At 64.7% G+C, this 53,760-nt stretch carries 67 protein-coding genes and 1 tRNA gene (1 of these 68 only partly in view); 23 read left to right on the top strand and 45 right to left on the bottom strand.

Annotated elements, in window-relative coordinates:
• Positions 1 to 64: part of an SOS response-associated peptidase coding region (locus tag BW970_RS18135; RefSeq protein WP_076534075.1), annotated on the top strand (this coding region is incomplete at its 5' end). Its footprint begins 399 nt before the window's first position; the window shows 64 of its 463 annotated nt.
• 165 nt (positions 65 to 229) lie between these two features.
• Here BW970_RS18135 and BW970_RS18130 read toward each other — a convergent pair.
• The 4 genes from BW970_RS18130 to BW970_RS18115 form a co-directional block, all read right to left on the bottom strand.
• The gene (locus BW970_RS18130) at positions 230 to 661 is read right to left on the bottom strand and encodes a glyoxalase superfamily protein (protein WP_076534073.1); all 432 of its coding nucleotides are present in this window, start codon (positions 659 to 661) and stop codon (positions 230 to 232) included.
• Positions 658 to 2,052: an MATE family efflux transporter gene (locus BW970_RS18125; protein ID WP_076534071.1), complete on the bottom strand. Its 1,395-nt coding sequence runs from the start codon at positions 2,050 to 2,052 to the stop codon at positions 658 to 660. Before BW970_RS18125 ends, BW970_RS18130 begins: the two co-directional genes overlap by 4 nt.
• Positions 2,053 to 2,451: 399 nt before the next feature.
• Entirely contained in the window at positions 2,452 to 2,646 is a 195-nt protein-coding gene (locus BW970_RS18120; RefSeq protein WP_076534069.1) for a hypothetical protein, read from the bottom strand.
• A gap of 12 nt (positions 2,647 to 2,658) precedes the next feature.
• Positions 2,659 to 3,378: a peptidoglycan recognition protein family protein gene (locus tag BW970_RS18115; protein ID WP_159441472.1), complete on the bottom strand. Its 720-nt coding sequence runs from the start codon at positions 3,376 to 3,378 to the stop codon at positions 2,659 to 2,661.
• Positions 3,379 to 3,494: 116 nt separating this feature from the next.
• On the opposite strand from BW970_RS18115, the gene BW970_RS20825 reads away from it, so the two are divergent.
• Complete coding sequence (locus tag BW970_RS20825; protein WP_159441471.1) at positions 3,495 to 3,662, top strand: hypothetical protein; 168 nt, start codon at positions 3,495 to 3,497, stop codon at positions 3,660 to 3,662.
• Between the two features lie 82 nt (positions 3,663 to 3,744).
• On the opposite strand, the gene BW970_RS20950 is transcribed toward BW970_RS20825, so the two are convergent.
• Genes BW970_RS20950 through BW970_RS18080 form a run of 7 tightly spaced genes read right to left on the bottom strand, consistent with a single transcriptional unit; the run spans position 3,745 to position 14,638 of the window.
• A complete protein-coding gene (locus tag BW970_RS20950) occupies positions 3,745 to 7,416 on the bottom strand; it encodes a hypothetical protein (RefSeq protein ID WP_188475577.1) in 3,672 nt (1,223 codons plus the stop codon).
• Positions 7,416 to 7,685 carry a spike base protein, RCAP_Rcc01079 family gene (locus BW970_RS18105; protein ID WP_076534064.1) on the bottom strand — a complete coding sequence of 90 codons (270 nt, stop codon included), beginning with the start codon at positions 7,683 to 7,685 and terminating at the stop codon, positions 7,416 to 7,418. The genes BW970_RS20950 and BW970_RS18105 overlap by 1 nt, the downstream gene beginning before the upstream one ends.
• A 42-nt stretch (positions 7,686 to 7,727) precedes the next feature.
• Positions 7,728 to 8,051 carry a phage holin family protein gene (locus tag BW970_RS18100; RefSeq protein WP_076534062.1) on the bottom strand — a complete coding sequence of 108 codons (324 nt, stop codon included), beginning with the start codon at positions 8,049 to 8,051 and terminating at the stop codon, positions 7,728 to 7,730.
• Between the two features lie 49 nt (positions 8,052 to 8,100).
• Positions 8,101 to 11,463 (bottom strand): pyocin knob domain-containing protein, encoded by a 3,363-nt coding sequence (locus BW970_RS18095; protein ID WP_076534060.1) that lies wholly within the window; start codon positions 11,461 to 11,463, stop codon positions 8,101 to 8,103.
• A 10-nt stretch (positions 11,464 to 11,473) separates the two neighbouring features.
• Positions 11,474 to 13,660 carry a phage tail protein gene (locus BW970_RS18090; protein WP_200799314.1) on the bottom strand — a complete coding sequence of 729 codons (2,187 nt, stop codon included), beginning with the start codon at positions 13,658 to 13,660 and terminating at the stop codon, positions 11,474 to 11,476.
• A complete protein-coding gene (locus BW970_RS18085) occupies positions 13,653 to 14,069 on the bottom strand; it encodes a DUF6950 family protein (protein ID WP_188475578.1) in 417 nt (138 codons plus the stop codon). Before BW970_RS18085 ends, BW970_RS18090 begins: the two co-directional genes overlap by 8 nt.
• Complete coding sequence (locus BW970_RS18080; RefSeq protein ID WP_076534056.1) at positions 14,066 to 14,638, bottom strand: hypothetical protein; 573 nt, start codon at positions 14,636 to 14,638, stop codon at positions 14,066 to 14,068. The genes BW970_RS18085 and BW970_RS18080 overlap by 4 nt, the downstream gene beginning before the upstream one ends.
• Positions 14,639 to 14,722: 84 nt before the next feature.
• On the opposite strand from BW970_RS18080, the gene BW970_RS18075 reads away from it, so the two are divergent.
• Positions 14,723 to 14,935, top strand: a complete 213-nt coding sequence (locus BW970_RS18075; protein WP_076534054.1) for a hypothetical protein — start codon at positions 14,723 to 14,725, stop codon at positions 14,933 to 14,935.
• A gap of 162 nt (positions 14,936 to 15,097) precedes the next feature.
• On the opposite strand, the gene BW970_RS18070 is transcribed toward BW970_RS18075, so the two are convergent.
• The 21 genes from BW970_RS18070 to BW970_RS17975 all read right to left on the bottom strand — a co-directional run bounded on the left by BW970_RS18070 (position 15,098) and on the right by BW970_RS17975 (position 31,693).
• A complete protein-coding gene (locus BW970_RS18070; protein WP_229740553.1) occupies positions 15,098 to 15,754 on the bottom strand; it encodes a hypothetical protein in 657 nt (218 codons plus the stop codon).
• Positions 15,751 to 17,955 carry a hypothetical protein gene (locus tag BW970_RS18065; protein WP_076534052.1) on the bottom strand — a complete coding sequence of 735 codons (2,205 nt, stop codon included), beginning with the start codon at positions 17,953 to 17,955 and terminating at the stop codon, positions 15,751 to 15,753. The genes BW970_RS18070 and BW970_RS18065 overlap by 4 nt, the downstream gene beginning before the upstream one ends.
• A 235-nt stretch (positions 17,956 to 18,190) precedes the next feature.
• Complete coding sequence (locus tag BW970_RS18060) at positions 18,191 to 18,595, bottom strand: hypothetical protein (RefSeq protein ID WP_076534050.1); 405 nt, start codon at positions 18,593 to 18,595, stop codon at positions 18,191 to 18,193.
• A gap of 5 nt (positions 18,596 to 18,600) precedes the next feature.
• Complete coding sequence (locus tag BW970_RS18055) at positions 18,601 to 19,077, bottom strand: phage tail tube protein (RefSeq protein ID WP_076534048.1); 477 nt, start codon at positions 19,075 to 19,077, stop codon at positions 18,601 to 18,603.
• 12 nt (positions 19,078 to 19,089) lie between these two features.
• A complete protein-coding gene (locus BW970_RS18050; RefSeq protein ID WP_076534045.1) occupies positions 19,090 to 19,506 on the bottom strand; it encodes a hypothetical protein in 417 nt (138 codons plus the stop codon).
• Complete coding sequence (locus BW970_RS18045) at positions 19,503 to 19,829, bottom strand: head-tail joining protein (protein ID WP_076534043.1); 327 nt, start codon at positions 19,827 to 19,829, stop codon at positions 19,503 to 19,505. The genes BW970_RS18050 and BW970_RS18045 overlap by 4 nt, the downstream gene beginning before the upstream one ends.
• Positions 19,829 to 20,179 carry a DUF2190 family protein gene (locus BW970_RS18040; RefSeq protein WP_076534041.1) on the bottom strand — a complete coding sequence of 117 codons (351 nt, stop codon included), beginning with the start codon at positions 20,177 to 20,179 and terminating at the stop codon, positions 19,829 to 19,831. Before BW970_RS18040 ends, BW970_RS18045 begins: the two co-directional genes overlap by 1 nt.
• A gap of 77 nt (positions 20,180 to 20,256) precedes the next feature.
• Positions 20,257 to 22,353, bottom strand: a complete 2,097-nt coding sequence (locus tag BW970_RS18035; RefSeq protein ID WP_076534039.1) for a head maturation protease, ClpP-related — start codon at positions 22,351 to 22,353, stop codon at positions 20,257 to 20,259.
• Positions 22,343 to 22,780, bottom strand: a complete 438-nt coding sequence (locus BW970_RS18030; protein WP_144039019.1) for a hypothetical protein — start codon at positions 22,778 to 22,780, stop codon at positions 22,343 to 22,345. Before BW970_RS18030 ends, BW970_RS18035 begins: the two co-directional genes overlap by 11 nt.
• Complete coding sequence (locus tag BW970_RS18025; RefSeq protein WP_076534033.1) at positions 22,773 to 24,227, bottom strand: phage portal protein; 1,455 nt, start codon at positions 24,225 to 24,227, stop codon at positions 22,773 to 22,775. Before BW970_RS18025 ends, BW970_RS18030 begins: the two co-directional genes overlap by 8 nt.
• The gene (locus tag BW970_RS18020) at positions 24,227 to 24,427 is read right to left on the bottom strand and encodes a phage head-tail joining protein (RefSeq protein ID WP_076534031.1); all 201 of its coding nucleotides are present in this window, start codon (positions 24,425 to 24,427) and stop codon (positions 24,227 to 24,229) included. The genes BW970_RS18025 and BW970_RS18020 overlap by 1 nt, the downstream gene beginning before the upstream one ends.
• Complete coding sequence (locus BW970_RS18015; protein ID WP_076534028.1) at positions 24,424 to 26,457, bottom strand: phage terminase large subunit family protein; 2,034 nt, start codon at positions 26,455 to 26,457, stop codon at positions 24,424 to 24,426. Before BW970_RS18015 ends, BW970_RS18020 begins: the two co-directional genes overlap by 4 nt.
• A gap of 1 nt (position 26,458) precedes the next feature.
• Positions 26,459 to 27,085, bottom strand: a complete 627-nt coding sequence (locus BW970_RS18010; protein ID WP_083701367.1) for a hypothetical protein — start codon at positions 27,083 to 27,085, stop codon at positions 26,459 to 26,461.
• A gap of 137 nt (positions 27,086 to 27,222) precedes the next feature.
• Positions 27,223 to 27,951, bottom strand: coding sequence for a hypothetical protein (locus BW970_RS18005; protein WP_076534026.1), 729 nt, complete (start codon positions 27,949 to 27,951; stop codon positions 27,223 to 27,225).
• Positions 27,952 to 28,090: 139 nt separating this feature from the next.
• A complete protein-coding gene (locus BW970_RS18000; RefSeq protein ID WP_076534024.1) occupies positions 28,091 to 28,756 on the bottom strand; it encodes a transcription termination/antitermination NusG family protein in 666 nt (221 codons plus the stop codon).
• Positions 28,753 to 29,457 carry a hypothetical protein gene (locus BW970_RS17995; RefSeq protein ID WP_083701366.1) on the bottom strand — a complete coding sequence of 235 codons (705 nt, stop codon included), beginning with the start codon at positions 29,455 to 29,457 and terminating at the stop codon, positions 28,753 to 28,755. Before BW970_RS17995 ends, BW970_RS18000 begins: the two co-directional genes overlap by 4 nt.
• 116 nt (positions 29,458 to 29,573) lie before the next feature.
• Positions 29,574 to 30,200, bottom strand: a complete 627-nt coding sequence (locus BW970_RS17990) for a hypothetical protein (RefSeq protein ID WP_076534022.1) — start codon at positions 30,198 to 30,200, stop codon at positions 29,574 to 29,576.
• A complete protein-coding gene (locus BW970_RS20820; protein WP_159441470.1) occupies positions 30,197 to 30,370 on the bottom strand; it encodes a hypothetical protein in 174 nt (57 codons plus the stop codon). Before BW970_RS20820 ends, BW970_RS17990 begins: the two co-directional genes overlap by 4 nt.
• The gene (locus BW970_RS17985) at positions 30,367 to 31,032 is read right to left on the bottom strand and encodes a hypothetical protein (RefSeq protein WP_076534020.1); all 666 of its coding nucleotides are present in this window, start codon (positions 31,030 to 31,032) and stop codon (positions 30,367 to 30,369) included. Before BW970_RS17985 ends, BW970_RS20820 begins: the two co-directional genes overlap by 4 nt.
• Positions 31,029 to 31,283 (bottom strand): hypothetical protein, encoded by a 255-nt coding sequence (locus tag BW970_RS17980; protein ID WP_076534019.1) that lies wholly within the window; start codon positions 31,281 to 31,283, stop codon positions 31,029 to 31,031. The genes BW970_RS17985 and BW970_RS17980 overlap by 4 nt, the downstream gene beginning before the upstream one ends.
• Positions 31,280 to 31,693: a helix-turn-helix domain-containing protein gene (locus BW970_RS17975; RefSeq protein ID WP_076534017.1), complete on the bottom strand. Its 414-nt coding sequence runs from the start codon at positions 31,691 to 31,693 to the stop codon at positions 31,280 to 31,282. Before BW970_RS17975 ends, BW970_RS17980 begins: the two co-directional genes overlap by 4 nt.
• 709 nt (positions 31,694 to 32,402) lie before the next feature.
• On the opposite strand from BW970_RS17975, the gene BW970_RS17970 reads away from it, so the two are divergent.
• Positions 32,403 to 32,624: a hypothetical protein gene (locus tag BW970_RS17970; RefSeq protein ID WP_076534015.1), complete on the top strand. Its 222-nt coding sequence runs from the start codon at positions 32,403 to 32,405 to the stop codon at positions 32,622 to 32,624.
• A gap of 380 nt (positions 32,625 to 33,004) precedes the next feature.
• Here the strand turns inward: BW970_RS17970 and BW970_RS21270 are convergent, their stop codons facing one another.
• Positions 33,005 to 33,136, bottom strand: coding sequence for a hypothetical protein (locus BW970_RS21270; protein ID WP_268235108.1), 132 nt, complete (start codon positions 33,134 to 33,136; stop codon positions 33,005 to 33,007).
• Positions 33,136 to 33,414, bottom strand: a complete 279-nt coding sequence (locus BW970_RS17965) for a hypothetical protein (protein ID WP_076534013.1) — start codon at positions 33,412 to 33,414, stop codon at positions 33,136 to 33,138. The genes BW970_RS21270 and BW970_RS17965 overlap by 1 nt, the downstream gene beginning before the upstream one ends.
• Positions 33,415 to 33,801: 387 nt before the next feature.
• Between BW970_RS17965 and BW970_RS17960 the strand changes: the two genes are divergently transcribed.
• Positions 33,802 to 34,071 carry a helix-turn-helix transcriptional regulator gene (locus tag BW970_RS17960; protein ID WP_076534012.1) on the top strand — a complete coding sequence of 90 codons (270 nt, stop codon included), beginning with the start codon at positions 33,802 to 33,804 and terminating at the stop codon, positions 34,069 to 34,071.
• A 242-nt stretch (positions 34,072 to 34,313) separates the two neighbouring features.
• Positions 34,314 to 34,940: a type VI secretion system-associated protein TagO gene (locus BW970_RS17955; protein ID WP_076534010.1), complete on the top strand. Its 627-nt coding sequence runs from the start codon at positions 34,314 to 34,316 to the stop codon at positions 34,938 to 34,940.
• Between the two features lie 424 nt (positions 34,941 to 35,364).
• On the opposite strand, the gene BW970_RS17950 is transcribed toward BW970_RS17955, so the two are convergent.
• A complete protein-coding gene (locus tag BW970_RS17950) occupies positions 35,365 to 35,871 on the bottom strand; it encodes a hypothetical protein (RefSeq protein ID WP_076534008.1) in 507 nt (168 codons plus the stop codon).
• A 111-nt stretch (positions 35,872 to 35,982) separates the two neighbouring features.
• Between BW970_RS17950 and BW970_RS17945 the strand changes: the two genes are divergently transcribed.
• From BW970_RS17945 to BW970_RS17920, 8 genes are all read left to right on the top strand, one after another.
• A complete protein-coding gene (locus BW970_RS17945) occupies positions 35,983 to 36,174 on the top strand; it encodes a hypothetical protein (protein ID WP_076534007.1) in 192 nt (63 codons plus the stop codon).
• The gene (locus BW970_RS20815; protein WP_159441469.1) at positions 36,171 to 36,335 is read left to right on the top strand and encodes a hypothetical protein; all 165 of its coding nucleotides are present in this window, start codon (positions 36,171 to 36,173) and stop codon (positions 36,333 to 36,335) included. Before BW970_RS17945 ends, BW970_RS20815 begins: the two co-directional genes overlap by 4 nt.
• Positions 36,336 to 36,442: 107 nt before the next feature.
• On the top strand, positions 36,443 to 36,718 hold the full coding sequence (locus BW970_RS17940) for a DUF2312 domain-containing protein (RefSeq protein ID WP_076534083.1): 276 nt from the start codon (positions 36,443 to 36,445) through the stop codon (positions 36,716 to 36,718).
• 1 nt (position 36,719) lies between these two features.
• Positions 36,720 to 36,869: a hypothetical protein gene (locus BW970_RS20810; protein ID WP_159441468.1), complete on the top strand. Its 150-nt coding sequence runs from the start codon at positions 36,720 to 36,722 to the stop codon at positions 36,867 to 36,869.
• Positions 36,870 to 37,237: 368 nt separating this feature from the next.
• Positions 37,238 to 37,561 (top strand): DUF4326 domain-containing protein, encoded by a 324-nt coding sequence (locus BW970_RS17935; protein ID WP_076534005.1) that lies wholly within the window; start codon positions 37,238 to 37,240, stop codon positions 37,559 to 37,561.
• Positions 37,554 to 38,222, top strand: coding sequence for a hypothetical protein (locus tag BW970_RS17930; protein WP_076534003.1), 669 nt, complete (start codon positions 37,554 to 37,556; stop codon positions 38,220 to 38,222). Before BW970_RS17935 ends, BW970_RS17930 begins: the two co-directional genes overlap by 8 nt.
• A gap of 27 nt (positions 38,223 to 38,249) precedes the next feature.
• Positions 38,250 to 38,435, top strand: coding sequence for a hypothetical protein (locus tag BW970_RS17925; RefSeq protein WP_076534002.1), 186 nt, complete (start codon positions 38,250 to 38,252; stop codon positions 38,433 to 38,435).
• Entirely contained in the window at positions 38,428 to 39,525 is a 1,098-nt protein-coding gene (locus tag BW970_RS17920) for a tyrosine-type recombinase/integrase (RefSeq protein WP_083701364.1), read from the top strand. Before BW970_RS17925 ends, BW970_RS17920 begins: the two co-directional genes overlap by 8 nt.
• A gap of 19 nt (positions 39,526 to 39,544) precedes the next feature.
• On the opposite strand, the gene BW970_RS17915 is transcribed toward BW970_RS17920, so the two are convergent.
• From BW970_RS17915 to pdxH, 4 genes are all read right to left on the bottom strand, one after another.
• Positions 39,545 to 39,621: transfer RNA gene (locus BW970_RS17915), tRNA-Pro, on the bottom strand.
• 40 nt (positions 39,622 to 39,661) lie between these two features.
• Entirely contained in the window at positions 39,662 to 40,156 is a 495-nt protein-coding gene (locus tag BW970_RS17910) for a DUF192 domain-containing protein (RefSeq protein ID WP_076534000.1), read from the bottom strand.
• Positions 40,126 to 40,665, bottom strand: coding sequence for a cold-shock protein (locus BW970_RS17905; RefSeq protein WP_076533998.1), 540 nt, complete (start codon positions 40,663 to 40,665; stop codon positions 40,126 to 40,128). Before BW970_RS17905 ends, BW970_RS17910 begins: the two co-directional genes overlap by 31 nt.
• Positions 40,666 to 40,819: 154 nt before the next feature.
• Positions 40,820 to 41,422 (bottom strand): pyridoxamine 5'-phosphate oxidase, encoded by a 603-nt coding sequence (gene pdxH / locus BW970_RS17900; RefSeq protein WP_076533997.1) that lies wholly within the window; start codon positions 41,420 to 41,422, stop codon positions 40,820 to 40,822.
• Positions 41,423 to 41,518: 96 nt separating this feature from the next.
• Between pdxH and fabI the strand changes: the two genes are divergently transcribed.
• From fabI to gpt, 3 genes are read left to right on the top strand one after another with little or no spacing between them, the layout of a single operon-like run.
• Positions 41,519 to 42,340, top strand: coding sequence for an enoyl-ACP reductase FabI (fabI, locus tag BW970_RS17895; RefSeq protein WP_076533995.1), 822 nt, complete (start codon positions 41,519 to 41,521; stop codon positions 42,338 to 42,340).
• Positions 42,337 to 42,951, top strand: coding sequence for a LysE family translocator (locus BW970_RS17890; RefSeq protein WP_076533994.1), 615 nt, complete (start codon positions 42,337 to 42,339; stop codon positions 42,949 to 42,951). Before fabI ends, BW970_RS17890 begins: the two co-directional genes overlap by 4 nt.
• Positions 42,952 to 42,960: 9 nt before the next feature.
• A complete protein-coding gene (gpt, locus tag BW970_RS17885; protein WP_076533992.1) occupies positions 42,961 to 43,470 on the top strand; it encodes a xanthine phosphoribosyltransferase in 510 nt (169 codons plus the stop codon).
• Between the two features lie 105 nt (positions 43,471 to 43,575).
• Here the strand turns inward: gpt and BW970_RS17880 are convergent, their stop codons facing one another.
• On the bottom strand, positions 43,576 to 44,445 hold the full coding sequence (locus BW970_RS17880; RefSeq protein ID WP_076534079.1) for a hypothetical protein: 870 nt from the start codon (positions 44,443 to 44,445) through the stop codon (positions 43,576 to 43,578).
• Positions 44,446 to 44,566: 121 nt separating this feature from the next.
• Between BW970_RS17880 and miaB the strand changes: the two genes are divergently transcribed.
• The 6 genes from miaB to BW970_RS17850 all read left to right on the top strand — a co-directional run bounded on the left by miaB (position 44,567) and on the right by BW970_RS17850 (position 49,689).
• Positions 44,567 to 45,889, top strand: a complete 1,323-nt coding sequence (gene miaB, locus BW970_RS17875; RefSeq protein ID WP_076533990.1) for a tRNA (N6-isopentenyl adenosine(37)-C2)-methylthiotransferase MiaB — start codon at positions 44,567 to 44,569, stop codon at positions 45,887 to 45,889.
• A gap of 122 nt (positions 45,890 to 46,011) precedes the next feature.
• A complete protein-coding gene (locus tag BW970_RS17870; protein WP_076533988.1) occupies positions 46,012 to 46,626 on the top strand; it encodes an OmpA family protein in 615 nt (204 codons plus the stop codon).
• Between the two features lie 2 nt (positions 46,627 to 46,628).
• A complete protein-coding gene (locus tag BW970_RS17865; protein ID WP_144039018.1) occupies positions 46,629 to 46,997 on the top strand; it encodes a hypothetical protein in 369 nt (122 codons plus the stop codon).
• A 165-nt stretch (positions 46,998 to 47,162) separates the two neighbouring features.
• Positions 47,163 to 48,233: a PhoH family protein gene (locus tag BW970_RS17860; protein ID WP_144039017.1), complete on the top strand. Its 1,071-nt coding sequence runs from the start codon at positions 47,163 to 47,165 to the stop codon at positions 48,231 to 48,233.
• Entirely contained in the window at positions 48,217 to 48,720 is a 504-nt protein-coding gene (ybeY, locus tag BW970_RS17855) for an rRNA maturation RNase YbeY (RefSeq protein WP_076533984.1), read from the top strand. The genes BW970_RS17860 and ybeY overlap by 17 nt, the downstream gene beginning before the upstream one ends.
• A 39-nt stretch (positions 48,721 to 48,759) precedes the next feature.
• Positions 48,760 to 49,689, top strand: a complete 930-nt coding sequence (locus BW970_RS17850) for a hemolysin family protein (protein WP_076533982.1) — start codon at positions 48,760 to 48,762, stop codon at positions 49,687 to 49,689.
• A gap of 85 nt (positions 49,690 to 49,774) precedes the next feature.
• Here BW970_RS17850 and BW970_RS17845 read toward each other — a convergent pair whose 3' ends face one another.
• The 5 genes from BW970_RS17845 to BW970_RS17825 all read right to left on the bottom strand — a co-directional run bounded on the left by BW970_RS17845 (position 49,775) and on the right by BW970_RS17825 (position 53,663).
• Complete coding sequence (locus tag BW970_RS17845; protein ID WP_076533980.1) at positions 49,775 to 50,791, bottom strand: threonine aldolase family protein; 1,017 nt, start codon at positions 50,789 to 50,791, stop codon at positions 49,775 to 49,777.
• Entirely contained in the window at positions 50,791 to 51,243 is a 453-nt protein-coding gene (locus BW970_RS17840) for a YcgN family cysteine cluster protein (RefSeq protein ID WP_076533978.1), read from the bottom strand. The genes BW970_RS17845 and BW970_RS17840 overlap by 1 nt, the downstream gene beginning before the upstream one ends.
• A gap of 281 nt (positions 51,244 to 51,524) precedes the next feature.
• Positions 51,525 to 52,142: a queuosine precursor transporter gene (locus BW970_RS17835; RefSeq protein ID WP_076533976.1), complete on the bottom strand. Its 618-nt coding sequence runs from the start codon at positions 52,140 to 52,142 to the stop codon at positions 51,525 to 51,527.
• A 99-nt stretch (positions 52,143 to 52,241) separates the two neighbouring features.
• Positions 52,242 to 53,342, bottom strand: coding sequence for a chorismate synthase (aroC, locus tag BW970_RS17830; protein WP_076533974.1), 1,101 nt, complete (start codon positions 53,340 to 53,342; stop codon positions 52,242 to 52,244).
• 126 nt (positions 53,343 to 53,468) lie between these two features.
• Positions 53,469 to 53,663, bottom strand: a complete 195-nt coding sequence (locus tag BW970_RS17825; protein WP_076533973.1) for a hypothetical protein — start codon at positions 53,661 to 53,663, stop codon at positions 53,469 to 53,471.
• Positions 53,664 to 53,760 lie beyond the last annotated feature (97 nt).

Raw genomic sequence — 53,760 nt, 5'->3', positions numbered from 1 at the left:
TCCGGTACGGCGGTTCGGGATCGCGGATGAGGGGGAAGAGTTGGTAGAGCCGTTCCACGGGTAGATCGGCCCATAGCTGCCGATCGTGCTCGGGTCGGGATTTCGCTTAAATTCTCGAGACCGGCCGTTCATGCTGACCGCAGCATTTTGGGGCTCCAGCGTCTGCTATGCGGGACATTGCTGTCGCCTGCGGCGTTGCCACTGTTTGCACCTCCGCCTTCTGCTCAAATCAAGGCGGAGCCTTTTCCACGATCAGATGCGGTGCGCCATCCGATGTTTTGCGATGGCTGCGTCCGTCCACGTCGAGTGTTCCACGGATGCGGTGGCGCCAATTCGAGAAGCTCTCAAACCGAACTGTATCAACCGGCTGGTTGAGTTTGATCTCCACATGACGATGCCCTGCCGGTCCTGACAAGCCGACGATCTCGCCGGTATATGCCTGACCCAGGTAATACCCTGTCACCCGATCTCCGACGGCAAGCTCGGGGGGCGCGTTTTGCCGGGTGACGCGGGCATGCAACGTATTCCAGTCCCGTGCCCCGTGTTGCCGGGCTATAAGTTCAAGGGCCTGCGCATGACTGACGACAGTGCCCCCGGCTTGCAGCGCCTGCCGGAGGGCTTTGGCCTGTGCCTTGACGGTATCGAGCGATGGCTGTGTCATGATCCCTCCTTGGCATGCAGTGTCGTGAAGGTTGCGTCGAAGATGCGGCCCCGGAAAATGATCGTCAGAGCCACAAGAAGCAGGGTGGCATCTGCGACAAGAAACGCAAACCAAAGGCCTGAAAGCCCCGAGTGCGCGTTCAGGACAATAATGAGCACAGGCGTCAGCAGCCAGGGTTTCACCAGGGTCAGAACTGCGGTTCGCAGCGGATGCCCCATCGCCTGAAAATGCATCGCGAGGATAAGGATCGGCCCGGTGACGGCGTAGAGCGCTGTCATGGGGCGCATGATTACGCCAACTGCGGTGATGACCTCCGGATCTTTGGAAAACAAAGCGCCGAGCGTTTCACCTGCCAGCATTCCAGTCAGTGCCACGCCAAGGCACCACAGAAACACGCACCCTATGGCGAGCCGCAGGGCCGCGTGCGCCCGGTCCATCCGGCCTGCGCCGACATTGTTCCCGGTGATGCTCTGGGTGGTCAACGCGATGGCCATCTGCGGCAGGAAGGCCAGACCAAGGACGCGCGTCACAACCCCGTAGGCTGCGACATAAGAATCGGGATCCGCTGCGGTGTTATCGATGCCAAGGAGGACGGTGCTGGCCACAAGCGCCATTCCAATGAAGCTCAGGCACAATGGGAGACCCAACGAGAGGATCTGCCGCCAGCCTGTCAGCCAGCTTGCTTGCCGGATAGTGCTGAGGGGCAAGAGAGCTGGATTACATTTGCGCACCAACAGAAGCAGCGCCAAGCCTAGTGCCTGCGCCGCCACAGTTCCGATCGCTGATCCTGCGATTCCGAGATCGAGGATCACGATCGCAATGTAGTTTGCTGCGACGTTCAGCAGATTCACGAGCACCGACAGCAGCGCGATAAGGCCTGCTCGCCCCTCGTTGCGCAGGGCATCAGCGTGCAAGCCCAGACCGAACAGCACGGGGGCACCCAGGATCAGGATCAGCAGATAATCCTTGGCAGGCCCCGCGACGGCTTCATTCCCAGTGGCAAGGAAGGAGACGATGCCCCGGCCAAACGTCAGCGCGCCAAGGATCACGACAGCGCTCATGGCGAAGACCAGCCCGTGCGCACCCGCAAAAACAGCACCTGCCTCACTTCGCGATCCCTTGCCCAGATGCCGGGCCAGAAGGCTCGACATGCCGCCACCCACCAAGGTGGTCAGAGCCGTCAACAGCATGACCACCGGAAAGGCCAGGCTGACTGCGGCAAGGGCTTGGGCACCGATAAAACGTCCCACAAATATAGAGTCGACCACGTTCAGCAGGCCGCCAGTTGACATGACCACCGCCATGGGAAGGGCGTTGGCCAAGAATAATCGTCTGACCGGCAGGGTCAGGAAGGGGTTCTCAATTGTATTGGCAGCGCGTCTGACAGACATCGCTCACTCCTCCAGAGAGGCATTTCGGATCGGGAGGGGGGCCTGCATTACCCACCTGCGAAATGCTTCGAGGGTGAGATGTCGTCTCGCTCCGGGCTTCACCGTGACTCGCGTCCGCAGGCGGCAGGTGCCCGGCACCTTGCCACTCGGATACAAGGAACTCGCCTTCTGGGCAATACGGTGCACTGATGGCGCTTCAGCTTCTGTTTCCGAAATGCCGCACATACGAGGCGCGTGGTCCTCCGTGCGGCCGCTTTGGGCTCTTCGCATCGAGAGAGCTACGCGTCCTGGCGCTGCCCGTGACCGTCCACTGTGAGAAGTGCCATCGACCCGTTCCACGACCACATGGGTCCGCTTCCCGCCCCATGCTGCCGCACGGCCGAACCATTATCGCAAGTGCTACCTCACCCCCCACTTGGCGAACACGGCCCCTGACAGCCCGAATGCGGCCACGACCGCTCCGATCAGCACCTCGATGTTGATCGTGAGCGTGGTGCCGTCGAAGGCCACGCCCCAGCCGGGGACAAGCGCGACCGCCGTCGCCAGCAGCGGCGACAGGACGTAGAGGACCATACGGACAAGTACGTTGGACATCGGAGGCTCCTTTCAGCCTTGGGGGGCCAGTGCGGCCCAGGTCATCGGCCCGACGATGCCGTCGGGAAGAAGTTCATTGCGGCTCTGAAATTCGACGACCGCGCGCCGGGTCAGCGGGCCAAAGGCGCCGTCTATGCCGGGGCCCCGCAGCAGGCGTTGCAGGTCGCGGACATGCTGGCCCGTTGCGCCCTGGCGCAGGACAGGGCGGATGGGGTCAGGTGCCACCGGCCGCGAGGACAGAAGCCGCGCAACCTCGGCCCGCAGTTCGTCGCCAATGGCGATGGGATCGCGGGCGCCGGGCCCGCCACGGGGCGGGTAGTCAAAGTCCCATTTTCCCGCCTGAACAACGCCCAGCGTTGGCTCGACCTCGGCATGACTCAGCGTGATGCGTGGCCCAGGCACGATTCCGTAACGGTCGCAGAGCCGCGCTGTCTCGGCCACCAAGGCATCGACCTGGACAGGCTTGACCGGATGCGTCCAGGGCACCGCACCGCCCCAGCCTGCCCCGGCCATGGCACAGATGGCCACGCCGATCGCGCCGGTGTTCAGGCCCCGCGTGTGGGCCGCATAGGTGCCGGGTGTCAGCGCACGGCCGGGTGCGTTGGCGGCGATGGCATGGTGCCCATCATGGACCTGCCCGTCCCCGTCGATCAGCCGATGATAGGCGCGACGATCCTCCGGGCCGGGGCTGTAGCCGCCACCGGTATGGTGCCAGACGATGCGGTTCATCATCGTGTTCTCCATATGAAAAAGCCCCGCAGGTGCGGGGCGTGTGCGTGACCGGGAAGGCCACATTTTTGTCTTAATCCGTGCGCAATCTGGGGAGGGTCAGAAGACCGGAGGCATTGATGGACAACGACCGTCGCATCGCGCTCCTGGAACAAGCGCTTGTCGATTACATCGAGCGATACGGGCTGACCGAACTGGCGCGCGAGGCGATGCGCCTCCAGTCCAAACCGGAACCCGACCCCCCAGTGGTCGGAAACAGAGGGGACGGGCCGGATACCACGACCTGATCGGGAATCGCGACATCGCCGCCAGAGTAGAGGCGCGGCTGGAGTTTCGCCAGCCGCGCCTCTCGACTGATCCTGCGCCGCGCTACAGCGCCTCTACCGTCAGCGCGTCGATCCGGTGCTGCGTCGTGGTGGGCGTGCCGCCGGTGTGCTGGAGGTAGAGTTGCAGGTTGGTCTCGTCCACCAGATCGGGCCGTTCGGCCAGCCGGAAGGTTTCGGTGATCGTGCTCGACCCGGACCCACCCGGAAGGTTGGTGTCGTAATAGAGCTGCGACGAGGCCGCGATCTCTCCGAACAGCGGCGAGGTATAGGCCCCGCGCCCCAGGCGCCGGACCAGCGCCGAGGCGCCCGACGATCCGGTCACGCGGGTGACAGTCAGCGTGACCCGGTATTGCCGCAGCGGATCCAGCCCCGGAATGACCAGCGTCGCGCGCGAAGTCTGGCCGCCGACCTGCGGGCCGATCACCAGCCGCCCCTCGCCATCAAAGGCGCAATCCGTCAGGGTCCAGCCAGCCGGATTGAGGCTATAGACCACCTCTGGCGCGGGCAGCGGCGGCGGATAGACGGCGGTCAGGTCATCGTCGTAATCCTCGACCTCGATCAGGCTGATGTCAAAGATCTCGATATTCAGCCCGCCGGTGCCTGCCGCCGGGGTTGGAATGCGCGCCCGCAACCACAGGTCCAGACTGGTCTCGCCCGGCGCCACGTCGATGCCAAAGGCCAGATTTTCCACCCGGCGGGTTGGGTTGGGGTCGATCACATAGGGCGCCACCACATCGGAGGCGCCGACCGTCTTGCCCACGAGCACCTCGATCCGCACCAGCTCGGAATCCACGTTATCCTTGGACATGGACGATCCGATGCCCAGCCGCAGCAGGTATTTGCGGCCAGCGGTCAGCTTCTTGCTGTCCCCGGTCAGGCGGATATCGAGGCGCGGGTTGGACCCGCTCTTGATCCCCACCAGCGCCCCGGCGCTGGTCGTGGCGGGGGTGAAATCGCCGGGATCCACATCGTCAGCCAGCCGGTCCCAATCCGGCGACAGGTTGCCCTGCACCTGGGCGGTGGCATTGTTGACGACGATGGTCCCGTATTGCTCTGGCCAGAACAGCGCCAGATCATTGCCCATGCGGCTGTCGAATATGACCTCATCCGGGACCGTCGGTGCGCTGAACACCGTCACCGTCTGGCTGACCGCCACGGCAGGCGTGCCGACCCCATTGTCGGCGATCACACGGTAGCTCAGGCCCTCCGCCAGATCAGGGATCGTGACGTTATAGCTGGCACCCACCGCCCCCGGAATATCCTCGCCATCGAGCATCCACTGGAATGTGTAGCTCGGGGCCGGGTGCACCGTGGCGGCCTGATAGCCCACCCCGGCATAGAGCGTGATATTGGCCACCGACAACACCTCGGGCGCCTCGACATAGTCGGGGAAGGCGGCGGCGGGCATCCGCTTGACCATCATGCGCGGCGCCACAGCGAATTCCGGCTGGGCATTGGTCACGGCGCCGGTGACATTGGCATAGCCACGCGGCGCCGCCTCGGTCTGGGTCGTGAAACGCTGATGGCTGGACCAAGGGCCGGGGCCATGCTCATTGTGCTGGCGCAGCTGCACATAATGCGGCGCGGCGATCAGGCCGCTGACCGATCCGCTGGCCGCGACATCATCGACCTGCACATACTGCACCTGATCCAAGGAGAACCGCAGATCGCGGCGGGTGATCGGCCAGGCGGATTTGTCCTTGCCCTGGAAATCATAGCTGAAGGACCGCGTTCCGCCCGTGACAGATGGCACGACGATTTCCGCCGGCACATGGGGATAGACCGCCGCGGGCATGGCATTGCGATGCGCGGCCCAGAATTGCGACCCATAGCCGGACAGCGCGCCGGTCGATGCCTCCCAGTCATTGGCCAGGCTGATGGCCGCGAAATGGTCGAAATAGGCGATCTTGGCGGCCCGGTCATTGGTCGGGTCCAGCGGCCCACCGCGCAATATCGCATCCACGCCGGTCTGACCGCCGGGGCCGTTTTGCAGCAGGCCCACGAACAGCGTCTCCAGCGCGCCGGGATGGCTGGTCATCGGCAGATAGCCCTGCTGTTCATTGTCGGAATAGGCCGAATTGCGCCCCTGCCCCAGCTGCTGGCACAGCCAGGCGGTGCCGACGGTTTCCGGCCGCACCGGGATATACTGTTTCTGCCGCAGAGAAGTGGGGCTTTCCCAGGCCACGGGGTAGCCCACCGCCGCCTCGGTCCGCCAGAACGGCTGTTGCAGCGCGCCAGTGCGCAGCTGGCTGTCGATCAGGTCCAGCCAATCCTGCCGCCCCAGCGCGAATGCCGCCAGCATCATATCCGGCCAATAGCCGTGATTCTGGCCCGCGCCCGCGCCCAGCCGATAGCCCATCTCCAGCTCGGCCAGCATCCACAGCCCCTGCCGGATCTTGCGCAGGGCAGTCAGCCGCTTGTCCACCGCCGATTGATCGGTGTGCAGCCACAGCCCCGCCCGCGCGAATTCGATGCCGTAGTACGAGGCATAGCGGGTGCCGGTGGATTCGTAGACGGTCTGGATCCTCGACAGCGCATCGCCACCCCAGCCATTGTGCAGCCGCCAAGGCTGGGTGCGGGTTTCCGCGTCGGCCTTGCTGAAGGTGCCCACGGGCGCCAGATTGCGCAGCACTCCCAGATTGACCGCCGCCTCGTGCCCCTTGATCTCGCCCAGCCCGCGTGTCGGGCACGGTGCGAAAAAGCCCTCGGGCGGGGCGGTCGGCACAAAGGACAGCACCGCAGGCGGCTCCAGGAACAACTGCCAGCCCGATCCACTGGACGGGTGGTCAATATCGCTGCGCCGCACCGACTTGATCAGCGAGGCGGTATCGTCTTGGTCGATCTTGACCCGCACGCCGGTTGCCCCGACCGAGACATTCAGCCCGTGGACATACCGCGACCGGCCACTGGTCTGGGCACTGGCGGCCCCGGACAGCAACTGGTCCAACGCCTGCACCCGGTCACCGAAAGGGTTGACGATCTGGCTGCCGCGCAGATCAGCGTCGCGCATCATCCCATGCGCCCATGTCAGGGCCGGGAATGCCGCATCCACCGTGCTGCCGCTGGAATAGCTGGGGTTGGCGTGGGCGATCAGCTCGGACGGCGTGCCATCCTGCACATAGATATCGCTGTCATGCGTGCCGATCACCGGCAGATCGCCCAAGGCGTCCCAATAGACCGGCACCTCGATCTGATTGCCCCCCGTCGCGGCATCCCAGAAGGTAAAGCTGATCCCGGCCACCGTGATCTCATCGGCATAGACCGGCGCTGCGGCAGGCACCGGCTCGGTTGGTTCGGTCGGCTCTGTCGGTTCCGTTGGTTCCGTGGGTTCGGTTGGCTCGGTCGGCTCTGTGGGTTCCGTTGGCTCCGTGGGTTCGGTTGGTTCCGTCGGCTCTGTCACCACAGCCTCGACCACGCGCGGCAGGGTGGCATAGATCACCTCGACCTCGCCCAGGCTGACCAGCTCGCGCACCTGCCAGCTCTCGCCGTCCTGCACCAGAGTATCACCGTCAAAGGCCACCCATTCCCCAGCGTCCAGCCGCATCTGCCGCACGGTGGAGGAATCGACGGGGTGATAGCTGCCCCAGGTCACGGCATCACCAAGCCTGTCACCTGCGTACAGCGCCGCCAGCACCGGGCCGGTGCCGGTGATCACCGGGGGCGTACCACCCGCGTGCAGCGCGACGGCTGCCAATCCGAACCCAAGGCCAAACATCACCAGACCCCAACAATTCCGGTGGCGGTGGTGCCCGTTGCCCAGACCCGCGTCACGCGCACCGGCAAGGGCGTGCCCACCAGCATCGGCAGGATGACCGGATCGCCACCGGCGCGCATCGTGACCTGCACCGTGCCAGCGCCGGTGCAATACAGCGCACGGGGCACCATCAGCAGATCACTGCCGTCGGACGGGGTGATCGCCAGCGCGGCGCTGGCCGGGTCCGCAAGCGCCGTGGCGCTATAGGTAAACATGTCAATGGGGGGCATCTCAGGCTCCTGAAGCTGAATTGTTAGACGGATGTCAGACGGTCAGCCCTTGCGGCTGGCCCAGCGTTCCAGCGCCGCCCCGGCCCCACGCGGGCCGAGGTAGGCAAGAAATGCGATCAGCCCGACTGTCACCTCGCGCGGGAAAGCGAAGTAGACACCGACGCTGTCGCCAATCATCGCCATGCCGAGGACCAGAGGCGCCTCCCATAGCAGATCCCACGACAGGATCGGACGGCGCTTGGCGCGCACTTCGCCCGCGTGATACATCGCCCGGCCCGCAAAGCCCGCGATCAGCGCGGTGGCCGCGCCACCGATGGCCCGGTTGATTGTCTCGATCAGGCCCGGATCGGGCGGTAGGTCGGCCATGGTCACTCCTGCGCAGATGTCGTGTCGGGATTTGGTCAGCCACCGGGGCCTAGTCCGGCTCGGTCTCCGGCTCTGGCTCGGGCTGGTGCAGACGCACATCGACCCAGCGGCCGCCGGGCGCGTCCATCGGATCGCCCGCGATCCACAGCCCATCATCCCAGACAGGGGCGGTCAGGGTGACGATCAGCACGCCATCCGCCCAGGTCGTGGCCACATGCACCAGACGATTGCCATTGTGATCGCGCGGCACCTCGATCTGCCAGCCGCTCTGCGCGAGGCCGTGGCTGCCGCCCAGCATATAGACCCCCAGCCCCACCCGCGTGATCGTCACGCCCGCCGCCATCGCATTGACCGCACCATCGCCCGCCGCGGCAAAGCCCTGATCGGGGTCCACCCCGCCGCCCACGCGGGCGATTGGGGACGCGGCCTTGACGAACCCGTTGCTGTCCACCGTCGTATTGGCGGTGTTGCGCACCTGGTGCCACGTGCCCCAGGTGCCGTTCATGTAGCGCCGGGTCCAGGTTTCTGGCGGATTGGCCGCACCCGCCCGCATGGCACGCAGGGTGAAGAACGTCGGGCTGAATCGCTCGACCACGACGGTGCCGAAGTTGCCCGACGAATAGCCGGGCGGCATATCGGTCTGATCCGTCGTGGTCGCGCCAAAGACATAGACCCCGCTGGGCGCATCGGTGCGCAACCAGCTGCCGATATTGGCCGGTGCGGTGGCCAGCGCGCCCCATCCATAATCGCCCGCCTTGCTCAGCCGCCCAGCGGTGGCGTCGGTCGAGGTCTGGGTAATGCCCGGCCCGGTGAACCGCCCCGTGACCGGGTCGACCACCAGCACGTCGCGCGGCACCGCCGCGCCATCCTCGGACAGTTGGAACGCCAGCTCTGACAATCGGCTGGCGTCCAGGGCGTTGACCTTGCGCATCGCTATGCGGCCTACCGGCACCGGGGCCGGATCGTCCAGCAATGTGACAGTCCATTCTACGCTCACACCCTCGCCCGCGCCCAGGTTCTGGCCGCCCTCGCGCCAGTCGAGCTTGAGGCCAGCCTGCGGTGCAACCGGCGCATCGTCGATGCTGATCGCGGGAACAGAGATTTCCAGCGGCCCCTCGACGCCCCCCGGCGCGCGGATCCGGCCCGTGTCGCCGTCGATCTCGAACACGCGGCGCCAGACCCCGGCCACGTCCACCGCCGACCACCAGGCGCGGGCGCGCGGCGTGCCGTCCGATCCGGTCGCGTGCTCATATCCGGCCTGCATCACCTCGCGCGTCGCATCGCGCTGCCAGGCAACGCGACCGCCCAGCGAGGATGTGGCCCCACGCGCCAGCGACACGCTGGTATGCATCCCGTCGCCAGCGACGATGCCATTCAGCGCCTTATCTTCCAGGACCAGCCGGGCGATTTCCAGGCTGCTGCCGCCCTCGCGGTCAAAGGTCGGCCAGCCCGCCTCATCCGGGGCGCCCGGCGTGCGGCGGCCCGGCGCCTCGTCGATATCGCGGCGGATCAGGATGTGCCGCGCGTCCATATCGGTCAGCTGCTGGCGCCGCCCGTCGAACGTCACCCGCCCGTCACCCAGGTCCAGCTGACCGGGATAGGTGATCTGGAAATCGCACATCAGGCCGGGGTGGGTGTCCGACAGCCAGGCCCCGACCCATTCGCCGCCCACCTCATCTGCGGTGGCATTCCAGCGCCGAAAGGTCAGGGTGCTGCTGTCCGTATCCCAATCCGCGACCGACCAGATCAGCGGATTGTCGGTGCCGTCGATCCCCGCGCGGGCGCAGCGCGGAATTGCCATGTTGTTGCAGACCCACCAAAGATCAAGATCGGCGTCATACCGCGTCGGGGTCTGGTCATAGCTATTGATGATCCCGGTGTGCCCGTAGAACACCGCGAAAATCCGGTCCGCATGGCGACGGATCAGGCCGGGGTCCGATGGCGTTCCCAGCACCAGTTGCGTGCTGTGGAAATCCAGCGCCGCCTTGACATAGGCGATACGCAATTGCAGCACAGTCTCATCGGTGATCGGCCCGTGCTGCCAGGTCTGCAACAGCCGGATATCGGTATACGGCGGGGCAGGCTCTGGCGTGTCGTCGTCGGCCCCTTCTTCGCCCTCGGGCGGCAGAGTGTCATCCTCGGGCGGAGCGCCGGCATCGTCGGCATAGGCATAGTCCACCCCGTAGGTCAGCAAAACGCCGTCCTCGACTTCCCCCAGAAACACCTGCGTCGCAGCCTCTGACCCATAGGCATAGGCGCCCACCGTCACCAGCGGCTGCCCGCCCCCGGCCCAGGACGTGGCCGCCGCCGAGGGCACCGTGACAGGATCGCGGGTTTCGGAATTCGGTTCTGGCCCATAGCCCACCGGGGGCTGGTGGATCACGATGTGCCAGAAATGATAGGGATGCGCCCGCATCACCCGGTCGGCGTAATCCACCGCATCACGCGGGATCTGCCCTCCTACGCCGCCGGATTCGGTGCTCATGAACATGAAACCCAGACGACCAATCGTCATCGCATAGGTGGACCGGCCAAAGACTTCGCGGAAATCGTCGAACATCCAGGCGCGTGGGTTCGTCTTGCCACCCCGACCCGAGACGTCGTGGTTGCCCGCCACCGCGAAAAAACGATCCAGGCTGATCCGCGCACGGCCCCAGACCTCGGGCAGCACCCGCCCCATACCCCAAGGGTAGGGGTCGCCCGGTTGCAACACCTCATCGGGATCCAGCCCGGCCGCACGAATCGTGGTGATATTTGTCGTGGAACAGGCCAGACGCTGGCCGATATCGCCGACGTGCAACATCAGATCGGCGGCGGGCAGTTGCGCACCCATGCTGTCCAGCACCCGCTCCAGAATCCCGAACTGACTGTTCTCCTGCCCCGGCGGCATCAGCGGATCACCGATCTTTGGCTGCCAGTCGCCGGTCACAATCGCGCGCAGGCGCGTCCGGCGCCCCTTGGTCATATCCGCTGCCCCACCCGCGAAGGTGGCCGAGGCCGCCGCCGACACCGCCGCCGCCTCGGCCGCCGCCTTGGCCGCAATGGCCTGTGCCAGCGCATCGGGCACATCCGGCACCGGGGCCGGGATCGCCAACAGGCTGGCCAGGGTGACGGGGCCAGAGGCGGGCACGGCGATACCGGGCAGCTGCACCACGATCTGCCGCCCCAGCGCGACCGACCAATATTGCACCGCCACATCGTAGATCGACCCACGGTCCAGCGTCGTGGTGGTCTGCAACCGCACGTCCAGCCAGCCCATGGCATCCAGCTGCGCCACCACCTCGCGCGGCATGATCAGGTGATCGCCCGTCCGGTCCCAGTCACGCAGCTGGAAATGCACCCGCCCGTGGCGCGGCGTCTCGCCATTGGGCAGGTCAACGGGGCCGGTGATCCGGGTCAACAGCATCGGCATGGGGTGCCTCTCAGATGAGTGTGATGGTTTGGGGGCCGCTGACCGGCCCGCCGATACCCGATCCGTTGATCGGCTCTATCCAGTAGCGATGCGCCCCGACACCTGGGCCGGGGTCAGTCCAGCTATCCGCCAGCGAGGCGGCGCCGAATTCCAGCCGCACCACCGATGCGTCGCCAAAGACGGCCCCCGCGCCCGCCGCGCGATAGATGCGGGCGGCGACATAGCGGGGGCTATTGGGCGCGGTCCAGCCCACCACGACGGTCGACCCGGCCACCGTGGCGGCAAAATCCTCGACCGCAGGGGGCGGGTCGGTATTGGCCACCGCCTGCACCACCACGGGCGCCTCGGGCACCCAGACCGACAGCCGCCCGGCATTGGTGCGGTTGCGCAGCTGCGCCTCATATTCCGCGCCGTCGATCAGTCCAGAGGACAGCAGATTGCCCTGCCCGCCGGGGATATCGACGATCTGCCAATCCGGCAAACCGGCATCCGGTGACCGGACGCGCAGCTGCTGGCGCAGATCCTCGGTCTGGGCAGGCCAGGTCCAGTCGATCAGCGCGACACCGCCGGTGCCCTCGACCACCTGACCCGACAGGCTGGCAGGCGCGGGCACCGTGCCATCCTCGGCCACCGAGGCGCGCAGCGTGCGCGGCGGCTCCAGCGCCAGGGCATCCGGCGTAAAATCCTCTGGCTCGACCGAAACCGCCTGAATCTGCCAGGTATGCGATCCGCCATTGCGGGCCAGCAGACCCACCTCGCAGCGGCAATCCAGCCCCAGTTCGGCGTGCTGGATGCGCACGAAACGCCGCCCCATCACCTGGCGCCCGATATATTTCAGGGTGCCGGTGATCGACCATTCCGGCTGGGCCGTGGCCGCCCAGCGACGGATCACGCGCCACGCCTGATTGTGGCTGTCGATCCCGAAACATTCTTCTTCCGCCCGTGGTGCCGTCGGATCGGGGTTGACGATGACCGCCCCCGACACCTCTTCGTTCCAGTCCCGCGCCGGTTCGACATAGCGCAGGGCGTAGCTGCCCACGGCATCAGGATCGGTGGCCTTGTGCTTGACCGTCAGGCTGACAAAATCCGCCGCTGTCAGGATCAGGTCCGGCTCCTGATAATCGCCAACCTTGAACCCCAGCTTGCCGTCCGACCGCTCGTAAAACCACGCATCGCAGCACATTTGGAGATGCGCGCGCGCCTGTTCCCAGGTCATATCCGCGCGGATCACGGTGTTGATCGTCCAGCGTTTTTGCGTGCCACCGTCGCGGTTGGTGACCGGCTGGTCGCAGATATCGGCCTCGGCTGCCACCTCGGCCCAATCCACCTGCTTGCCGTAGATGCGGGTGGCGATATCGGCGATGATCAGCGCGGCATTGTCGGTCCAGTCGGTGCTGTCGGTGCGCGGATCATAGACCGTATCGCAGCCATCCCAGACCGGCGCATAAGCCCATTCCCTGCCATTGGAATAAATCTGCGAAAACAGCTCTGTCGCGCAGCGCGCCGCGTAGAGGCCCGCATAGGACAGGCCCGCGAAATTGTCGCTGGCCCCCACTTCGGGGAATGCGGCCTGCCAGACCGGATCGGCGGCCTGCCCCGGCTGGCCGGTATAGGGCCGCACCTGACCGTGCCAGACGCCGGGATGCGACCCTTCGGGCCAGCGGATCGGATCGGTGGTGACAAAGCCGCCCGCGTCCAGCTCCACCTCGCGCTTGTCCAGGTAATGCACCACCGGCCCGCGCGTGGAATGGCAGGCGATCAGCACGCCATAGTGGCGCTTGCCCTTGGCATCCGACCCGCCGGGATTGACCACCGGCACCGCGGAATAGGCCGACAGGGCCATCGGCCCGCCCTTGCGCACCCGGCCATAGGCCCATTCGACGAAAGCCACGTCCTGCGCGTAGTTCGTCATGATCTCGGGCGGCGGCGGCATCTTGGGCTTGGGCATCAGCGCCTGTGACAGCAGCGACAGCCCGACCGAAACCACGATGCGCGACAGGAATGTCCCGCCCACCAGCCAGGCGCCTGCGCTCATTCCCGTCGCAAAGGCACCACCGATCCCAGCTGCCGCCCCGACCCCCGTGGTCAGCCCTACCCAGATGCCCTGCAAAAACGGCGCAATCGGCCCCGCCTTGGCCTGGCTGGGCGTGCACAGGCAGGTGGTGGACAGCAGCGCCGCCAGGATCCATCTACGCATGATAGCCCACCCCCCAGGCGCCCAGAACCTTGACCGGCGGCCCGTTGGCCACGCCGCCATCCGCCATCTTGACCGCCCAATCCCGGCCCAGGCACAGTCCGCCATGCGGGCGCAGCATCCCATCCAGCGGCAGCAGCAGCACGCCGACATCCCCGGCCACCGGGGCGCTGGTCAGCGCCAGCCCCGCGCGCTGCATCCGGGGGGCCACTGCCTCCAGCGGATGCGAGAAAAACCGCCAGACGCGCTGCGCCTCGGAGGCAGACTCATAGGTCAGGCGGATATCCTCGGCAGGATCGACCCCGCGCATCCGCAGCACCCAATCGGCTGGCAGGGTGATGCAATCGGCGCTGCCCCAGGCGTGGCGCAGCGCCAGCCAGCGGTTCAACTCGGCATAGAGTGGACTCATCATCCGAACAGCTTTTGCTCTTGGAACATGTCGGTCGGCATGAACCGCAGGCTCGCATTGCCCGCCCCGATCAGGCGGCTGTGATCGGCCACGGTATATTGCAGCCCCGGCGCGCGGTTGCGGCCCGTGAACGGCCCCTCGAAATTCAGGGTGATCCGCCGCTCCAGCGCGCCGGACAGATCGAACTGCACATCGCGGCCCCGCCGGGTCAGAAACCGCTGCGGCGGCAGGGTCGGGGCGTGAAATTCCGCCATCGACAACAGGGGTTGGTCCCAGAAGATGATTTCGCGGTCGCGGATGTAATCCGTCCCCAGCGCCCGCACCTCTGCAATCAGATCGGCGCCGTCGGGGTCGGGGATAAAGGCCAGCGTCAGGCTGCCCCCCGCCGCCTCGCCCTGTATCGACGGGCGCAGATCGCTGGCCCCGATCAGCCGCGACCCGATCCACTGGTGGCCGTCTACATCGGTGAATATCCCATCCACCCCGACCAGAAACCGGAACACCCCGTCCGGCGTGTCGATCGACACCAGATCCAGCACGCCGATCACCTCGGCCCGTGGGTCAAACGTCACTCAAGCACCTCGCAGATAGACTGACTCGGAGACCAACTGCATTATCGGCGCTGACCGATACACAGCGGAGGATTCGCCTTGGAAATGACCATCGACGAAGCGGTAGCGCGCCTGAACTCGCAGAATGCCCAAATTGCGAATGCAATGATGTCACTCGCACGCGCCATGTCAAAAACAGACATCGCCGACCGATGGATCGAGGAACTCGACAAGTTCATTGCAGCTGAAGGCCAACAGAATTTCCTGCTCAACCTTCGCGACACGCTTGCTCAACCCGCGCATCGAAATACTCACTAGGCTCAACCACGACGATATGGGCGCCGGAAAGAAATCCCCCGATCTGCGAAAGATCGAACTCCATCCTGATCAGTGCACCGCCCTCGCGTTCGATACGCGACAGCCGAGCACAGACTCGGATGGATTTCAGCGGAACGTCATTCGATGTCTCTGTATCGAACCTCATCGCGTGATCCACTCCACAAGATCCAACTGGGGCCGCGCCACACGGTCCAGCCCATAGGCAGGCAGGCCCATGGCGTCACCGGACGCCAAGAACACCCCGCGCGCGATCACGTCGATCTGCGCGCCGGCCGGAATTGCCACCCGCAACAGCTCCACCTGCAATGTGGTCGCCGCACCCGATCCGCTGCGCCCGGTCACCGCAAAGGGCCAATCCTGATAGGACAGAAAACTGCCCACGGTGATGGGCCGCGACAGGGCGGATTCATCGACCACGATGCTGGTGGCCCCTGCCGCCGCAGGCGCGGCGCAGGGCATCTGTGGGCGCGGCTCGACATACAGGCCCGACTGCCAGGCGGACCAGACCTCGCGCCACCCGGCCCCGGACCATACCGGACTGACCACCGGGTCGACCATCCGCACCCGATAGGCATTGACCCGGCCCTGCCCGCGCAGCACCAGCGCGCGCCAGGCGCCGACCATCTCGGGCGGCAGCACCAGCTGCGGGGCACCGACCCAGCGCGGGAAAGCGTTATAGACCACCTGGTCGGACCCATCTGTCCCGGTCGCAGGCGGCTGGCCGCGCCAGTCCGGGCGCCAGTCCACCGTCAGTGCGCGCAGGAACGGCAGCGGAATGTCGATGATATCGCGGATCACCGCAGCCCCCGCGCCTGCATGTCTTGCAGCATCGACGGCATGGCCAGTTGCTGCGCCCGCGCCATCTGCATATCGCCCTGGCCGGAGATCTCGGACACGCGCACATCGAAATAGGGGCTCGGGATAACCTCGACAGCGGTTCTGCTGGCCTGACCAGCATTGCCCAGCATCCGCTGGGTATCCAGTGCGGAATAGACCTGAGATCCGCGTGGCAGGCTGACCAGCTCTGCCCCGAGTTCGCCCACCATGGTGATGCCCCCGGCCCAGTTGGTGGTCCCATGGGCGTTCCGTCCGATCAAACCACCCAGCAAGCGCAGGATCCCGCCGCCGCCGCTGGCCGCCACCCCGGCAAGCGCCTGCCGGAACTGGGCCTTGGCAATCTCGGCGATCAGCGATGCAATGACCTTTTTCGCATTGCCACCCCGGAACATCAGTTCGTCGAACATATCGACAATGCTGTCGATGCCGCGTTCCGTCGCCTCGCGCATCTCTTCCAGCTTGTCCTTGGCCTGATCTGCATTCAGGCCCGCGTTCATATAGGATAGGGCCAGCTGGTCGATCTCGGCGGCCAATTCAGGCGTGATCTCGCGCCCCTCTTTTTTCGCGGCGTTCAGCAACTGGGCCTTCTTGCGGGCGAATTCCACGGCATCGCCTAGCTGGCGGTTGCCACTGGCCACGGCGGCCAGAACGATTGCCTCCGCCTCCAGCTCTGCGATGCGCGCGCGTGTCGATTCCACCTCTGCGGCAAAGCCGTCCCGCTTGCCGCCGCCCTTGCTCTTGCCTTTGCCGCCGACAGGGTCCTCCCACCAGGCATCATTCGGGGCACGGCGGGGGCGATTGCTCGGGATGGACGGATCAACGCTCCACTCCAGCCCTCGCGCCGCAATCTGACTTGCCTTGCTATCCTCTGTGTCTGGACCTCCGGGAAGGCTATCTTTCAGGCGCTGCGCGATTCCGATGGTATTCAACAGAGCCAGCGCCAAGCTACCGATCTGACCTATGACCCCGCCAAGCTTGATCCCGTCGATGTTTCTGATCTCATCATATGCCAACACGGCCTTGCGATTTACCTCCGCCAAACCCTCGGCAAATGCCTGAGCATTCTTGGTGGTGGCAAATTCAGCCAACAAGACACCGATTTCTCGCGCGTAGGCGCGAATTTGCGCCGCATCCGCACCGCGCTTCATCAGGTGGAGAGCATCGGCATCTTCGATGAGAGCAGATTCCAACGCTTCCGCTTGGCCACGAACGGTGTTCATTGCCTCGGAAAGTTCGACACTCAGTGCATCTGCAAGGTTCTTTGTCTCGGTCGCAAATGCACCCGCAGCGGATCCGAATAGATCCATGCTGGCCCCAAATGCGCCAAATGCCGTGAACCGCTCAAATTGGGCAAACAGCTCTCCGTGCTCCCTGCGCAGCCTAGAGTAGTCTTCCGCCGCCTCAAAAGCACCCACCACCATGCGCTTGAAGAAATTGTCTATCTTCGCGCCAATCTCTCCGAACTTGCGGTCGAGATCGTTTGCCTTCGCCACCAACTCGGAATCCATTACAATGCCGAGCTGATGCGCGCGCTCGATGGTACTACGCAGGCCAGACTCGCCCTGCCCCAGCAACTCAACAAACCGTTCGCCCGCACTGCCACCGAACAGCTCATCCGAGACCCGGATTTGCGCCGCCTTGTCCAACTGCCCCAGCCGACCGATGATTTCCAGCATCAGGGCAGAGGGATCCTTGAGCTTGCTGCGCAGATCGCTGGCGCTATATCCCAGCCGCGTGAATGCCTCTGCCGCCGCGCCGCCGCCGGTGACGATCCACTCATCGGCGCGCAGGGACAGTTCCTTGAACCCGTCCACCAGCTGATCCACCCCGATGCGGTTCTGTTCGGCCACGAATTTCCATTCCTGGAACGCGCGCAGGCCCAGACCCGACCGCTTGGCCTCGTCCCCCAGTTGCGCAATGCCCTTCACGGTGCCCGCCAGATCGGCATTCAGGCTGGACAGCGCCGTCGTGACCAGCCCGGCGCCCAGTCCGCCGACAAAGCCGGTGGCCAGACCCGACATGCGCGAAAATGCCGCCGACAGGCTGGTTTCAGCCTGCTGGCCAAAGGTCTTTACCCGCTTGCCGGACCTGTCCAATCCCCGGTCGAAATCCGTGGTATCCAGTCCAAGGAAGGCGCGCAGGCGCTCTTTCAGTGAAGCCATTCTTTCCAACTCCTGACCAGGCCACGGCTTGCGGCCACTTCACGATAGGCCCGCATCTGCGCGCGCAGTTCCTGTGCGGCTTCGGAGGGGGACCGGCGCTCTGGTGCGATCAGTGCGCCCAGTTTCGGGACGGTTCTGGTCCGTCCCAGCACGGCAGTGGACCAGGCCAACACCATCCTGTTGCGATGCGACGTTTCCAGCGCGGCCTCGCAGGCGATCAGATATTGGCGCGGGGTCAGGGACCAGAAGTGGTCCGGCGAAAGCCCGGCCGCGACAAAGCCCCGAAACAGCGCCGCCAGATCGGCAGCGCCCCCGGCTTTTTTCCGGCGGGCGCGTCCCCGGCGCCGGTGGCCTGCGGCATGGCAACGCCAATCGCGCGATGGGCAGCGTCGGGGTGTCGATCCAGCACAGCGCCCGCCATAGCAACACTGGCGCCCGGATCGTGGCGCAGCATCGCGGCCCAAACCATGGCCCGCAATTGGGTCGAGGATTTTACCCGACCCGCTTCAAGCTCTGCGATCCAGGGCAGGGCCTCCAGGCCCGTCTCCGCCTCGAACGCACAGAGCGCGTTGAAGTCCAGCCGCAGCAGCACCCGCCCATGATCCATGGGCAGGCGCACATCACCCGTCAGGCCCAGCATCAGGGTCAGACGCCCCCGCCGGGCAGGGTTTCATCGCCGCCGCCACCGGGCAGTGTCGCCTCGCCCGCGACAATGCCGCTGATGCGCAGCACCAGTGTTGCACTGGATTTTCCCTGCACCGGAGCGGTGCGGCCATAGCTGCGCACGTAGCAGGCGTAGACCTCGGGATCCAGATTGCTGCCTGCGGGCCGAATGCTGACCTGGATCAGTTCCTTGGTCTGATTCAGCACCCGCAGCAGCAGATCCTGCGGATTGTCCGGGATATAATCCAGCGGCAGGGACATTTCGCCATTGTCGGCCATGCCCGCGATGAATTCCTTGGTGCGATTGGGCGAGGAATGCGACGTGACGTCAATGTCATCCGCCTGCATCTGCGGGAATTCGAAATCCCCGACCCCTTCCAGCGTGGTCCAGTCGGGGGTTTCGCCCCGGCCAATGCGGACAACCGCGCCCCAGCCGATATTTACACCTGTGGTGCTCATCTGTCGTTCTCCTTAGTAGACGGGCGCTGCGCGCCACGAGGTGATCTTGAAACTGCGCACCAGCGTGCCGATGCGCTGACGCCCCTCGCCATTGAGCATCTGGCTCATGTCGGTGGGCAGGCAGGGGGTTTCGCGCGTGTAGATCGCGCCCATGACCGCCTGGATGATCGCGGCATCGTCGGCGTCCAGCTCGTCTTCCAGATCGTCACCGCCCTGCCGCTTCACGATGATCTGCAACAGGGTGTCATGTTCGAACCGGCCGCCAGAGGTCGGCTGTTGCTGTTCGCTGGCCGTGACAACACCCAGCACAGGCAGCGTTTCAGGATCGACCGATCCGGACCAGGTGGCCAGCACGGTCATATCCGCAAAGCGTGGCACTGCGGCCAGCGCCGCCCGCGCAGCACTGCGATAGCCAGCGCGCCATGTCATGGCGACACCTCGTAGAGATCAGCGTGCAGGAACGCATCCGACGCGGGCGATCCGCCCGGCCAGACCGCCTGCACCTCGAAGGTGCGGCCATTCTCCAGCGTGATCGTATCGCCGCGCTTCAGCTCTGGCGCATCCACCTTCGCCACTTTCCAGACCGGCCCGACATCCCGCACCGGGTGGCCGTCGCGGTCCAGAAGATCGACCGGAGATTCCCGGAAGATCGACTGGATCACGCGCGCCGCGCCGCCCGCCGGGGTGTAGGAAACGGGGGCGCCCAGCAGATCGGAGAACACCCCCACCATCCCGTCGAAAAAGTGGCTCATCAGGCAGCGGCGGCCGGGACGGCGCCATTCAACCGCACAACGCCCGTCGCGGACGGGTTCGATGCAACGGCCAGTGCGGCACCAACCAGCACGTTTCCGCTGGTCGTGGCCGTGGTGCAGACCCCCGTGCCGGGAATCACATAGATGGCCTGCCCGACCGCCCATGCCTGCGCCGAGGTTTTCGGCACCGTGAAAACACCCTCGGTCACGATTTCGACAGGGGCGCCCGACAGCGCGTCATGCTGGGCGATGCCTGCCAGCAAGCCGACAACAACCAGCGTGCCGCTGGTGATATCGCGCGGGGCCGGGACGCTGACAACGTGACCCGGCTGGATGTAGTTCTTTGCCATTGTGGCCTCCGATTGGATTGCACAACAAAGGGCGGCCCGAAGGCCGCCCTTTGTCCGGTGATCAGATCAGCGCCCGATCAGGCGCCGGCGTTCTTGTAACCGCCGCGGAAGTCGATGGCCCCGACCCCGAAGTCATGTTCGATGCTGAGCTGCATCCCCTGACGCCCGAACGGTTCCTCCATCCGGGTGCGCGGGGCCGCCGCGCCTTCCAGATAGCCATAGACAAAGCAGGGCAGATCGGCCGGATCGGCCAGCAGATACCAGGCGTTGCCGGTGATCCGGGCCGAAGGCACCACCTCCAGAATCCCGGCAAAGGGGTTCACATTGCCCGCCTGATCGGCCTGGATCGGCGCCACGATCTGCTGCGCCTCGGTCAGCTTGTCGGGTCCGACCAACAGGATCGACGGCAGGATGCCCAGCAGGTTCTTGTCAACCGAGGTCTGTTTCATCATCGCCGCCCGGCCCACAGACAGCGAGGTGACGTTGATGGCCGCTGCCGTCGCCGCCTTGGTGCCATCGGTGGTGTTGAACACCTGCCGGGTGGTTTCCGCCAGGGTCGGGCCGTCACTGCCTGCACCGCCCAGCATCATCTTGTAGAAGGTGGCATCTTCGAACCGCGACACGGCGCGGCCCTGATCGGCAATCGTGTCGGCAATCGCGCCGATATCATCGTTGATCAGGGTCTGACGGGTGATCGACATCGCAATGCCATAGGACACCAGCGCGACCGTTTCCGCCTTTTCCCCGATGGTGCCATATTTGATTTCGCCGCCTTCGCCGATGGGCTGAAGCGTCGGGAAATCACCCGGACGGATGATCGGATGGGGCCGGAAATCGCGGAAGGTTTTCTGCCGCGCGATCCGGCGATAGGTCGGATTGGCCTCGCGGTAGCGGGTTTCCAACTCCTTGTTCAGCGCGTTCTGCAACGACAGCGGGAAATCGCTGGTCGAGTGCATCGCCATGAACACCTCCAGCCGGTCGTTGGCGGTGCGCAGCGGGCCACGATGGCCATTGCTCAGCGCCGCCATCTCGGCCAGCGACAGCGACATGAACGGACGCGCCCGATCATCGGTCGGTTTGCGGCGCCCGATCTGCGCCGCCAGCGCCTCGGTCATGCCAATGCGGCGCGTTTCGCGCTCGTCGCGGGTGATCCGGGCGGTGGCACCGCCGGGCTTGTGCTTGGTCACGCTCGGTCCTTTCTCGCGGTAATGGGCAATCACGCCCTGAATGGGGGTGCGCTTGGCGATGAAGTCGCGGGCCGTCGCGACGGTCCCGCCATGCATGGACACCAGATCGAGGATCGCCACGGCATCGCCGTCTTCCTCGTCTTCGGTCTCTGCGCCTTCGGCCTCGGCCTCGTCGGGATCTTCGCCGCCTTCGGCCTCCGCCTCGTCGGCATCTTCCTCGGATTCGGCGCGCGCTTCGGCCTCATCCTCGAGTTCCGCCTCGGGCTTGATATCCTCGTTGTCGTCTTCGGCCATGGTGGTGGCCGTCTTCGCAGTGGGTTTCTTGGCCATCTCAGGCTCCTGTCTTGGGGTGGAAATGCCGCACATAAGGGCCATGACGGCCCGTTTTCCGGGGCCTTTGGCCCCTGCCCCCGACAACAGGTGCGGCGGGGAATTTGCATAGACGTGATACGGGAACCGCGCGGCGGCGCTGGCCTCGACATCGCCAACGTCATCCGCGAATCCGGCTGCAATGGCCTCGTCCGGGCTGAACCACGTCTCCGCGCGCATGATTTCTCGGGCCGCTTCGGCGTCGATACCGGCGCGCTCGGCATAGATCGCGGCATAGCCATCGGCCAGACCCGCCAGCATATCGGCCACGGCGCGGTGATCGTCCTCTGTCCCGCGCCCTTGGGTGAACCCAACCGCAGGATCATGGATCATCAGGGATGCGCCCATGCGCATCGTGATCCGGTCCCCCGCCATGACAATCAGGCTGGCTGCACTGACAGCCGTTCCCGATACCACGACATGGACCGATCCGGGGTGATCCTTCAGCAGGTGATAGATGGCCAGACCTTCCGAAGCGATACCGCCCCCGGAATTGATATGGACCGTCACGTCACCCTGCCCGGCCAGCCAGCCCCGGACATCGGCCGTCGTGAAATGCGGGTCTTCGGGCCAGAAGGCTGCGCCCACCGACCCTTCCAGATAGATGTCACCCCGCATCGGCGTAAGGCTCCGACGCCATGCCATCGGCGGGCGCATCTACCGGGTCGGTGCCCGATCCGTCGATGTCGGGGCCGACAATCCCTTCATCCGAAGGCGGAGGATCCTCCGATGGCATCGGGTCGGTATCACCGACAAGGGCGCTCAGCCGGTCGCGCAGTCCAACCGCATCGGCACGGCTGATGCGGAACGGCAGAATCGTCTGCGGGGCGGTCGGCGAGAATGGCTGGCGAGACCCGTGAATAAGGACCATCACGCCACCGTCTGCCGTGGAATGCACGCTGATGCCCCGCGACAGGAACAACGCTAGGTATTCGTCCCTCTTTCCAGCGCCCCGGCGGGGTCGAGGGAACTCGTCCTGTCGGCTGTCCGAAGCGGCGCTATGATACGCATGTGGCATCAGCCCGGAATCGTCTTCTCTACGCATTGGCGTCTCTTTCCTGCTGGTCTGTTTCGGATTGTGCCGCCGCTGCCTGCGACGGGGCTTTCAGTGCGGCCAGGGATTGCCGGGTTTCCGCATCCGCCTTGATTTCGGCGTCGATTTCGCCCGGCTCGTACCCCATGCGCCGGATCTCGGCGGGGCGGCTGGACAGGCCCGCCTCGATCTTCTGGACCGCCACCTGGGTTTCCGTCTTTGGGTCGGCCACAGCGGGCGGCGGCGGTGTATAGGCGATACGCGCCTTGCTCAGGGCCGAGACCTTCTTTGGATCGGCATAGGCCCAACTGCGCAGAAACCACTGACCCATGGGGGCACAGAGGCGCGGCATGACCAGCGTCCACTGCCATGCCTCGACATTGGCGGCCATTTCCATCCGCCCTATGCGGGCCGAACTGTAGTTCACGCCTGACAGATCGCCGGTCAGCGCCTCGTACGTGATGCCCAGCCCGGCCGCGATCCGGCGCAGATGCACCCTGGCGAAATCGTCATAGCCAGTCACATCCGGCGGGGTGGCGAAAGAAATTTCGTCATCACTGCCGATTTGCTGGATCATGCCCGGTGCCAGCTTTGACGGAATGCCGGAGGCCGGGCCTTCCTTGTCCGACCGCCAGAACACCGCAAAGCAGGCAGCGATCTTCTGACGCATCATCTGCGCCTCGTCGTTCTCGGCCAGCGCCACCAGATCGTCCAGGACCGGGGCAAACCAGCTGACACCACGCCTCTGGCCAGCCCGATCCGTGCGGTAGAGGTGGATCACCCGATCTGCCGGAATGCGCGAGGATGTCAGGCCGCGCCATTCCGGGTGCCAGACCGCACTGCCCGGATGCTCGTCGTACAGGTGATAGGCCACCACGCGCCCGTCCGGGCCATATTCGATTCCGTCATACAGGGTGTTTGCCGGGTTCCCCGCGCGACCCTGCATCCGGTCATCCAGATAGTCCGCCTCCAGCACCCGCACCTGAAAGAAGCTGTCCGGGCCGGATTCGCGTGGCATTATCATCAGCGACTCGCCATCGACGATCATCGCGCGCACCATCAGCCGCTGCATCGCGGCCAGGGTCGAAGCACCGTCGGCGTCGATCCTGACCGTGTCCAGCAGCGACTGCTGCACCTTCCAGGCGTCGCGCAGCTCCGTATCGTCGCTGATCAGCTTGGGCTCGATCCCGGTTCCGATCACTGCGTTGACCAGCACCTGGACCGCGCGTTCGGCCACGGCGTTGTTCCGCACCACATCCCGAACCGACAAGGCGATCTGGCGCCGGGCCACGGCCGACACGGCATCGGCATCACCCGCGACGGCCCGAACCGACGGGCTGCGACGAGGCAGCGATCCGGCACGATAATGCGCCATGGCTTGCAGCGACATCCGCGCCTGCGCCCGGCGCAGCCCGGCGCGCGGGCTGACCACCGCAATGGCCCGATCCAGCAGATTCATCAGGGACGTTCCATGAACTGGGGGTAATGCTGGCGGCTGGGCGCACTTTCGCCAGCCACCGATGCCTCCATTTCCGCCAGGAGCGAGCGCATTTCCGCCAAGCTGCGGAAGGTGATCTGTTCCTCTCCGACCTTCACCTGACTGGCGCCCTTGGCGATAGCCGACCGCAGGCGGGCCACGTCTGTTTGGGTGTAGCTCATAACCAGTCGTTCCCCCTGTCGGCGATCCAGCCGGGTTGATCTTGTTGCGGTTCAGGCGCAGGTGGCGGGGCCGTCTGCCGTGGTGCTCTGGCCGCTGCCTGCTGGGACAAGGGCACCACTGGCATTGCGGCGTCGAACAGATCGGCCTGGGCCTCTGGCGGCGCGATGCCGCGTTCGGCTTCCATAATGTCCCACTGTCCATCCGTCATGGCGGTCCAGCCGCGCTTGCGGGCGGCGGCTTCGGAATAGATCATGGTGTCCAGGCACTCGTTGCGGCGGCTTGGCTCGACCAACTCCCAGCTCGACACCATAACGCCCGACCGGCTGCGCTTGAGCACACGCACTTCGGACGTGATCTGGCGGTAGTATTCGTCCCCCAGCCCCAGGGCAAAGGCGATGAACCCGCGCTCCTGCGCGTCTTCCTTGGCCAACCAGGCGTAGAAATCCGCCTTCATCTGGCTGACATTCAGCATCCAGCCCCGCCGCTGGCGCTTGATCACACGGCCATTGGCCTTGCGATCCGCCTGGGGGCGCAGGGTTGGGCCATTACCAGAGGAGGAACCCTTGATCAGGATCACCCGCGTCCAAGGGTGGCGCTTGGCCCAGTCCCGCACATCTTCCGTGAACGCGCCCTCGTCCACCGCCATCATGTCGATCTGCAACGGCAGGCCCAGTGTGGTGCGCCAGGTCGATTTCAACAGCGCATCCAGACCGGCGCGGCCTTCATCGTCGCCGATATGATGCGGGATCACACGATGTTCGATCACCCAACGCCGATAATTGCGCCCATAGGCCACCAGAGTGACTTCTATGCGGTCAGCCTGGCAGTCCACCCCGGCGGTCATCAGAACGCCACAGGCAGGAATGCGACCGATCGGCAGATACTGCCCCTCCTCGGCCAGTTCGACCCGGTCGCGCAGCTTTTCCCAGTCCGGGCCCTTGCTGGCCTGTTCATAAGGCAGGCCCAACACGTCGTTCCAGAAGGTCTGCTCCGTCTCGGCCTCGACCTTGTCGGCGGCATCCTCTTCGGTTGTGATATTGGCCGGACTGCCCGTCCAGCCCATCACCTGGGCATATTCCACTGCGATACTGGCCCAGTCCCTTTGAGGCACATAGGCACGCCACAGGTGAAACCCAGGGTGATCCCCCCGCGGATTGTGGCGCACCCAGCGCCCAGCGGCGACCATCTGCGCCTTGTGCTGGTGGCCTATGGCCACGTGGCAGCTATCGCAGGTGAAATGCGCCGCGTGCAGCCGCTCTGGGTCAATCGACTTGCGAAAATTCTCCCAGGTCAGGGGGGCCATGTGGCCGCAATGCGGGCATGGCACATGGTAGTGTCGCTGATCCGACCGCAGATAGGCCCGCGTGACGCGACAGGTGCCCAGAACCTGCGGCGTGCTGATCCGCAGGATCTTGGCATCTTCAAAACCCGATGCCCGGCTTTCGGCCAGTTTCTCGGGATCACCCTTCGGCGTCATTTCGAACTTTCTGACGTCATCCATGGCAACGAACCGCCGCGTGGTGCCTGCAAGATCATCGGGTGACCCCGCCGACGTCACCTTGAGCGATCCGTCCCGCGCCAGTGTTTCCTGGTTGGACAGCGTGTCGGTCTGATCGCCACGCCCTTCGCCGAAGATCGCCCGCAGGGCTGGGGCCTGCCGGCGCATCGGCATCCACTTGTTGCGCACCCATTCTGTCGCAGCCGACGTGGTGGGGTGAACCACCAGACTGTCCAGCGGGCCATATTCGTGCCACGCGGCAACCGCAGGATTCAGGACCGACACGGTCTTGCCCCATTGCGCGCTCCCCCGGATTGTCACCTCGCGCGCCGGATGTTCCGGGCTCAGCACCTCGTGGATCTCGCGCAGGAAGGGAAAGCGCGCAATTCGGAACGGTCCCGGAAACGGAGACCTTTCATCAAAGACGATATTGTCTTCGCACCACCGGGTGATGTCGGGGGGTGGCGGTGGCAACATGGCCTGAGCCAGCCCCCGCAGAACGGCGGCCTCGGCCGATGACAGAAACCCCATTTCAGACCTGCGCCGCCGTTTCGGCTTCGGTCATGGGGGCAACCTCCGCATCTGCCACAAGCTGCGCAGACCGCTGACCCCGGTGTTTGCGCCACTCGTCGATCAGCACCTTGCGCACCTCCCGGTAATCCAGGCCGAAGCGATCCGCGACCGCCCGAGCGGCGTCGCGCAGAACGGCTTCGAACTGCGCGACCTCCTGAGTCATGGCCCGCGCGGTCTGGCGCTGGACCTCATCTGCCAACACCCAGCGGCCCTCGTCCCGCTGATTGTCCCTGCGCTTGCGGCGGGCATCCTCTTCGGCGTTCTGGATCCGGGCCAGTTCATAGCGATCCGGATCCTTGGCATCGAGCGGTGCGCCGGACCTGGGCGCCTTGGTGGTCGGGACTGTCGGAGGAGCATCCCCGTCCAGTTCCCGGATGGCGCGCTTGGTCGCAGCACCATTTCCCAGCATCTGGCCCGGATGAAGCCCCTTGCCGAGCGCGGCGGCGACCTTGTCCAGGTCGAACCTGCGGGCACGCCCATCGCCTGAAAAGCACCCCTCCAGCTTGCCTTCACTGACATACTGGCTGATGCGGGCCTTGGAGACATCCAGTCGCGCCGCAAGCTCGGTTGCGTTCAGTTCAGGCATTTACCTTTCCATCGTTAAGGCCAGCCAAGTTTAGGCTTTGCCCAAAGTTAAGCGCACCCCCACACGCACGGTGCGAATTACCCGCGTGCGGAGGTGCCGGGGAAGGACCCGAAGGGGGGTCTGGGGGTGGTCTCTGCCTACCCGCGAGACCGCTTTTCGACCATTCGGCCCAGGGTGCGGGAGAGGTGGGCTGGAAGCCGCGCCCAGAACTCGCGCGCGGCCTCTGCGTGAAACCCCAATCGGGGTTGGTAGATTGGGGCCGTGTCCGTCAGCGTCAGAATGCGGATCGGGATATCGTCAGGCGCGTTGCGCCGATAGACGCCGGGTGCCAGCCCATGCTTTGGGATGAAGTACCGCGCCTTGCCACGCCGGGCTTTGCGCTTCCGCGAGGCTTCGGTTTCGTTCGATGTATATCCGACATCGCGCCCGACTTGCAGCTGCGACATCACCTGATTGCGTTCGCCCGATGACCAGTTGCCATATCCGTCGATACGGGCGGCATCTGTCGGTATGGCGGTCCGCACATAGTCATCCGACGCAAGCGCGATACGGCGTTCGACGGCTTTCTGTGGCCGCGACCCACCATGTTCCTGCACCTTCAGGAAATACCGCCGCTCGACCGACGCCCTTTCCCCTATCTCGACTTCCAGCCTGCTTGGCCTCGCCCCACGCAACACACCGAAAGCGCGCTGGGTGTAGCGGGTTGGCCGATCAAACACCACGTTCATCCGGTTCTGAATGTGCTGCTGCACTTCCGTCGCGGTGTCGTTCAAGGCCCATGTCGCAGCCTGACGCACATCACGTGTGGCAAGCTGTCTGATTTGAGCCTGAAAGCGGGCGTCATCGAGATCGAAGGAAAGTTCCACCCCTACCCCCGGAAAAGCGAAAGCCCCGAGCGAGGCTCGGGGCACATTGCAGGCGTGTCACTCGGAGCGTATCAACCCGAGCGCGCCGCCCACCAGCCCGAGGCGCTGCCCGCTTTGCGGGGGTCCATCGGGCGTAAGGCTATGGGGAGGGACGATAGGCGTAGCGATTCGCGCCTGTCAATCCCCCTTTGTGCAGGCCGACCAGATCGGCCGCGCTGGCACCCACCAGCACCTCGCCCCCGAACAACTGCATTCGCACCGTGGCGCCACCGTCGGCATTCAGCTCGACCACCTCGCAGCGCGCGCCCGCAAACGCCCCGCCAGTGAACAGGGCCATCTCGCCTGGACGCGCCATGGCAGAGGCACGGCGGCGAGCAGCCAGCGCCATCCGTGCGGCCTCGCCCTCGGCATCCACCCGGCGCATGGCATGGATCTGGCGCAGGCGTTCCGGCTCCAGCACACCCCACTTCCCATCCGCCCGGCACAGGGCGCCGGTGATGAAGGGGCAGGACAGGACGCGGTGCACCACCGGCTGCCCCCGGAACCGCGCGAAGACATAGCCCGGCAGGTAGCGCCGGGCATAGTCGCGGGGCTTGCCGTGGCGGGTGACACGACGCATCAGCACCGGGTGGAAGCCATAGACCCCGCGCAGGCGCAGCCATGCCTCGGCCTGATCCTCGCGCTGGGGCGTGACGCGCAGCGCATACCACCGCGACGGGCCGGGCGTGACCAGCGCCGCACCCGAAGGGGCCAGCGTCACGGCATCGCCAATGGACAGGCCAAGGAACGAACGCGCGGCCATCATGCGGCATCCCCTTGGCTGGCGGCCTGCGCACGGGCGGCGCGGGCCTGATCCCCACGCGCGACGATCTCGCGCGCCGCGGCCTCATCATCGACCAGACGGCGCAACCAGGCGCGATCCGCATCCGAGGCGACCCCCAGCGCAATACGCTCCTGCACCCGGTCACGCATACTGCGATCCTCGACCGCCTGACGCTGGCACAGGGTCAGGTCATGCGGCATCACCGGGCGTGGATGCGCGATCAGGTGTCGGTAGAGCTGGACGAGATAGCCCGACGCCTCGGCACGCGGCCCGGCGACCGAGGCCAGCCAGCTGCGCACGATATCCGGGATGGCCGGGGGCCGATCCTCCTTGCCTGCGGCCATCTGGCGGATCAGCACCTCTGACGGCCAGACATTGCGCTTTGGCCCACCGGCGGCGCGCAGCACCTCATCCGCCAGCGCGACCAGCGAGGGCCGGGACAGATAGGCCAGATGCGTCACCAGACGCTGCATCAGCGCCTCATGCTCGGCCTCGGTCATCGGTTTGCCGTTGGCGCCCTTTCCACGCTGCAATCCGCTGGTGGCCAGCCGCTGCACGAACAGCTCGCGCACCGCCTCTCGCCCTGTCGCCTCGTGGGTATCGGTGTTGCCCGTGTCCATCATCCCTGCCCCTTTTCTCAGCCCTGCCCGGCTGGCCACCAGCGCGGCTGCGTTCTGTTCCATCGCGTAAGTCTTTTCTTCTCTTCTCTTTTCTCTTCTCTTCTACGCAGAACAGTTCCGAACTGTGCGGTACTGTTCCGGAACAGACTGGAACTGTTCCGGAACAGAATTCGACAGTTTCACCGCCCGCGCATCGGCCCCTCGCACCAGCCCTGCGCCACGGCGTGCATCAGCGCCGCCTCGTAATGCGTCGCCCGGCGGTTGCCCTTGCAGCCTTGCTTGAGCCAGTCATCCATGCGCCCGATCAGCCGGTCATCGGCCAGAACATGCTCGGACAGACCCATGCCGCGCAGCGCCTCGCGCAGGCGTTTGAGGCGCTGATAGGTGGCCTTGTCCTCTTTCGACAGCTCGTGGATCTCGCGCCGTTCGATGGCATCCTGCACCTGCGCCAGCACCACAGGATGCATCAGCCGCACCTCTCCATCGGACAGGCACGGGCACCAGTTGCGCAGCGGCCCGAACTCCATGCGCCGCAGCTCTGCCATGCGCCGCGCATCAACGCGCAGCATCTGGGCCAATTCGGCGTCATCGTCGGGCAGCGTGCCCACGGGGCTTTCCAACTGGCTCAGATCGAACAGCGCCCGCGCCATGCCCTGCACCTCCCAGCTGCACAGGCGGAACGACCGCGACGACAGCCAGCGCAGATGCTGCCATTTGACGAAGCTATGACCATCCAGCCGAACACCTCGCGCAACGGGGTATTCCGGCAGATCGTTCGGAACAGGTTTCAGGCGCGGCGCTGTCATGCGTCCCCCTCATCTGCGCGCATGATCGTCTCTTCCAACAGCCGCGCGCGCATCGCGTCGGTGGTGCAGGCGGCCGGTTGCTGCCGCGCCCAGGTCAGGGCCTCATAGGCCCGGATGCGGCGCTCACCGGCCCGCCGGCGGATCGTGTCCTTGCTCGCACGGTCGGTCACAACAGCACCCCCTGCCGCCCATCGGCCTTGTCCAGCATCAGCAGATGCGCCGGCCCCTCATGCGCCCGATCCCATACGAACCAGGCATTGAGCATCGGTGGCGCACCCCCGCCGCTGAAATCGATCCGCCAGCGCATCAGATACACGCGGGCAGGCGTATGCTGCGCCCAAAGCGCGGCGCGCGAGGCCGCACCGGGCCAGCCCAGCGGCAGCAGCAGGGCCACATACTCCAGCCCCAGCACATCCAGCGCGTGGCGGATCCAGTCGCCCGAATTGCACTCGGCAAACGGCGGATTGGTCACCAGCGCCCGCGCAGGCGCATCCTGCGGGCCATAGTCGTAAAACGACCGGATCGCCGCGCCGCAGCCCCGGTCGATCAGGTCAGACGCCGCGACCGTCAGGCCCACGGCCTGCATCTCGCGCACCATCGCGCCGTCACCCGCCGCTGCCTCCCACACCATGCCAAAGTCGCGCAGCCGCGCGCCCTCCACCGCCAGCAGGGCGCGGGTCGGCTCGGGCGGCGTGGGGTAGAAATCGTGCTTTTCGCGGGGCGGCGCGGCGTCATAAACGCCCTCGCCCGCCTCGATCCCGACCAGCACCGGCTGCGCCACCTTGCCGGTTGCGCGGAACAGCCCGCGCGCGGAGGCCGCAGGCCGCGTCATGCCGCAACCCTCACGCCCAGCAGCGCGACGCCCGCCGGGGAAATCTCATAGCTGCGCCGATCCGGCGGGCCGAGCGCCAGAATATCGCCACAGCGGCGCAGCTCGGCGATATCGGCGGGCTGGATCCCGCAGCGCCCGCGCCATTCCGGGCCGGTCAACGGCACCCAGCACCGCCGGGCCCCATGCCAGAACGCCCGCAGAAAGGCGCGGCGCTCGGCGGTGCTCAATTCGTTGACCCCGCGATTGCTCATCCTGCCGCCTCCAGCTTTGCCGCCACCCGCCGCAGGCCATGGGTCACGCTGCTTTGGTCACAGCGCAGGGCGCGGGCGATCTCGGGCGCTGACATGCCCCGCTTGCGCGCAATCGCCATAACCGCCCAGCGGGCCGCCACGACCGGCTTGCTGCGCCCGGCGCCGCGGATCGCAGCAACGGGCAGGCCATTCGTGCGGGCGACGACCTCGATCACCTCATCCAGCATCGACTCGGGCAGCAACACCCGGCGCAGCATCTGCGCATCGGCCTCGATCGCCCGGACACGCGCCACCGCATCGTCGCCAAACTCTGCCGCAACGGCAGCGCCAATCGAATGCACCGCCTGTTCCAGCCCGTCGAGGCTGGCCAGCATGGCATGGCGCACGCGAAAGGCCTGATCACCCTCCATGCCGCAGCCCCCCGCAGATCCCGCCGCGCCGAGGGGACGGCGCGGCAGTCGTCAGCCGCGAAGGTGCAGCCCGACAGGCAAGAACAGGCCTTTCAGATTTGCCGGGAACGCCCGGTGCGGCGGGGCACATGCGCCCCTGGCCCCCGCAGGGGATGCGATGCGCGGCCCGCGCGCTCGGGACAAGCAACGCGCGCCGGGAATATGGTGCCCCGGAATGACCCCCGGCGAGTTGCGCACCGGGGGCCACGATACAGGACGAACGGCGGCGACCGGCCGCCAGCAGATCACGGCCGGTCCTGGCCGCAATGGGGTCGAGCACGCACGGCTTCGGCTTTCGGGCGCTGGCCTGCCATAGGCTGTGCCCCCTGATCCCGTTCAGGGTCCGCGCGCCCATCCCGCCGCGACGGGTTCTGATTTCGCGGCTGCCTACACTGGACCACGCCTGCGCGCTCGGGACGCCAGCCCCACCCGCCAACTTGCCGTGACCACCGAAGGGCGCGCGGGCGCCGAGGTGGCGGGGAGGGCAGGGATGCAGGGGCTGGCAACCGGAACGCGCCGCAAAATGTGGACTGGAACGACGCACTATCCGCGACATGTCGTCGCAGGCTACAATGGGCGGTGTGAGGGCGATTCGTTGACGCGAACCGCCCTCCGCGACAGCCAGGCAATCCCGCCCGCTGCCACACATAGCCATGACAGGAGAAACACCATGGCCACGTTCATCGACCCGGAGTCCGGGCTCGAACTTAATGCCGTACCGAAGAAGCGCATAAGTCTGGACCCCAAGGCCCAAGCCGTTGCCCGCCGCCTGCGCTCCGAGGGGCACAAGATCCAGGACATTGCGGCCATGCTTGGAACGAACCAAGGCCGCGTGCAGGCGGCTCTGGGTCGTACCGGCCGGAAAGGCAAAGATCAGCTGTCGCTGTTCTGAGCTGATCCGATGAAAAGCAGGGAGAAGCGCCAAGGGAACTGACGACCGGCGGTTTCGACCCGCCGGTCGTTTTGCTGCGCTTTGGCAGCACCGCTGACGTCCAGCGATGCTGCCAAAGCCCAGAAAAAGCCCCCCGAGGGCGCCACCTCGGGGGGAGGTCAACAGGGAGGTGCCGGGGCACCCTGCCCCGGCCTCCGGCGCGCACCACGCCGAAGATATGGCCCGACCCGCAGGCGCGCAGGCCGGGCGGCGGGCCGCGCCAGTGGTGGCGAAATCAGCGGCCCCGGTATCGAAAAGCCCCCCGGCCACGGCGGGCCGGGGGCAGGCATGACCCGCGCGAGCAGTAGATGCGCAGGCCGAGGCATGGGGGCGGGGGGAAATCATTGATCTGCCCCCTTGAGGCGGCGGAAAAACTTTTCCGACCGCAGCAGGAACACATGATGCGCACGGGCCGCGCGCATGGCACGGCGCCGGTAGAACCGCGCCAGAATCCGCCAGAACACGCGCTGCATCACACGCCCTCCGGGTCGATCACCTGAAACACCGCCTCGGCCCCCACCAGGGCAATCACCCGCAGCACGTAGCGGAAATGCGGCGCATTTTCCTGCCGCAGCCAGTTGCGCACCGTGCGCGCCGTCACCGGGCGACGATCCGAGGTCAGCACCTGCGCGGCCAGCTCTGCCAGTTCGTTTTCGGTGACCGCCTCGGGAAAGGCCCGCCACAGCAACCCGGCAAACCACGCCCGCTCGGCATCCTCGCTGCCACGCGGCGGCAATTTTCGGAAAGACATTTCCGACACTCCTGTGCTGTTCTGCCCGTGTGGAGAGCGAACAGGAACAGAGGAAAGGACCGAGGGCGCCGTGTGCTTCATCACGCGGCGCCTTTCGTTTGGGGAGGTATCTTTTTGAAAGCAAAGAGAGATCTGGGGCAATGCAAGCCCTTCGCCGCGCACGCCCGCTCCAACGCGTCAAACCAACTTGCCGGAAATTTTCCATCTCTCTTTGCCGCGCGAACGGAAAACTCACCTACACCACAGAGGCGACGCACCTCTTCGGCTCCAAGGGCAGCTATGATGTCAGATACGTTCGTCATGCGCCATAAATGACAACTTTCTTGTCTCTACACAAGACAAGAACTTCACGTTGCGGCAAGAATCTTGTCAGATAGGACTTGCTCCATGGACAAGCCCTTCGCCGATCAAGCTTCTCGGATCCTCTGGCACCGAGCCCTACTGCAGTATACTCAAGACGAGTACGCGCGGAGGGCGGGCTTGAAACGGGCCGCTATCAACAACTATGAAAGCGGTGATTTTCAGATTGGGCTGGCTGCTGCCCGCGCTCTGCGGAAGACGTACGGGCTATCGCTCGATTTCATATATGAGGGTGAAGTCGAGGCATTGCCGATGAACTTGAGAAAAGCTCTGCTAGACAAGCCCATCGATAGATGATCGAGGAAGTCAATTGTTAGACCAGACTCCCTTGCCGCTGAAGCCAATAGCCTGATTCTGTCGCCTTCTTTCATCAGTTCCGCCCTATGATTCCACCCAAGATCGTCATGCGATGCATCGTCACATTCAACCTCATTGGCAAAAACACACATTTTCCCCCCTAATTTGACACACATCAATTAATGCTTGGCGAATCCACGCCGCCGAACCACAATAGCCTCTGCGGCTACAAGGGGGCTGGGATGATCAAGGTTGGTGGAATTCTCTCTATTATCTTTTGCTTTCAAACGGTTAGCGCATTCGCACAGAGCGCGAGCACAGTGGCGGAATGCGCGAAGGTGGCCGAGAACAGCCAAAGGCTTTCATGCTATGATTATTTCTTCCCACGCCAATCGCCCGCCCCCGCTACTATCAATGCCATGGAGAAGACTATCTGGCATTCATTCTCAGAGCAGTCAGCAATGACAGATACCATGAGCCATTGGGTAGCGGCCAACTCCGAGAGCGCCGTAAAATGCAATGATCACTCGCGCGCCAAACCAATGGTGATGATGATCTCCTGCTACGAGAACACGACGAGCATAACTATTGAAGGCGAAGGATGTTTTTTTTCAAAATACTGGGGCAAAGTCGAGTATCGCCTCGACGATCAACCCATGAAAACAGTCCGAATGACAGAAAGCAACGACAATAGAGCGCTTGGACTCTGGTCTGGGAAGCAGAGCATTCCCTTCGTCAAGTCGCTTCTGGGTGCAACGAAGATCCGCCTGCGCATACTGCCAGTGAACGAAGATAGCATCGAGACGACCTTCAATCTTACCGGCCTTTCGGATGCACTCGCGCCGGTCAGAAAGGCGTGCGGCTGGTAGACACCAGGAACCCAACGCCCGCCAGAGCTACCAAAATATAGCTCGATATGCCCCGATTCTTGGTTGGCGCATCTCATAGCGACTCGAACAGACAAGATTCTTGTCATTTTTCCTTGATCTGACAATTTTCTTGTCTAGTATAGCCCCCATCGCAACCCGATGGAGGCTCCGATGCCCACGCTACGCATACATGAAGCCTACCCCGACGAGGTATGGTTCGACGCCCCCGAGTCCGGGGCAAAGACCTGCCGTCTGTGCGTGGCCTTTGTCATGTGGGCTCAGGACGATGACGACGATCCGACACGTGCTGCACGGGGATACCACGACCCGGTCACGGGCTGGCTGGCCGACCAGCGCGGGTTCTGGCTGCTGGTCGGCGACGAGCGCCCAGGGCAGGCCATATGGATGCAGAGACTTACGATCCTCAAAGGCCGAGTGATTTTCCGATCAGACGAATGGCCTCCGGGGCGGCGTCCAGAGCCTGACGCAGAAGTGCGGGTACGGCTGCTTTCACTCCATCGGCGGGCAGGTCCGTGATGGCCGCGCGCAGCTTTTCCTTGATCCCGTCCGGCGCTTCGGCTGCATCCACTGCGTCCAGCATGATCTGCCTGATCGTATCATCGTGCAGCTTGACCGTCACGACGCCAAGGATGGCGGTCAACCCTCCGTCATCGGCAAGAAAATCGAGGCCTCGCGGGGTGATCTCTGCCCGCAGGATCTCGGGCATTGACGCAGGCGATTTTCTGACCGCGCTGGCCACCACCAACCCATGGCCGCTCAGATACATCAGGTTCCGCACAAACAGTGGCTCAGCCCGGAATTGGGGCGACAGGTCCGGCAACGCCATGGCGGCCGGATACAGCTCCGCCAATGCCACGAGAATACGCCGCTGCAGATCCCGGTCGAGCGGGGCTGCCGAAACCTCAATCATTTCCCGCGTTCTCCTTCTCGTTTGCGTGGGAATCGCCGGGCGCGTGTTTGCGGCGCGCGCCCGGCACCAAGTCTAGCCGTTTCCCCCACCCTCACAACACAGGAGGCCCCGATGCCCACCCCCGACCCCACGCACGGCGCCGCGAATGTGGTGCGCCTGCACCCGCTGCGCCCGGCGCCCCGCCCCGAGGCCGATCTGCCCACCTTTTTGGCGCAGGCATGTGGCCGTGTGAAAATGGCCGTCCGCCACATGGTCCACCAGGGCCGCGTCACCGTCACCCACCGCCCCGGCGGTGCCGCATGACGCATTTCGAACGCCTCAACACCCGCCGCGCCCGCACCGACCTGATCCACGCCGCGCTCACCGCCCTGTGGTCCACCGGCGCGGCCCTTGGCTGGGCCATCCTGCTGGCCGAAGGCGCGCGCCTCTACCTCGGCCACCTCGCCCAGCTTCCCCACCCATGACGCGCGGCACGCTGATCTCCATCAGCACCGGCGACGGGACAAAGACCGTCCCGGTCCCGATGGAAGTGTTCAAAGCCGCGCTTGATCAGGTCCGAGGAACCCCGCCCATGAAACACGACCCCGACTTTGCCCGCCAGAACACCGACGCCTACGCCGTCACCTCCGACGAGCTGCGCCAGTTCATCGAACGTGCCGAACAGCTTGCCGCCGAAAAGAAGGACATCGCCGAGCAGGAGAAGGAACTGTTCGCCGAAGCGAAGGGCCGCGGCTACGACACCAAGGTGATGCGCAAACTCATCGCCCTGCGCAAGCGCAAGCCAGACGACGTGGCCGAGGAAGAGGCGATCCTCGACATGTACAAATCCGCGCTGGGGATGGTGTGACATGACCTGCTGCGACGACATCAAGCACCAGCGCCTGTATCGGGCCGAAACCCCAAGCGGACAGGCCGTCTGGTGCCTCAAATGCGGCCGCGCCCACCCCGCAACACCATCCGAGATCGAGCGCATCCGCGCGACCGGCGGCGATGCCTGACCCTTCGGTGACTGGCCCCGCGCGGGCCAGCATCCCAAGCGCCAGCTTAGGAGTATCCCCGAATGCCCCCCATCCCGCCCCGTGGGCTACCCACCTCACCGCCGCCTCTGCCCGGCGCGGCGCCCTGTCTGCCCTGCGGCCCCTCGCCAACCCCGACTGCCCGACCTGCGGCGGCACGGGCTGGCACACCCGCCGCGTCGAATTTGGCGTCACCGGCACCGAGGCCGTGGCCTGTCATTGCACGGAGGCCACCCCATGAACGAGCTTGAAGAACTGCGGAACCCCCAGCCCGACCCGCCCCCGCCTCTGCTGCTGGCCGCGCTGGGCGCGCTGATGGTCATCGCGGCGATTGTGGTGTGGGGGTTGTGATGGGGGAGACGCCAATCCGCATCCAGCTATCCCGCGCCAAGGGCTGGCGGATGCCGCCGAACACCGTGAAGGTGGACCGCACAACGAAGTGGGGCAACCCGTTCAAGGGGGATGCCGCCGCATGTGTCGCAGCGTTCCGTGACCTTTATCGGGGGCGCTGCAAAGTGATTTGCGGCCCGTCCGAACCGATTACTGGCATGGCATTCATCCCGGCCCACGTCATGCCTGAACCGCGCGAACTACGCGGCAAGAACCTCGCCTGCTGGTGCCCCATAGGCAGCCCCTGCCACGCCGACGTGCTGCTGGAAATCGCCAATGCTTGACCGCCCCCTGCGCGTCCTGATCGGCTGCGAAACCTCTGGCGTCATGCGCCGGGCCTTTGCCGCCCATGGCCACGACACATGGTCCTGCGACCTGCTGCCTTCCGAGGACGGAAGCAATCGGCACATTCGGGGCGACGTGCGCGACCATCTGGCCGACGGCTGGGATTTGCTCGTCGTGGCCCACCCGCCCTGCACCCGGCTCTGCAACAGCGGTGTCCGCTGGCTGCACAGTCCGCCTCCGGGGCGCACGGCTGCGGACATGTGGGCAGAGTTGGACGAGGGCGCGGCCCTGTTCACGGCCTGCTGGCAGGCGCCGGTGGACCGGGTGGCCGTGGAAAACCCGGTGATGCACCGCCACGCCCGCGAGCGGCTGCCGGCCAATCTGCCGCGCCCGCAGATCGTGCAGCCGTGGTGGTTCGGTGAACCCGCCAAGAAGGCAACCGGATTCTACCTGCGCGGCCTGCCGCCTCTCGTGGCGACCAATCGCCTGCCCCTGCCCGCCAAGGGCAGCGACGAGGACAAAAGATGGCAGGCCGTCCACCGCGCCAGCCCCGGCCCGGATCGCTGGAAATTCCGCAGCCGCACATTCGAGGGCGTTGCCGCCGCATGTGCCGACCAATGGGGCCGCGCGGCCCTGCAACAGATCAGGAGCGCAGCATGACCGACCTCGCCAAGATGAAGGACTGACATGGGCAAGCGCGCCACTTTCACGGGAAAGCAGATCTCCGCTGCCGTCGCGGCTGCGCGCGCAGCAGACCCGCGCGCGGTGATTGAAATCATCACACAGTCTGGCACGATACGAATCCTGCCGGAATCCACCCCAGAGAAACCGGCCGACGAGGTGGAGGCATGGTTCGGGCGTGACGATGGTTAATCTGCGCGGCATCAACAAGATCCGCAAACGCCTGTCAGACGGCAGTGTGATCGAGATGCACTATGCGTGGCGCGGCAAGGGCGCCCCATGCTTCTGGCGCAGCGACAGCAATATCCTGATCGGATCGCCGGAGTATGTCGCCGCGCTGGCCGAGGCCGCGCCGAAGGGGCAGGCCGCAAAAGGCAAGTTCCGCGAGGCGATCCTTGGCTTTCTTGCCAGCCAGGAGTTTCGCGGGCTGGCACCGCGCACCCAGTCAGACATGCGCACATCCATCAACCATCCGAAAAACGGGATAGACGTCAAATTCGGTGATGCCCCGATCCGGGCGTTCGATGATCCGCGCATCCGCAAGCGAGTGCTGGACTGGAGAGACGGGATCGGCGGCAAGGTGGGCGATGACCGCATTCGCCACCTGCAACGGATCGTCGGCTGGTCGCTGGATCGCGGGCTCCTGATGCAGCACCGCCTGATGGGTATCAAATCGACCTACAAGGCCACCCGCGCCGAGGTGTTCTGGCTGGCGGCCGACATCGAGACATTTGTGGCAGGGGCGCCGCCCCATGTCGGGCGCATCCTGATTGCCGCCACCGAAACCGGCCTCCGGCCCGGCGATCTGGCCAAGCTAGCGCGCGAGCATATCCACCCGACGCCGACTGGCCGTCGCATCGTCGTCTGGACATCCAAGGGCAAGGCCAAGCGGCGCATTGCCTCTATTCCCGTGACACCGCGCATGGCCGCGCTGATCGACAGCACACCAGCCGATCAGCGCGCCATCATCACCAACAAGGGCGGACAGCCCTATCAGCACGAGAACTACCTGGGAGACGCGGTCAGCACGTGGCGTGACAAGCTGGGGCTGCGATCCGAACTGCGGCTCTATGATGCGCGCGGCACCGCAGCCACCAGACTGTTCCAAGCCGGGGCCGAACTGCGCGAGATCGCCACCCACATGGGCTGGTCGATCAAGCACGCGGCAGAGGTGATTGAACGATATGTCGCACTATCACCGGAGATGACCGACGGCCTGGCCGCAAAACTGCAAGAGGCCGAATCCAGAACGAAAGTGCAAACTGCGGTGCAAACCGGATAGGTCGAAACCTGCTAAGTATTGGTCGGGGCGGAGGGATTCGAACTCTCGACCTACGGTACCCAAAACCGTCGCGCTACCAGGCTGCGCTACGCCCCGACTGGCCCCTCTTTAGCGAAGGCTTTCGGCAATGAAAAGGTCACTCGCACGGGAAAGCGGCCGGACCATCGGCAAATGCAGGATGACGCATCAGCGTTCCGGGGCCGATCCCCAGCCGACGGGCGAGTCCGCCGTTGATTTCCAGCACGGCCAACACACCATCGCCGCCATCAATCGGGGTTTCGTCATGCGGAATCGCGTTCTCGTGCACGCGCAGCACGGTCCCTGTGGGATCCGCAAAGATCATATCCAGCGGGATCAGGGTGTTCTTCATCCAGAACATGGCGCGCCCTGGACGGTCGTAGATAAACAACATCCCGGCAGAGCTGGCCATCTTGTCCCGAAACATCAGGCCCTGCATCCGTTTGGCATCGGTGTCGGCCAGTTCGACGGCGAATCTGGCAGTACCGCGCGGGCCTTTCAACTCGACCATGTTTGGCGCACAGGCGGCAACGCCTGCCACGGCCGAGACCAGCAGCACGATCGCGGCGGACAGGCCGCGGATCAGGCAGGTTTGCGCAGCGCAGCTTCCCATGACAGCACCTGTGCGGCCATGCGACCGCGTTTTCCGTCAACAATGCGCAAGCCGATAGCCTCGCCCGGCTGAAGATCCGCGAAACCGGATTGCCGCAGCACTTCGATATGAACGAAAACATCTTCGGGGCGCCCGAAGACATTCGCAAAGCCAAAGCCCTTGCCTTTGTCGAACCACTTCACCCTGGCAGGCTCGATCACCAGATCAGCGATCGTGCTGGCGACCTCTGGGGGAATGTCCTCGCCAAGCACAAAGCCGGTACCTTCAGGGGGATGGATCTCGATGATCTCCACCGCCTGCGCGCCACGACTCGTACGTTGGACAAAGACCTCGATCCCTGCGCCGTCTGCCACCGATCCCTGACCGAAATTCCGCAACACATTCGCATGTAGCAGGATATCGGGCCCACCTTCATCTGCAATGATGAAGCCGAACCCCTTGACCGGATCAAACCACTTTACGCGGCCCTGAATGCGAAATCGCTCCAGGGCCTTGTCTTGTTCTTCCATAACCGAGCCTTTTCCCCAGCTTCAGCTCACTGTGCATTTCTGCGCTGCCCACATCTGACTTTCAAGGGCAAATACTGGGCAGGCGCGGGCCAAGCAATTCGCGTAACGTGAAATAAGTCAACCTAGCCAAAAGGTTGATGCCTGCCCAAGATTTTCACGGATTGAGCCGCTGCACATCCCAGCCGCCAGCACCGCCATGTCTGCACCAACGGAATCTGTCGTGCAACCTGAAGGCGCCATCCGCCCAGAACTCGATTTCCACAGGGTTGATACGAAAGCCACCCCAGAACGGCGGGCGGGGCGGGTTCGGCCCCTTCATCGCGGTGATCTTTGCCACCTCGGCCACAAGGGCCGAACGGCTGGACAACGGGCGGGACTGCCGGCTTGCCCATGCGCCCAGCCGGGACTGGATGTTGCGGCTGGCATAATAGGCATCGGCGCCAGGGCCATCGTCCCGGTCCACCGTACCGCGCACCCGAATCTGGCGGCGCAGCGATTTCCAGTGCATCACGAAAGCCGCTTTTCTGGTTGCCGCGATCTCTGTGCCCTTGGCGCTTTCGTAGTTGGTGTAAAAGACGAAGGCATCCTCTGCGATTTCCTTCAGCAACACCATGCGGACATTGGGTAAACCCTGGGCGTCCACCGTGGCCAGCGCGATCGCGTTGGGGTCGTTCGGCTCGGTCCTTTCGGCTTCGGCAAGCCAGGTCCGTGCGATGTGAAAGGGGTCGTCGCCTGCGAAGATGCCGGTTCGGTCCATGAGTGTGCCTTGCATTGCGTCCACCCGGCCTTGATGCGGCGGTTGCGATGCCCTACACCCGACCGGACCCGAACATAAGTGGGCGAGGGACTCTTAATGTCAAATGGTCTGATGCAGGGCAAACGCGGGCTTATCATGGGCCTTGCCAACGACAAATCCATTGCCTGGGGCATCGCCAAGGCGCTGGCCGATCAGGGCGCCCAACTTGCCTTTTCCTATCAGGGCGATGCGCTGAAAAAGCGGGTCGAGCCGCTGGCCTCCAAGGTGGGGTCCAGCCTGCTTGCCGAATGCGATGTGGCCGATGACGCCAGCATCCAGGCCCTGTTCGAGACGCTGAAGACCGAATGGGGCACACTGGACTTCATCGTCCACGCCATCGGTTTTTCGGACAAGAACGAGTTGCGTGGCCGGTATGTCGACACGTCACGCGACAATTTCACCATGACGATGGACATCTCGGTCTATTCCTTCACCGCCGTTGCCAAACACGCCGCCGCCATGATGCCCGATGGCGGCAGCATGTTGACGCTGACCTACTACGGCGCCGAACAGGTGATGCCGCATTACAACGTGATGGGCGTGGCCAAGGCCGCGCTGGAGGCGTCGGTCAAATATCTGGCCGAGGATCTGGGCAAGGACCGCATCCGCGTGAACGCCATTTCCGCCGGACCGATCAAGACACTTGCCGCCAGTGGCATCGGCGATTTCCGCTACATCATGAAGTGGAACGAGTTGAACAGCCCGCTGCGCCGCAACGTGACCCAGGAAGAAGTGGGCAAGGCCGCGCTGTACCTGCTGTCTGATCTGGGCAGCGGAACCACGGGCGAGAATCTGCATGTCGATGCAGGGTATCATGTCGTGGGCATGAAAGCCGTCGACGCGCCCGACATCGACGTGGTGACGGGGCGCAAGGAGTGACGCTCGCCGCCTTTCTGGCCGCCTGGGCGCTCCACCTGGTCGCAGCGGCGTCGCCGGGGCCAGCGGTGCTGATGGCTGCGCGCACGGGTGTGACCGAAGGGTTTCGCACGGGCATGTGGCTTGCCTTTGGGCTGGGACTGGGCGCGCTGGTCTGGGCCGTGGCGGCATTGTTCGGGCTTGCTGTCCTGTTTCAGATCGCCCCTGCGCTGTTGTGGGGATTCAAGGTCGCGGGCGGGCTGTTCCTGTGCTGGATCGCCTGGAACATGTGGCGCCACGCCGCAGACCCCCTGCCCGCCCCGGTCGAAGGCCGTGCGGCCCGTGGCCGGCTGAGCGCCCTGCGCCTGGGCCTTGCCACGCAGCTTGCCAATCCAAAACCTGCGGTGTTCTTTGGCGCCGTCTTCGTGGGCACCGTCCCGCCCGGCACCTCGTTGCCATGGATCGCAGCCCTGCTGTTTGCGGTATGGATGAACGAGGTGATCTGCAATATCCTTGTCGCAAGACTGTTTTCCTTTGACCGGACCCGCAGTATCTACGCCAGACTGAAAACCGGGATCGACCGCGCCTTTGGCGGGATTCTGGCTGTTCTTGGATTGAAGATCGCCGCCACCTGAGAGGACGCCATGGCATCGGATCGCCTGCCGCACGAAAAAGGGTTTCACGTCTCCTGGGACCAAATCCATCGCGATGCCCGTGCCCTGGCCTGGCGCCTTGACGGCAAGGGCCCCGGCGAAGGCGGCACCTGGAAGGCCATCGTCGGGATCACCCGCGGGGGCCTTGTTCCGGCAGCCATCGTCAGCCGCGAGCTCAACATCCGCGTGGTCGATACGATCAGCGTGCAATCCTACAGCCACCAGTCCAGATCCGAAGCGATGGTGACCAAGGCGCCGCAAGCCGACCTGCTGGGCGATGGCACCGGAATTCTGGTCGTCGACGATCTGGTGGACAGCGGCAAGACGCTGGAACTGGTGCGCAGGCTGTATCCCAAGGCTCATTTTGCCACGGTCTATGCCAAACCAGCGGGCCGGGCGCAGGTGGACACCTATATCACCGAGGTCAGTCAGGACACCTGGATCTTCTTTCCCTGGGATATGGCCCTGCAATATGTCGATCCCTATCGGGGCCGCGACTGACAGGATCGCACAGGCCGGCAGCGCCCGATCAACGACGCGGCGCGCCGGTCCCTGCAGGCCGCCGCAGGCGTGCACCCGGTTGGCCGCAACACGCCCGCGCGCAGATCAAAACCACTGCCCCGGCTCCATCAGCCCCAGATCCATCAACTGCTGACTATGCCACTGAAACGGCGTCGAGTTCTGCCAGCGAAAGCTGTGGATGTCGAACCGGGAACCGGGATTGGTGCGCAGCGCCTTGGCGGTGCGGAACGAACAGATCGCTGCCGTAAGATTGTTGTGCCACGGGCAGGCGTAGGTGTTGTATTCCTCGTTGGTAAAGGTGTGATCGTCGCGCAGCGCAAGGTCGGCCCGCGCGCGGAACAGGCCGATACGGTCGATGCGGCGTCGGCTGGGCGGAACGTGTTCTTCGAACCGCCAGCGTAGGCCGCCAAAGAAATCCAGTTGCCGTTCCTTTGGGTAATTGTGATTCGCGGGATCCGGCCGCCCCAGTGCGTAGTACCCCGAACGGTCCAGCAAGGCTTCGGCCAGGGAAACCGCATTCGGATGCCGGTCGAGATCATCCGCATACAGGTCGATCACATAGGTCAGCATCGCGTCACGCCGCTCTTCCGCATGGAACGCGGTCAACTCGCCGATGCTGCGCGTTTCGCAGAACGGAAAGAACAGGTATTCGGCGTTGTAGCAGTAGTGCAGCCATGCCCCTGGCGCCGCACTGACCACCTTGTTCACGGCGGTCTGCACCGCGTCGTCACGGTGGATATCCCAAGCAACACGGTGGATCCGTGGCGCCAGTGCCTCTGGCAGTTCGATTTCATCCCCGGCAAACAACGCGACCGTGCGAAAGCCGATGTTCAGGGCGTGCTCCAGCGTCGAAGCCACTTCGACCTGATCCTCCGCAAAGACAAGCGCCCCCGGCGCACTGGCAAGCGCGGGTGAAACACTGTCGAGAAATGCGCCGATGGATGTGTATTTCATGCCTGCCCGCCTGCCCGCCTTCGGGACACCTGCAAATTCGCGCAGCCCGCCCCCGGATGCAAGCGTTGCGGCAGGGGGCGGCTGGGTGTAGAAGCGACCCCCGTAACCCAGAGGGAATGCCATGACCGGGCAGAAGCGGCTGTTCATCAAGACCTATGGCTGCCAGATGAACGTCTATGACAGCGAACGCATGGCGGAAACGCTGGGCGCACAGGGCTATACGCTGACCGAAACGGCCGACGACGCCGACATGGTGCTGCTGAACACCTGTCACATCCGGGAAAAAGCTGCGGAGAAGGTGTATTCCGATCTGGGCAGGCTGAAACCGCTGAAGGCGCGAAAGCCGGATCTGAAGATCGGTGTCGCAGGCTGCGTCGCGCAGGCAGAGGGGGCCGAGATTCAGCGTCGGATGCCGCTCGTCGATCTGGTCGTGGGACCGCAAGCCTATCATCGGCTGCCCGACATGCTGGCGCGGGTCGATGCCGGAGAAAAGGCGCTGGATACCGATTTCCCGCCCGAGGACAAGTTCGACCATCTGCCGAAACTGCGCACCCGGTCTGCGCCGTCCGCCTTTCTGACGGTGCAGGAAGGGTGCGACAAGTTCTGCGCCTTTTGCGTCGTGCCCTATACCCGTGGCGCCGAAGTCAGCCGCCCGGTCGAGCGTCTGCTGTCGGAGGCGCGCGATCTGGCCACACGCGGCGTGCGCGACATCACCCTGCTGGGGCAGAACGTCAACGCCTATCACGGCGAAGGACAGGGCGGCACCTGGGGACTTGGCCGGTTGATCCGCGAAATGGCCGAGATCGAGGGGATCGCCCGCATCCGCTATACCACCAGCCACCCCAACGACATGGACGACGACCTGATCGCCGCCCATGGCGATTGCCCGGCGCTGATGCCCTATCTGCATTTGCCGGTGCAATCAGGCTCGGACCGCATTCTCAAGGCGATGAACCGCAAGCATACCGCCGACGCCTATCTGCGGCTGATCGAGCGCATCCGCGCGGCTCGGCCCGATATCGTCTTGACCTCGGATTTCATCGTCGGATTTCCCGGCGAGACCGACGCAGATTTCGAGGCCACGATGGATCTGGTGCGGCAGGTCGGCTACGGCATGGCTTATTCCTTCAAATATTCCGCCCGTCCCGGCACCCCCGCCGCCGAAAAGACGCCTGTTGCGCCCGATATCGCAGATGCACGCCTGCAACGCCTGCAAGCCTTGCTGACAGAACAGCAACGGGCCTGCCAGGACGCCATGGTCGGGCGAGAGGTCGGTGTGCTGTACGAAAAACCCGGCCGGCTGCCTGGGCAGATGTCGGGAAAATCCGACCACCTGCACGCCGTGCACGTCGAAGACCCCACCGGCACGCCGGGCGAACTGGTGCGCGTGCGCATCACGGCCGCCGCGCCGAACTCGCTGGCCGGGATGCGTATCGTAGACTGAAACGCGACAGATTGTGTCCTGCCACCTGCAAACCGCAGAATCCGCTGGACTTTCAGTAACGCGAACGTCAATTCTGACGTCGGGGTACACGTGTCTGCAATTTACCAAGGGGGACATTTGCCGTGAGACGGAGGATTTCCGAAACGCTGCGGCTTGTGGCCGGGGCTCTGGTGCTGGCCGCAGGGCTGTCAGCCGGAACCGAGGCCATGGCCCAGTCGGCCTACAACCCGGCCACAGCCGAAACCTTCGGCCCGGACGGCAAGCCGCGCCAGACCGGGCGGATCGACTGGGGTCTGTGGATCGACCCTGACGGCTGTATGCATTGGTGGGCCGATGGCGGGCTGGAGGGATATATGGTCCCGCGCCGCGACCCCAAGACCGGCCGCGCCGTCTGCCTCAAGAAGAACACCTGCGCGGTCGAGCCGACCGACACGCTGTTCGCAACCGACAGCGCCCGGCTGACCGCGAATGGCCGCTCTCGTCTGGAACATATCTTCCGCACGCAAGGCGCCTTTGGCTATGCGATCTACGGCCATACCGACAGCCGCGCATCTGACGAGTACAACATGAACTTGTCAATGCGCCGGGCCAAGGCCGTTGCGACAGTCGCCGAATCCGTCGGGGCGTCGGTAGAGCGGGTGGAATGGATGGGCGAGCGGCAGCCGCGCGCCACCAACGCCACCGCTGAAGGGATGCGGCAGAACCGCCGCGTCGAAATCGTCTGCTATCGGTGGTGATCATGATGATGACGAAACGTATCGCAGGCGTCAGCCTTCTTCTCGCCCTTGGTGTGTCCGGGTGCGGCCTTGCACCGCATGATGGGCAAGCCGACAGCTATATCGCCATTGCCGAAGACCGCGGCTGGGACAAGACGCGCATTCCGAACCAGCGGGCCGCCATTGCCTATGATCCGGACGGCTGCCAGAACTGGATCATCGACGACGGTGTCGAAGGATATGCGTCGCCACGCTTTGACCCGGCGACCGGCATGGCGAATGTCTGCAACAACCACTTCCCGCCCGGCGCGGTGGTCGGAAACTACCAGTCGCCGAATGCCGGCCTGCGCGACTGGGCCCCGGCGCGTGGCAGGATGCACGGCGCGAACTGACGCTGCCAGTATATCGCAATTCCCGAAGGGCCGCAGCGCATGTTGCGGCCCTTCTTGCTGCGAAACAGGCAGAACTGTCACAGAATATGCGCAAATGCCGCGCAAACTGGCGATGCATTCGCGTGGCGTCTTGCCGCAACGCCGCAGCGGGCGCAGATTGACATCATGACTGGCACCCCTGACGACGACAAACTCGACGACGACAAGGAGACACGCTTGGGCATCAGCGCGCTGACCCCCCCGCCCCGCTCCGACGATACGGTCGAAACGGTTCTGGAATTTCCCGACAACCGGCTGCTGATCGGGCTTTGCGGCGAATATGACCGCAACCTTGCCCGGATCGAACAGGCGACAGGCGTGCATATCCTGCGTCGCGGCAACAGGTTGGCAGTGGTGGGCGATGCGCAGGCCCGAACACAGGCGGCGGCCGTCTTGCAAGGGCTGTATGCCCGGCTGGAACAGGGCAGAACCATCGGCGCCGGGGATATCGATGGCGCGCTGCGACTGGGGGTCGGCGGCATCGCGGCGCCGGTGCGCAGCGATGACCAGTTGGAGATGTTCAACGCCGCCGGGTTTGAACTGCGGACCCGCAAAAAGCCGGTCGAACCCAGGACCGAGGCGCAAAAGGCCTATGTCGCGAACCTGTTCAAGCATGAACTGGCCTTCGGGATCGGTCCGGCCGGCACTGGCAAGACCTATCTGGCGGTGGCCGTCGGTGTGACCATGCTGATCGGTGGGCAGGTGGAAAAGATCATCCTGTCCCGTCCGGCTGTCGAGGCGGGCGAGCGGCTTGGCTTTCTGCCGGGCGACATGAAGGAGAAAGTCGATCCCTACATGCAGCCGCTCTATGATGCGCTGAACGACTTCCTGCCCGCCAAGCAGGTGGAAAAGCTGATGCTCGACAAGCGGATCGAGATCGCGCCGCTGGCTTTCATGCGCGGGCGCACGTTGTCCAATGCCTTCGTCGTCCTGGACGAGGCGCAGAACGCCACCACCATGCAGATGAAGATGTTCCTTACCCGTCTGGGCGAGGGTAGCCGCATGGTGATCACCGGCGACCGCACCCAGGTGGATTTGCCACGCGGCACCGCCAGCGGACTGGCCGATGCCGAGCGGATTCTCAAAGGGGTCAAGGGCGTCAGCTTCAATTACTTCGACTCGAAGGATGTGGTGCGTCACCCGCTTGTGGCCCGCGTCATCGAGGCGTATGAGCGCGCCGATGGAGAAGCTGGTTGACATCGTGATCGAAGAGCCCCGCTGGGAAACGGCGGGGCTTGAAGATATCGCCGAACGCGCGGCACAGGCCGTACTGGCCGAACTTGGCATGTCCGCCGAGGGCTACCTGATCAGCGTCATGGGCTGCGACGATATGCGCATCGCCGCGCTCAACGCCGATTTCCGTGGCAAGCCCAAACCCACCAACGTGCTGTCCTGGCCATCGGAGGAGCGCGCGCCAGACACGGCGGGCGGCGTGCCCGAGAGGCCCGAACCCGGCGATTCGGACGACCCGGAGGAACTGGGCGATATCGCCATCGCCTGGGGGGTATGTCAGGCCGAGGCGCTGGAGCATGGCAAGGCTTTTGACCATCATGTGACCCATCTGGTCGCCCATGGCGTCTTGCATCTGTTGGGCTATGACCATGAAACCGACGAAGACGCGGCACTGATGGAGGGAATCGAGATTCGCGCCCTTGCCAGACTGGGCATCGGCAACCCATATTGAAACCGGCGCGCGCAAGCGCCGGTTTTTCGGAAAGGACCGATGGGCAGTAGCACCGATGGCTTGATGGCAGCGCAGGGCGCGCCAGAAGCCGAACCCGACCCGAGACGATCGGCCGGGCTTTTCAGCAGGTTGTTCCGCAGGACTGCCACCGATGGCGTCGATGGCGGAACACCATCACATCATGCCCCGACAGCGACCGCGACGGCAGGCCATCCTCCTCACATTTCCCTGCCTGGCCTGTCCAACCTGCGTCGGTTGCGCGTCGATGACGTGGCGGTTCCCAAAGTTGACATTGTGGCAGTGCCCGTGACCATCGGGCGCGACGAACTTGCCGAGGTGTTCCGCGAACACGGTTTCTCGCGCCTGCCGGTGTACAAGGGATCGCTGGATCATCCTCTGGGCGTGGTGACACTGAAAGACCTGGCCTTGACCTATGGGTTCGGCGCCGGGAATGGCAGGTTCAGCCTGCGCAAGCTCTTGCGCCCATTGCTCTATGCCCCGCCCTCCATGCCCCTGACCGTCCTGTTGCAGAAGATGCAGACCGAACGGGTCCATATGGCATTGGTGATCGACGAATACGGCGGCGTCGATGGACTTGTAACCATCGAGGACTTGCTGGAAACCGTGGTCGGCGACATCTCCGACGAACATGATACCGAGGAATCCGCACTCTGGGCCGAAGAGAAGCCGGGCGTCTGGCTGATTCAGGCCATGGCACCGCTGGATGAGGTCGAGGCGGCCATCGGCCAGCGGCTGCGGGTTTCGGACGAGGATCAGGACATCGACACGCTGGGCGGCCTTGTCTACCTGCGCGCAGGCCGCGTTCCTGCGCGGGGAGAGGTTGTCCCGCATGAAAACGGCGCCCAGATCGAGGTGGTGGACGCCGAACCCCGGCGGATCAAGCGTCTGCGCCTGCGCCTGCCCAGTGCGACCCACCTGCCCGTTCAGGAAGCCGAAATAGCGGGTTAGGCGCCGGAATCGCTCACAGGCCCTCGCCTGTGAGCGTTATCCGCAAATACGGGCGGGGCGGCACGCGCAACCTGCCAATCGCCATTCAGCCGTTGGTATACTGGAGAAAGCTGTCAACCTCTGCTTCGGTCGTTGCCCAGCTTGTTACCAGCCGTACCCGGCCCTCTCCCATGTTGTAATACATTGCGCCTGCGGCCTTCAGCCGATCATGCGCCGCGTCAGGCAGCGTAGCGAACACAATGTTCGCCTGTGCCGGATGAACCAGCGAGGCCGCAGCAATCTGTTCGATGCCCTTGGCAAGCCGGGCCGCCATCGCGTTGGCATGATCGGCAAGATCGAGCCACAGCCCCCCTTGCAGCCATCCCAGGAACTGCGCGGCCAGATAGCGGTTCTTGGAAAACAGATGACCACCACGCTTGCGGCGCAGCTCAAATTCCCAGGCTTTGGCGGGGTCAAAGAACACCACCGCCTCTGCACCGAGCAATCCGCCTTTCGTGCCACCAAACGACAGCGCATCCACCCCAGCCTTCCACGTCAATTCGGCCGGCGTTGCGCCGGTGGCGGCCAGCGCATTGGAAAAACGGGCGCCATCAAGATGCACCGGCAGACCATGGGACTGCGCAACCTTTGCCAAGGCCGCAATTTCGTCGGGGCTATAGATGGTCCCGGCTTCGGTCACATCCGTAATGGTGACAGCACCGGGTTGCACCGAATGAACCACGCGGGTGCCCTGTGCACGGATTCGCGCATCAAGCGCCTGCGGGCTCATGCGGCCATGATCGCCAGGAACAGGCAGCAACTTGGCGCCGCTGAAGAATTCGGGCGCACCGCATTCGTCATGCTGGACATGAGCACCCTCATGGCAGAACACCGCGCCATAGGGCGGGCAAAGCGTCGCCAGCGCCAGCGCGTTCGCCGCTGTCCCGGTTGCCACGAAATAGACCGCGGCCTGCGGCGCCTCCAGCACCTCCCTGATACGATCCGCGGCGGCAGCCGTGACCGGATCGTTGCCATAGGGCATGGCGGACCCCTCGTTGGCACGCATCAGCGCCTCCATAACCGGAGCAGGGCAGCGCGCGCCATTGTCAGAGGCAAAGAACATCAGGGCGTCTCCTCGATGATGTAATCTTCCCAGTCGTCTTCATCGACCTCGTATTCCGGGACGGTCCATCCTTGAACCGAAGCCCCGGCCAGATGAACCGATTCGGGATCGCCAGATACCAGCGGATGCCAGGGCAACAGCGGTTTGCCCTCATGCAACAGGCGATAGGCACAGGTCCGTGGCAGCCAATAGGCCACCTCGGGCAGTTTGTCGGGCGTCAGTGACACGCAATCCGGCACGAACTGGTGGCGAATCGGGTATTGTGTGCAGCGGCACGTCGCCCCGTCCAGCAAGCGGCAGGCCAGGCGGGTAAAGGCAACCTCGCCGGTGTCCTCGAACTCGATCTTGTTCAGGCAACATTTGCCACAGCCATCGCAAAGCGCCTCCCATTCGGTGGGCGCCATATCGGCGAGCGGGACAGTTTCCCAATATCGGGGGCGAAGGCGCGGCATGGGGCAGTTGTGCCTGCCAAGCGCGGGAATGGGAAGGGGCAAAGAGAAAGGGTTGCGCAAAGACGCAACCCTTTCCGAGATCTACGGAGATGGTCCGGTTAGGGCCTTTGGCGAAAACCGTCCCAGCCAAGGTTTACGACCCTTGGGTTTGCCCTCAGGCCACGGCCCCCCTGACTGTCCCGACACCTCTCTCCAATATCACTCTAGACACTGGACCACCTCCTTTCACTGCGTTGCCGTTGAGCTCAGGCTGCCACAGATCTGGTGGTTGTCAAATGAAATTACGCTAGCCCTGCCCGCAGGCGCCCAAGAATGAGGCGAAATGGCACCAAGGCGATGACGGCAAGGGCAAGCTTGACACCCCAGTCGGCCACGGCAAGCGACACCCACAACGGAACCACCGGACCGGCGCCCAGCAGGGGCAGCGCCTCGTTCGCCCAGCCGACATCATTTCCCGGCTCAAGGAACGAGAGGCTCGCGGAAAAGGCCAAGGTGAAGAACACCGCTGTATCCAGCGCCGAGCCGATCAGCGTGGAGGCGAGCGGCGCGCGCCACCAGGCACCCGAGCGCAGGCGGTCAAAAACCTCGACATCCACCAGTTGGGCGAGCAGGAAGGCAAGGCCGGAACCAAGCGCGATACGCCAGGTGACGAGTGGTCCGAAGTCCCCGATGATCTGCGTGCCGATGACCGAGCAGACAATCCCGGTGGCAAACCCGGCAAACACCACCTTGCGCGCAGCCGCAGGGCCGTACAGGCGGTTGGTCAGGTCGGTGACAAGAAAGGCAATGGGATAGGTAAAGGCGCCCCAGGTCAGCCATTGGCCAAACAGGAATTGCACCAGGATATTCGAGGCCACCACAGTGGTGGCCATGGCAAGGATGCCGGGCAGAAGTCGCATGGATCTGATCCGTTTTGACAAGGTGGCGGAGACTTGGCCCCCGAACCGCCGGGGACAGAGCCTGATACGCCTGCCAGCACGTCCCTGCAAGCCCCCCGGTCAGCCGATGGTGCCGCGCTGTCCGCCAGTCTGCGCCCGATCCATCAGCAGATGATCAAGGATCACGCAGGCCATCATTGCCTCGCCCACCGGAACCGCGCGAATCCCGACGCAAGGATCATGGCGGCCCTTGGTGACCAGATCAATCTCGGCGCCCTGAGCGGTGATGGTGCGACGCGGCGTCAGGATGGAGGAGGTCGGCTTGACCGCAAAGCGGCACACGACGGGCTGCCCGGTCGAAATGCCGCCCAGCACGCCGCCTGCATGGTTTGACAGGAACATCGGCCCATCGTTCCCCATGCGGATCTCGTCGGCATTCTCGACGCCGGTCAGGGCCGCCGCTGCCATGCCATCGCCGATCTCCACCCCCTTCACCGCGTTGATCGACATCATTGCGGCCGCCAGATCACTATCAAGCTTGGCATACAGCGGCGCACCAAGGCCTGCGGGCACGCCTTCGGCAACGACTTCGATCACCGCCCCGACCGAGTTGTGCGACAGGCGCAGGTCGTCCAGATAGGTCGCCCAGTCGGCTGCCGCCTCGGGGTCCGGGCACCAGAAGGGGTTGCGCCCGATCTCGGCCGCATCGAACCGCGCAGGGTCAATCCGGCGCGGCCCCATCTGAACTATATAGCCCGTCACTTTCAGGTCTGGCACCAGCGCCGCCAGAACCTTGCGCGCAATACCGCCGGCCGCCACCCGCGCCGCGGTTTCGCGCGCGCTGGACCGCCCACCGCCGCGGTAATCCCGGATGCCATATTTCTGGAGATAGGCCATATCGGCGTGGCCAGGTCGAAAGCTGGCTGCAATATCCCCATAATCCTTGGATCGCTGATCGGTGTTCTCGATCATCATCTGGATCGGCGTGCCGGTCGTCTGCCCCTCGAACACCCCGGAGAGGATGCGCACGGCATCTTCCTCACGGCGCTGCGTGGTGAATTTGGAGGTGCCCGGCTTACGCTTGTCCAGCCAGGGCTGGATATCGCCCTCGTCCAGTTCGACACGCGGGGGGCAGCCATCCACCGTGCAGCCAAGCGCGGGCCCATGACTCTCGCCCCAGGTCGTGACACGAAACAGATGGCCGAAGGTGTTGAAGCTCATACCCGCCTCCCGAACAGTTCTGCACTTCCTAGCGCCTGCCGCCTCGGCTTGAAAGCGGTTTGCCCACAATTCGCGCCACGGATGGACTGCGATGCAGACCCCCGGCACATCAGGAACGCTGCAAAGTCACCGAGCCCGCATGGCCAGCGCGGTTTGACTGACGAGCGTCAGCGCAATCGAGGTGGCACCGAGGCCCGGCCCCATCTGTGCAACCTGATCGCGCAGCAGATATCGTCGGACAAGCTGTGACATGCGGTCCGGTTCGGCAAATTGCGCGATGCTGTCATCGCCAAAACTTGCCTTGGCCTTTTGTTTCAGCATAGGGCTCTGTTGCACAAATCCCGTGTGGGATTCATCTCATGAATCCAGCGTGGTAGCTGGGATACATGAGCAGACCTACACCCCCGACCTACAGGAC

The organism is Gemmobacter megaterium (assembly GCF_900156815.1).
In the GTDB taxonomy this organism is placed as follows: Bacteria; Pseudomonadota; Alphaproteobacteria; order Rhodobacterales; family Rhodobacteraceae; genus Wagnerdoeblera; species Wagnerdoeblera megaterium.
This window is presented reverse-complemented; position numbering and strand designations above follow the sequence as displayed.

Bases quoted from the DNA above. Each gene is read 5' to 3' on its own strand.
- BW970_RS18130 (WP_076534073.1), bottom strand. From the start codon at position 661: ATGACACAGCCATCGCTCGATACCGTCAAGGCACAGGCCAAAGCCCTC.
- BW970_RS18125 (WP_076534071.1), bottom strand. From the start codon at position 2,052: ATGTCTGTCAGACGCGCTGCCAATACAATTGAGAACCCCTTCCTGACC.
- BW970_RS18120 (WP_076534069.1), bottom strand. From the start codon at position 2,646: ATGTCCAACGTACTTGTCCGTATGGTCCTCTACGTCCTGTCGCCGCTG.
- BW970_RS18115 (WP_159441472.1), bottom strand. From the start codon at position 3,378: ATGATGAACCGCATCGTCTGGCACCATACCGGTGGCGGCTACAGCCCC.
- BW970_RS20825 (WP_159441471.1), top strand. From the start codon at position 3,495: ATGGACAACGACCGTCGCATCGCGCTCCTGGAACAAGCGCTTGTCGAT.
- BW970_RS20950 (WP_188475577.1), bottom strand. From the start codon at position 7,416: ATGTTTGGCCTTGGGTTCGGATTGGCAGCCGTCGCGCTGCACGCGGGT.
- BW970_RS18105 (WP_076534064.1), bottom strand. From the start codon at position 7,685: ATGCCCCCCATTGACATGTTTACCTATAGCGCCACGGCGCTTGCGGAC.
- BW970_RS18100 (WP_076534062.1), bottom strand. From the start codon at position 8,051: ATGGCCGACCTACCGCCCGATCCGGGCCTGATCGAGACAATCAACCGG.
- BW970_RS18095 (WP_076534060.1), bottom strand. From the start codon at position 11,463: ATGCCGATGCTGTTGACCCGGATCACCGGCCCCGTTGACCTGCCCAAT.
- BW970_RS18090 (WP_200799314.1), bottom strand. From the start codon at position 13,660: ATGCGTAGATGGATCCTGGCGGCGCTGCTGTCCACCACCTGCCTGTGC.
- BW970_RS18085 (WP_188475578.1), bottom strand. From the start codon at position 14,069: ATGATGAGTCCACTCTATGCCGAGTTGAACCGCTGGCTGGCGCTGCGC.
- BW970_RS18075 (WP_076534054.1), top strand. From the start codon at position 14,723: ATGACCATCGACGAAGCGGTAGCGCGCCTGAACTCGCAGAATGCCCAA.
- BW970_RS18065 (WP_076534052.1), bottom strand. From the start codon at position 17,955: ATGGCTTCACTGAAAGAGCGCCTGCGCGCCTTCCTTGGACTGGATACC.
- BW970_RS18060 (WP_076534050.1), bottom strand. From the start codon at position 18,595: ATGCTGGGCCTGACGGGTGATGTGCGCCTGCCCATGGATCATGGGCGG.
- BW970_RS18055 (WP_076534048.1), bottom strand. From the start codon at position 19,077: ATGAGCACCACAGGTGTAAATATCGGCTGGGGCGCGGTTGTCCGCATT.
- BW970_RS18050 (WP_076534045.1), bottom strand. From the start codon at position 19,506: ATGACATGGCGCGCTGGCTATCGCAGTGCTGCGCGGGCGGCGCTGGCC.
- BW970_RS18045 (WP_076534043.1), bottom strand. From the start codon at position 19,829: ATGAGCCACTTTTTCGACGGGATGGTGGGGGTGTTCTCCGATCTGCTG.
- BW970_RS18040 (WP_076534041.1), bottom strand. From the start codon at position 20,179: ATGGCAAAGAACTACATCCAGCCGGGTCACGTTGTCAGCGTCCCGGCC.
- BW970_RS18035 (WP_076534039.1), bottom strand. From the start codon at position 22,353: ATGCGGGGTGACATCTATCTGGAAGGGTCGGTGGGCGCAGCCTTCTGG.
- BW970_RS18030 (WP_144039019.1), bottom strand. From the start codon at position 22,780: ATGCGTAGAGAAGACGATTCCGGGCTGATGCCACATGCGTATCATAGC.
- BW970_RS18025 (WP_076534033.1), bottom strand. From the start codon at position 24,227: ATGAATCTGCTGGATCGGGCCATTGCGGTGGTCAGCCCGCGCGCCGGG.
- BW970_RS18020 (WP_076534031.1), bottom strand. From the start codon at position 24,427: ATGAGCTACACCCAAACAGACGTGGCCCGCCTGCGGTCGGCTATCGCC.
- BW970_RS18015 (WP_076534028.1), bottom strand. From the start codon at position 26,457: ATGGGGTTTCTGTCATCGGCCGAGGCCGCCGTTCTGCGGGGGCTGGCT.
- BW970_RS18010 (WP_083701367.1), bottom strand. From the start codon at position 27,085: ATGCCTGAACTGAACGCAACCGAGCTTGCGGCGCGACTGGATGTCTCC.
- BW970_RS18000 (WP_076534024.1), bottom strand. From the start codon at position 28,756: ATGATGGCCGCGCGTTCGTTCCTTGGCCTGTCCATTGGCGATGCCGTG.
- BW970_RS17995 (WP_083701366.1), bottom strand. From the start codon at position 29,457: ATGGAACAGAACGCAGCCGCGCTGGTGGCCAGCCGGGCAGGGCTGAGA.
- BW970_RS17990 (WP_076534022.1), bottom strand. From the start codon at position 30,200: ATGACAGCGCCGCGCCTGAAACCTGTTCCGAACGATCTGCCGGAATAC.
- BW970_RS17985 (WP_076534020.1), bottom strand. From the start codon at position 31,032: ATGACGCGGCCTGCGGCCTCCGCGCGCGGGCTGTTCCGCGCAACCGGC.
- BW970_RS17980 (WP_076534019.1), bottom strand. From the start codon at position 31,283: ATGAGCAATCGCGGGGTCAACGAATTGAGCACCGCCGAGCGCCGCGCC.
- BW970_RS17975 (WP_076534017.1), bottom strand. From the start codon at position 31,693: ATGGAGGGTGATCAGGCCTTTCGCGTGCGCCATGCCATGCTGGCCAGC.
- BW970_RS17970 (WP_076534015.1), top strand. From the start codon at position 32,403: ATGGCCACGTTCATCGACCCGGAGTCCGGGCTCGAACTTAATGCCGTA.
- BW970_RS21270 (WP_268235108.1), bottom strand. From the start codon at position 33,136: ATGCAGCGCGTGTTCTGGCGGATTCTGGCGCGGTTCTACCGGCGCCGT.
- BW970_RS17965 (WP_076534013.1), bottom strand. From the start codon at position 33,414: ATGTCTTTCCGAAAATTGCCGCCGCGTGGCAGCGAGGATGCCGAGCGG.
- BW970_RS17960 (WP_076534012.1), top strand. From the start codon at position 33,802: ATGGACAAGCCCTTCGCCGATCAAGCTTCTCGGATCCTCTGGCACCGA.
- BW970_RS17955 (WP_076534010.1), top strand. From the start codon at position 34,314: ATGATCAAGGTTGGTGGAATTCTCTCTATTATCTTTTGCTTTCAAACG.
- BW970_RS17950 (WP_076534008.1), bottom strand. From the start codon at position 35,871: ATGATTGAGGTTTCGGCAGCCCCGCTCGACCGGGATCTGCAGCGGCGT.
- BW970_RS17945 (WP_076534007.1), top strand. From the start codon at position 35,983: ATGCCCACCCCCGACCCCACGCACGGCGCCGCGAATGTGGTGCGCCTG.
- BW970_RS20815 (WP_159441469.1), top strand. From the start codon at position 36,171: ATGACGCATTTCGAACGCCTCAACACCCGCCGCGCCCGCACCGACCTG.
- BW970_RS17940 (WP_076534083.1), top strand. From the start codon at position 36,443: ATGAAACACGACCCCGACTTTGCCCGCCAGAACACCGACGCCTACGCC.
- BW970_RS20810 (WP_159441468.1), top strand. From the start codon at position 36,720: ATGACCTGCTGCGACGACATCAAGCACCAGCGCCTGTATCGGGCCGAA.
- BW970_RS17935 (WP_076534005.1), top strand. From the start codon at position 37,238: ATGGGGGAGACGCCAATCCGCATCCAGCTATCCCGCGCCAAGGGCTGG.
- BW970_RS17930 (WP_076534003.1), top strand. From the start codon at position 37,554: ATGCTTGACCGCCCCCTGCGCGTCCTGATCGGCTGCGAAACCTCTGGC.
- BW970_RS17925 (WP_076534002.1), top strand. From the start codon at position 38,250: ATGGGCAAGCGCGCCACTTTCACGGGAAAGCAGATCTCCGCTGCCGTC.
- BW970_RS17920 (WP_083701364.1), top strand. From the start codon at position 38,428: ATGGTTAATCTGCGCGGCATCAACAAGATCCGCAAACGCCTGTCAGAC.
- BW970_RS17910 (WP_076534000.1), bottom strand. From the start codon at position 40,156: ATGGGAAGCTGCGCTGCGCAAACCTGCCTGATCCGCGGCCTGTCCGCC.
- BW970_RS17905 (WP_076533998.1), bottom strand. From the start codon at position 40,665: ATGGAAGAACAAGACAAGGCCCTGGAGCGATTTCGCATTCAGGGCCGC.
- pdxH (WP_076533997.1), bottom strand. From the start codon at position 41,422: ATGGACCGAACCGGCATCTTCGCAGGCGACGACCCCTTTCACATCGCA.
- fabI (WP_076533995.1), top strand. From the start codon at position 41,519: ATGTCAAATGGTCTGATGCAGGGCAAACGCGGGCTTATCATGGGCCTT.
- gpt (WP_076533992.1), top strand. From the start codon at position 42,961: ATGGCATCGGATCGCCTGCCGCACGAAAAAGGGTTTCACGTCTCCTGG.
- BW970_RS17880 (WP_076534079.1), bottom strand. From the start codon at position 44,445: ATGAAATACACATCCATCGGCGCATTTCTCGACAGTGTTTCACCCGCG.
- miaB (WP_076533990.1), top strand. From the start codon at position 44,567: ATGACCGGGCAGAAGCGGCTGTTCATCAAGACCTATGGCTGCCAGATG.
- BW970_RS17865 (WP_144039018.1), top strand. From the start codon at position 46,629: ATGATGATGACGAAACGTATCGCAGGCGTCAGCCTTCTTCTCGCCCTT.
- BW970_RS17860 (WP_144039017.1), top strand. From the start codon at position 47,163: ATGACTGGCACCCCTGACGACGACAAACTCGACGACGACAAGGAGACA.
- ybeY (WP_076533984.1), top strand. From the start codon at position 48,217: ATGGAGAAGCTGGTTGACATCGTGATCGAAGAGCCCCGCTGGGAAACG.
- BW970_RS17850 (WP_076533982.1), top strand. From the start codon at position 48,760: ATGGGCAGTAGCACCGATGGCTTGATGGCAGCGCAGGGCGCGCCAGAA.
- BW970_RS17845 (WP_076533980.1), bottom strand. From the start codon at position 50,791: ATGTTCTTTGCCTCTGACAATGGCGCGCGCTGCCCTGCTCCGGTTATG.
- BW970_RS17840 (WP_076533978.1), bottom strand. From the start codon at position 51,243: ATGCCGCGCCTTCGCCCCCGATATTGGGAAACTGTCCCGCTCGCCGAT.
- BW970_RS17835 (WP_076533976.1), bottom strand. From the start codon at position 52,142: ATGCGACTTCTGCCCGGCATCCTTGCCATGGCCACCACTGTGGTGGCC.
- aroC (WP_076533974.1), bottom strand. From the start codon at position 53,342: ATGAGCTTCAACACCTTCGGCCATCTGTTTCGTGTCACGACCTGGGGC.
- BW970_RS17825 (WP_076533973.1), bottom strand. From the start codon at position 53,663: ATGCTGAAACAAAAGGCCAAGGCAAGTTTTGGCGATGACAGCATCGCG.